The 55,019-nt window shown below is 67.2% G+C and carries 53 protein-coding genes and 2 pseudogenes (1 of these 55 running past the window's edge); 20 read left to right on the plus strand and 35 right to left on the minus strand.

Annotated features, from left to right (window positions below; genetic code table 11):
- Positions 1–724: 724 nt before the first annotated feature.
- Together AC3FOF_RS38070 and AC3FOF_RS38075 are read right to left on the minus strand one after the other, a co-directional pair.
- Positions 725–1,345, minus strand: a complete 621-nt coding sequence (locus AC3FOF_RS38070; RefSeq protein WP_488729571.1) for an N-acetyltransferase — start codon at positions 1,343–1,345, stop codon at positions 725–727.
- Positions 1,346–1,659: 314 nt separating this feature from the next.
- Positions 1,660–2,532 carry a hypothetical protein gene (locus AC3FOF_RS38075; RefSeq protein ID WP_276265894.1) on the minus strand — a complete coding sequence of 291 codons (873 nt, stop codon included), beginning with the start codon at positions 2,530–2,532 and terminating at the stop codon, positions 1,660–1,662.
- A gap of 705 nt (positions 2,533–3,237) precedes the next feature.
- Here AC3FOF_RS38075 and AC3FOF_RS38080 point away from each other — a divergent pair.
- The gene (locus tag AC3FOF_RS38080) at positions 3,238–3,723 is read left to right on the plus strand and encodes a GFA family protein (protein WP_017230331.1); all 486 of its coding nucleotides are present in this window, start codon (positions 3,238–3,240) and stop codon (positions 3,721–3,723) included.
- 1 nt (position 3,724) lies between these two features.
- Here the strand turns inward: AC3FOF_RS38080 and AC3FOF_RS38085 are convergent, their stop codons facing one another.
- The gene (locus AC3FOF_RS38085) at positions 3,725–4,489 is read right to left on the minus strand and encodes a sulfite exporter TauE/SafE family protein (protein WP_488729572.1); all 765 of its coding nucleotides are present in this window, start codon (positions 4,487–4,489) and stop codon (positions 3,725–3,727) included.
- A 361-nt stretch (positions 4,490–4,850) separates the two neighbouring features.
- Between AC3FOF_RS38085 and AC3FOF_RS38090 the strand changes: the two genes are divergently transcribed.
- From AC3FOF_RS38090 to AC3FOF_RS38105, 4 genes are all read left to right on the plus strand, one after another.
- Complete coding sequence (locus AC3FOF_RS38090) at positions 4,851–6,191, plus strand: TolC family protein (RefSeq protein ID WP_488729596.1); 1,341 nt, start codon at positions 4,851–4,853, stop codon at positions 6,189–6,191.
- A 40-nt stretch (positions 6,192–6,231) separates the two neighbouring features.
- Positions 6,232–7,464, plus strand: coding sequence for an efflux RND transporter periplasmic adaptor subunit (locus tag AC3FOF_RS38095; protein WP_488729573.1), 1,233 nt, complete (start codon positions 6,232–6,234; stop codon positions 7,462–7,464).
- Positions 7,465–7,477: 13 nt separating this feature from the next.
- Positions 7,478–10,600 (plus strand): efflux RND transporter permease subunit, encoded by a 3,123-nt coding sequence (locus AC3FOF_RS38100; protein ID WP_276265890.1) that lies wholly within the window; start codon positions 7,478–7,480, stop codon positions 10,598–10,600.
- 310 nt (positions 10,601–10,910) lie between these two features.
- Positions 10,911–11,891 (plus strand): bifunctional helix-turn-helix transcriptional regulator/GNAT family N-acetyltransferase, encoded by a 981-nt coding sequence (locus AC3FOF_RS38105; protein ID WP_488729574.1) that lies wholly within the window; start codon positions 10,911–10,913, stop codon positions 11,889–11,891.
- Between the two features lie 76 nt (positions 11,892–11,967).
- On the opposite strand, the gene AC3FOF_RS38110 is transcribed toward AC3FOF_RS38105, so the two are convergent.
- From AC3FOF_RS38110 to AC3FOF_RS38130, 5 genes are all read right to left on the minus strand, one after another.
- The gene (locus AC3FOF_RS38110; protein WP_276265889.1) at positions 11,968–12,306 is read right to left on the minus strand and encodes a DUF6616 family protein; all 339 of its coding nucleotides are present in this window, start codon (positions 12,304–12,306) and stop codon (positions 11,968–11,970) included.
- Between the two features lie 15 nt (positions 12,307–12,321).
- Complete coding sequence (locus AC3FOF_RS38115) at positions 12,322–13,095, minus strand: DNA alkylation repair protein (RefSeq protein ID WP_488729575.1); 774 nt, start codon at positions 13,093–13,095, stop codon at positions 12,322–12,324.
- The gene (locus AC3FOF_RS38120; RefSeq protein ID WP_017230214.1) at positions 13,092–13,607 is read right to left on the minus strand and encodes a MarR family winged helix-turn-helix transcriptional regulator; all 516 of its coding nucleotides are present in this window, start codon (positions 13,605–13,607) and stop codon (positions 13,092–13,094) included. Before AC3FOF_RS38120 ends, AC3FOF_RS38115 begins: the two co-directional genes overlap by 4 nt.
- 80 nt (positions 13,608–13,687) lie before the next feature.
- Positions 13,688–14,758: an FUSC family protein gene (locus AC3FOF_RS38125; RefSeq protein ID WP_488729576.1), complete on the minus strand. Its 1,071-nt coding sequence runs from the start codon at positions 14,756–14,758 to the stop codon at positions 13,688–13,690.
- A gap of 73 nt (positions 14,759–14,831) precedes the next feature.
- A complete protein-coding gene (locus AC3FOF_RS38130; protein WP_017230212.1) occupies positions 14,832–15,617 on the minus strand; it encodes an AraC family transcriptional regulator in 786 nt (261 codons plus the stop codon).
- Between the two features lie 150 nt (positions 15,618–15,767).
- On the opposite strand from AC3FOF_RS38130, the gene AC3FOF_RS38135 reads away from it, so the two are divergent.
- The 3 genes from AC3FOF_RS38135 (at position 15,768) to AC3FOF_RS38145 (ending at position 19,997) form a co-directional block, all read left to right on the plus strand.
- Positions 15,768–17,261 (plus strand): SLC13 family permease, encoded by a 1,494-nt coding sequence (locus AC3FOF_RS38135; RefSeq protein ID WP_488729577.1) that lies wholly within the window; start codon positions 15,768–15,770, stop codon positions 17,259–17,261.
- 93 nt (positions 17,262–17,354) lie between these two features.
- Entirely contained in the window at positions 17,355–18,584 is a 1,230-nt protein-coding gene (locus AC3FOF_RS38140) for an MFS transporter (RefSeq protein WP_488729578.1), read from the plus strand.
- 360 nt (positions 18,585–18,944) lie between these two features.
- Positions 18,945–19,997, plus strand: a complete 1,053-nt coding sequence (locus tag AC3FOF_RS38145) for a VirK/YbjX family protein (RefSeq protein WP_276265883.1) — start codon at positions 18,945–18,947, stop codon at positions 19,995–19,997.
- Between the two features lie 218 nt (positions 19,998–20,215).
- On the opposite strand, the gene AC3FOF_RS38150 is transcribed toward AC3FOF_RS38145, so the two are convergent.
- The 7 genes from AC3FOF_RS38150 to AC3FOF_RS38180 form a co-directional block, all read right to left on the minus strand.
- Positions 20,216–21,778 carry an amidase gene (locus tag AC3FOF_RS38150; RefSeq protein ID WP_488729597.1) on the minus strand — a complete coding sequence of 521 codons (1,563 nt, stop codon included), beginning with the start codon at positions 21,776–21,778 and terminating at the stop codon, positions 20,216–20,218.
- 183 nt (positions 21,779–21,961) lie between these two features.
- Positions 21,962–22,471 carry a c-type cytochrome gene (locus tag AC3FOF_RS38155; protein ID WP_276269525.1) on the minus strand — a complete coding sequence of 170 codons (510 nt, stop codon included), beginning with the start codon at positions 22,469–22,471 and terminating at the stop codon, positions 21,962–21,964.
- 1 nt (position 22,472) lies between these two features.
- Entirely contained in the window at positions 22,473–22,961 is a 489-nt protein-coding gene (locus AC3FOF_RS38160; protein WP_488729579.1) for a c-type cytochrome, read from the minus strand.
- A complete protein-coding gene (locus AC3FOF_RS38165; RefSeq protein WP_276269523.1) occupies positions 22,958–23,488 on the minus strand; it encodes a methylamine dehydrogenase light chain in 531 nt (176 codons plus the stop codon). Before AC3FOF_RS38165 ends, AC3FOF_RS38160 begins: the two co-directional genes overlap by 4 nt.
- 62 nt (positions 23,489–23,550) lie before the next feature.
- Entirely contained in the window at positions 23,551–24,138 is a 588-nt protein-coding gene (gene mauD / locus AC3FOF_RS38170) for a methylamine dehydrogenase accessory protein MauD (RefSeq protein WP_276269522.1), read from the minus strand.
- A gap of 7 nt (positions 24,139–24,145) precedes the next feature.
- On the minus strand, positions 24,146–24,769 hold the full coding sequence (locus AC3FOF_RS38175) for a MauE/DoxX family redox-associated membrane protein (RefSeq protein WP_488729580.1): 624 nt from the start codon (positions 24,767–24,769) through the stop codon (positions 24,146–24,148).
- Positions 24,766–25,980 carry an amine dehydrogenase large subunit gene (locus AC3FOF_RS38180; RefSeq protein ID WP_488729581.1) on the minus strand — a complete coding sequence of 405 codons (1,215 nt, stop codon included), beginning with the start codon at positions 25,978–25,980 and terminating at the stop codon, positions 24,766–24,768. The genes AC3FOF_RS38175 and AC3FOF_RS38180 overlap by 4 nt, the downstream gene beginning before the upstream one ends.
- A gap of 511 nt (positions 25,981–26,491) precedes the next feature.
- Here AC3FOF_RS38180 and AC3FOF_RS38185 point away from each other — a divergent pair.
- A complete protein-coding gene (locus AC3FOF_RS38185) occupies positions 26,492–26,665 on the plus strand; it encodes a hypothetical protein (protein WP_276269519.1) in 174 nt (57 codons plus the stop codon).
- 126 nt (positions 26,666–26,791) lie between these two features.
- Here AC3FOF_RS38185 and AC3FOF_RS38190 read toward each other — a convergent pair whose 3' ends face one another.
- Positions 26,792–27,154, minus strand: coding sequence for a translation initiation factor Sui1 (locus tag AC3FOF_RS38190; protein ID WP_017228516.1), 363 nt, complete (start codon positions 27,152–27,154; stop codon positions 26,792–26,794).
- Positions 27,155–27,601: 447 nt separating this feature from the next.
- Here AC3FOF_RS38190 and AC3FOF_RS38195 point away from each other — a divergent pair, with 447 nt between their 5' ends.
- From AC3FOF_RS38195 to AC3FOF_RS38220, 6 genes and pseudogenes are all read left to right on the plus strand, one after another.
- Complete coding sequence (locus AC3FOF_RS38195; protein WP_017228517.1) at positions 27,602–28,288, plus strand: hydrolase; 687 nt, start codon at positions 27,602–27,604, stop codon at positions 28,286–28,288.
- Positions 28,289–28,328: 40 nt separating this feature from the next.
- Positions 28,329–28,548 (plus strand): annotated as a pseudogene (locus AC3FOF_RS38200) (alpha/beta fold hydrolase); the annotation flags it as partial.
- Positions 28,549–28,624: 76 nt separating this feature from the next.
- Entirely contained in the window at positions 28,625–30,493 is a 1,869-nt protein-coding gene (locus tag AC3FOF_RS38205; RefSeq protein ID WP_017228519.1) for an amidohydrolase, read from the plus strand.
- 83 nt (positions 30,494–30,576) lie between these two features.
- Complete coding sequence (locus AC3FOF_RS38210; protein ID WP_276269526.1) at positions 30,577–30,975, plus strand: DoxX family protein; 399 nt, start codon at positions 30,577–30,579, stop codon at positions 30,973–30,975.
- On the plus strand, positions 30,972–32,603 hold the full coding sequence (locus tag AC3FOF_RS38215; protein WP_276269517.1) for an MFS transporter: 1,632 nt from the start codon (positions 30,972–30,974) through the stop codon (positions 32,601–32,603). Before AC3FOF_RS38210 ends, AC3FOF_RS38215 begins: the two co-directional genes overlap by 4 nt.
- A gap of 62 nt (positions 32,604–32,665) precedes the next feature.
- Positions 32,666–32,959 carry a XapX domain-containing protein gene (locus AC3FOF_RS38220; protein ID WP_017228521.1) on the plus strand — a complete coding sequence of 98 codons (294 nt, stop codon included), beginning with the start codon at positions 32,666–32,668 and terminating at the stop codon, positions 32,957–32,959.
- An 80-nt stretch (positions 32,960–33,039) separates the two neighbouring features.
- On the opposite strand, the pseudogene AC3FOF_RS38225 reads toward AC3FOF_RS38220, so the two are convergent.
- The 17 genes and pseudogenes from AC3FOF_RS38225 to AC3FOF_RS38305 all read right to left on the minus strand — a co-directional run.
- Positions 33,040–33,228: pseudogene (locus AC3FOF_RS38225) on the minus strand (TetR/AcrR family transcriptional regulator); the annotation flags it as partial.
- A 160-nt stretch (positions 33,229–33,388) separates the two neighbouring features.
- The gene (locus AC3FOF_RS38230) at positions 33,389–33,622 is read right to left on the minus strand and encodes a CDP-diacylglycerol pyrophosphatase (protein WP_276269515.1); all 234 of its coding nucleotides are present in this window, start codon (positions 33,620–33,622) and stop codon (positions 33,389–33,391) included.
- Positions 33,623–33,914: 292 nt separating this feature from the next.
- Complete coding sequence (locus AC3FOF_RS38235) at positions 33,915–34,625, minus strand: ABC transporter ATP-binding protein (protein WP_017228524.1); 711 nt, start codon at positions 34,623–34,625, stop codon at positions 33,915–33,917.
- A complete protein-coding gene (locus AC3FOF_RS38240; RefSeq protein ID WP_017228525.1) occupies positions 34,622–35,371 on the minus strand; it encodes an ABC transporter ATP-binding protein in 750 nt (249 codons plus the stop codon). The genes AC3FOF_RS38235 and AC3FOF_RS38240 overlap by 4 nt, the downstream gene beginning before the upstream one ends.
- A complete protein-coding gene (locus AC3FOF_RS38245) occupies positions 35,368–36,327 on the minus strand; it encodes a branched-chain amino acid ABC transporter permease (RefSeq protein WP_017228526.1) in 960 nt (319 codons plus the stop codon). The genes AC3FOF_RS38240 and AC3FOF_RS38245 overlap by 4 nt, the downstream gene beginning before the upstream one ends.
- A complete protein-coding gene (locus AC3FOF_RS38250) occupies positions 36,324–37,193 on the minus strand; it encodes a branched-chain amino acid ABC transporter permease (protein ID WP_017228527.1) in 870 nt (289 codons plus the stop codon). The genes AC3FOF_RS38245 and AC3FOF_RS38250 overlap by 4 nt, the downstream gene beginning before the upstream one ends.
- Positions 37,194–37,282: 89 nt before the next feature.
- Positions 37,283–38,545, minus strand: a complete 1,263-nt coding sequence (locus AC3FOF_RS38255) for an ABC transporter substrate-binding protein (RefSeq protein WP_488729582.1) — start codon at positions 38,543–38,545, stop codon at positions 37,283–37,285.
- Between the two features lie 196 nt (positions 38,546–38,741).
- A complete protein-coding gene (locus tag AC3FOF_RS38260; RefSeq protein ID WP_276266646.1) occupies positions 38,742–40,136 on the minus strand; it encodes an ATP-binding protein in 1,395 nt (464 codons plus the stop codon).
- Positions 40,112–40,777, minus strand: a complete 666-nt coding sequence (locus AC3FOF_RS38265; RefSeq protein ID WP_017228530.1) for a response regulator transcription factor — start codon at positions 40,775–40,777, stop codon at positions 40,112–40,114. Before AC3FOF_RS38265 ends, AC3FOF_RS38260 begins: the two co-directional genes overlap by 25 nt.
- Positions 40,778–41,410, minus strand: coding sequence for a VTT domain-containing protein (locus tag AC3FOF_RS38270; protein ID WP_017228531.1), 633 nt, complete (start codon positions 41,408–41,410; stop codon positions 40,778–40,780).
- Between the two features lie 55 nt (positions 41,411–41,465).
- Positions 41,466–42,242, minus strand: a complete 777-nt coding sequence (locus tag AC3FOF_RS38275) for a COG4705 family protein (RefSeq protein WP_488729583.1) — start codon at positions 42,240–42,242, stop codon at positions 41,466–41,468.
- Between the two features lie 63 nt (positions 42,243–42,305).
- Positions 42,306–43,085, minus strand: coding sequence for a COG4705 family protein (locus tag AC3FOF_RS38280; RefSeq protein WP_488729584.1), 780 nt, complete (start codon positions 43,083–43,085; stop codon positions 42,306–42,308).
- Positions 43,086–43,191: 106 nt separating this feature from the next.
- A complete protein-coding gene (locus tag AC3FOF_RS38285; protein ID WP_488729585.1) occupies positions 43,192–43,788 on the minus strand; it encodes an undecaprenyl-diphosphatase in 597 nt (198 codons plus the stop codon).
- A 300-nt stretch (positions 43,789–44,088) separates the two neighbouring features.
- Entirely contained in the window at positions 44,089–45,414 is a 1,326-nt protein-coding gene (locus tag AC3FOF_RS38290; protein WP_488729586.1) for an MFS transporter, read from the minus strand.
- A 106-nt stretch (positions 45,415–45,520) separates the two neighbouring features.
- Complete coding sequence (locus AC3FOF_RS38295) at positions 45,521–45,736, minus strand: DUF2783 domain-containing protein (RefSeq protein WP_488729587.1); 216 nt, start codon at positions 45,734–45,736, stop codon at positions 45,521–45,523.
- A gap of 35 nt (positions 45,737–45,771) precedes the next feature.
- Positions 45,772–47,502 carry an FAD-dependent oxidoreductase gene (locus AC3FOF_RS38300; protein ID WP_488729588.1) on the minus strand — a complete coding sequence of 577 codons (1,731 nt, stop codon included), beginning with the start codon at positions 47,500–47,502 and terminating at the stop codon, positions 45,772–45,774.
- A gap of 61 nt (positions 47,503–47,563) precedes the next feature.
- Positions 47,564–48,523, minus strand: coding sequence for an MBL fold metallo-hydrolase (locus AC3FOF_RS38305; RefSeq protein WP_276266640.1), 960 nt, complete (start codon positions 48,521–48,523; stop codon positions 47,564–47,566).
- Between the two features lie 278 nt (positions 48,524–48,801).
- Here AC3FOF_RS38305 and AC3FOF_RS38310 point away from each other — a divergent pair, with 278 nt between their 5' ends.
- Together AC3FOF_RS38310 and AC3FOF_RS38315 are read left to right on the plus strand one after the other, a co-directional pair.
- Positions 48,802–49,605 carry an IclR family transcriptional regulator gene (locus AC3FOF_RS38310; protein ID WP_488729589.1) on the plus strand — a complete coding sequence of 268 codons (804 nt, stop codon included), beginning with the start codon at positions 48,802–48,804 and terminating at the stop codon, positions 49,603–49,605.
- A gap of 40 nt (positions 49,606–49,645) precedes the next feature.
- Entirely contained in the window at positions 49,646–50,494 is an 849-nt protein-coding gene (locus AC3FOF_RS38315; RefSeq protein ID WP_488729590.1) for an IclR family transcriptional regulator, read from the plus strand.
- A gap of 24 nt (positions 50,495–50,518) precedes the next feature.
- Here AC3FOF_RS38315 and AC3FOF_RS38320 read toward each other — a convergent pair whose 3' ends face one another.
- Positions 50,519–51,433: a LysR family transcriptional regulator gene (locus AC3FOF_RS38320; RefSeq protein ID WP_017224398.1), complete on the minus strand. Its 915-nt coding sequence runs from the start codon at positions 51,431–51,433 to the stop codon at positions 50,519–50,521.
- 158 nt (positions 51,434–51,591) lie between these two features.
- Here AC3FOF_RS38320 and AC3FOF_RS38325 point away from each other — a divergent pair, with 158 nt between their 5' ends.
- The 3 genes from AC3FOF_RS38325 to AC3FOF_RS38335 all read left to right on the plus strand — a co-directional run bounded on the left by AC3FOF_RS38325 (position 51,592) and on the right by AC3FOF_RS38335 (position 54,814).
- Complete coding sequence (locus AC3FOF_RS38325; protein WP_488729598.1) at positions 51,592–52,725, plus strand: ABC transporter substrate-binding protein; 1,134 nt, start codon at positions 51,592–51,594, stop codon at positions 52,723–52,725.
- Positions 52,726–52,788: 63 nt separating this feature from the next.
- Complete coding sequence (locus AC3FOF_RS38330; RefSeq protein ID WP_488729599.1) at positions 52,789–53,865, plus strand: aromatic ring-hydroxylating dioxygenase subunit alpha; 1,077 nt, start codon at positions 52,789–52,791, stop codon at positions 53,863–53,865.
- Positions 53,849–54,814, plus strand: a complete 966-nt coding sequence (locus tag AC3FOF_RS38335; RefSeq protein WP_488729591.1) for a PDR/VanB family oxidoreductase — start codon at positions 53,849–53,851, stop codon at positions 54,812–54,814. Before AC3FOF_RS38330 ends, AC3FOF_RS38335 begins: the two co-directional genes overlap by 17 nt.
- Positions 54,815–54,865: 51 nt before the next feature.
- On the opposite strand, the gene AC3FOF_RS38340 is transcribed toward AC3FOF_RS38335, so the two are convergent.
- Positions 54,866–55,019, minus strand: the end of a protein-coding gene (locus tag AC3FOF_RS38340) for a hypothetical protein (protein WP_017225250.1). It continues 194 nt past the right edge of the window; the window shows 154 of its 348 coding nt (coding positions 195–348); its start codon lies off the right edge, out of view; it ends in the stop codon at positions 54,866–54,868.

Here is a 55,019-nt window from a genome sequence, read left to right on the forward strand (position 1 = left end):
GTGGGCGCGGTGGCTCCAGCTTGAGGCGAGTACCCCAAATCCGGGGCCACCGTGCCCACGACGAAACCAGCAGGGATCGGGAGACAGTGGCCATGCGAACCGGTAACGGCAGAAGCGTGAATCACCACGGGCCATTGCCATCAGGGGCGCTATACTGAAACCAGCGCCATCCGCATTGGCAATGCCGTTCGCGCCGGTAGCGCCAGCAGTTCATTAGAACCACCGCGCCCACCACGAATCCGCAACGTCCCCGAGCCCGACAAGCCAGCCCCCCTGCAAGGGGTCGCTTTCTTTTGGTTACTTTTCTTTACGAGTAAAGAAAAGTGACACCTCCATGTGCCCATGAGCCTGACGCCACTCCGCCTTCAGGCCCTGCAGACCTGTCTCAACCTACCCAAGCCCATGAGCCCGACACCACTCCGCCTTCAGGCCCTGCAGACTTGTCTCAACCTACCCAAGCCCATGAGCCCGACGCCACTCCGCCTTCAGGCCCTGCAGACTTGTCTCAACCTACCCAAGCCCATGAGCCTGACGCCACTCCGCCTTCAGGCCCTGCACACCTGTCTCAACCTACCCAAGCCCAAGAGCCCGACACCACTCCGCCTTCAGGCCCTGCAGACTTGAACCAGGTCCTTACAACGGCATGAGGCCCTACTGAAACCATGTGCCCGAAGACCTGGCATCACTCAGCCTGTAAGGCCCACGCAGACCCCACACCCCTCCCCTAAACCATCCCCGTCACCTCCGCCAGCCTCCCCACGCTCCACCCCTTGCCCAGCAATATCATCCGCGTATGCAGATCGTCATGTACCTCGCGGCTGACCTCACGCCCCAGATAGCTCAAGGTCTTGTAGCGCAGATCCACATATCCAAGCTCGTAGTGCCGCGAGAGCGAGTGCCACAGCGCATTGGCGCCGGCCGACTGCCGCGCGCCGGTCATCAGGCAGAGCCCGGCGTCGAGCCCCCAGCGGTAGATCGCGGTGGCCAGGCCGCGCCGCTGGTACGCGGTCTCGTACTTGGAGTGCGGGGCGCGCAGGTAGCGGTCGGCGCGGCGGCCGACTTCGATCAGACGGTTGAAAACCGTGTAGCCAGCCAGGCGCTTGCGTGCCACGTCTTCCACGTAGACGTAGTACTCGCCGTCGGCCTCGCGGTAGCGGATCACCAGTTCCGGCGAATCCGTGCCGATGGCGGGGATGCCGTGAAGGCGGTCGCCCGGCCGGTTCAGGCGGCCGTAGATCGATCCGAACTCCTGGTCGAGTTCGGCGGGACGGTGGCTGACATCGATGCGCAGCTCCAGCGCGCGCGCGAGCCACGGCATGAACATGCCTGGGGCCATGGCGGACATGGCAACCTCCTTTCAGTCGGATGCTTGCAGTGGTGGCGGCGCGTACGGCGGTGAGCCCGTCCGCGCAGCCGTTCGCTCCCGGCACGGGCAGATTTATCGCCAGGGTCCGGAAGCCAGCGAGGCGCCATTACGCCGGCATATGCTGGAAGCCCCGCGCCAGGGCGAAGATCACGACCATGAAAAACACCAGCACCAGCAGGACCTTGTAGAACATCGTTTTATCTCCGGAGAGGGGAAGAGACCGCGCAGGGAGCGCAGCGCTACTCGCGATCCGCACGGGATCGCCGCGGGCACGGACTGCCGCGCCCGCGACGTCAGGACACGGCCGGGTCCTCCCACCAGCCGCTGACGAGGCCTTCGGGCCTGGCCGCGGCCAGCACCCTCGCGCTCGCCGGCCAGGCATCGACCCTGACATCCAGCCCGGCATAGACGCCGTAGCCGGTGCCCGCGCGGATGTCTTCCTGCGTCTCCAGGCCCTCGCCCGCCTTGATGGCGCAATCGGCGGCGATGGCCTGGCGCGCCTTGATGCCCCACCCGGCTTCCAGGTGCATGCCGCAACGGATGCACGCACCGGACTCGATGCCGTGGCCGGCGCGGATGGTGTGGCGCGCGTCGATGGTGCCGCCGGCGCGGATGCTCTTGCCGCAATGGATGGCGCCCTGTGCGATCAGGTCCTGCCCGACCAGCGCGCTGCCTGCCAGCGAAATCCTGCCGCCGCACAGCACGTCCCAGCCGGCGCGCAGGTTGCCGCCGCCGGCGATGGCGTCTTCTGCTTCGATGCCCCAGCCGGCCTTGATATCGCCCGCGGCCTCGAGCGTGCCGCCGCTATGGATGCCGCCACCTGCCTCGATGCCCTCGCCGGCGACGATGGCCCGGCCCGCCCGGATGCCGCCGCCGGCCCGGATGGTGCGGCCGGCCCTGACCGTGGAGTCGACGTCGATGCCGCCGCGCACTTCCAGCGAGCCGGCAAAGACCACGGCTTCGGCGCCGATGGCATCGAGGGCCAGCACGGCATCGGTGGGGCCAAACTGGTTCAGCAGCCAGCAGGCATCGTCGACGCGGCCGGCTTCGACCAGCGCGTCGAGCAAGTGCTGATAGTCGCTGCCGTCCTCCCGGTTACGGACGAACCAGCGGTAGCCATCGGCGCAGGGGCGCTTGGCTTTGACAAAATTTTTCGTGAGCTCCATGGCGATGAAGGCGTGCGAAGTGAATACCGCGAACGCGCCGCGGCAAAGGAAAAGGGTGCAAAGCCATGACGAGGCAGCAGCAGCGCTGCTGCCCCGTGCTCAATCAGAGATTGAGGAAGAGGTAAACGACGGCGACGGTGCCGATCGCACAGAGGGTCTTGTGGTAAATCGAAGACATGGCTGTTCTCCCAGGTTGCACGTTGGACAAGGGGCGCCAGGGCGCCCACAGGCAAAGTGCCGTGCGGGGAAAATCAGGAGCGGGTGGGTGCGTCCTGGTTTCCCCGCACGGCCAAGAGAAGCACGGCGGCGAAACCATGGAGGTAGGCCGCGGCCGGTGTGGCGCAGCGCGAGCGCATGCCGCCCCGTGCCACGCACGCACGCGGTGCCGCGGCATGCATGGCATGCCGGCGGTTAGCGTTGTAGTGCGGGACGAAGTGCATGTGGTCTCGAATGAAGGGTGGCAAATCCTGCCAGGCGATGCCAGCGAGTTCGCTGGCGGTACGCACTGTTATGCCATATTGGGCGAGGCTTGTCCACCCGGAGCCCGCCCCTGCGCTCGCAGATGCGCGCGCATTAGCCTTTTTTCTGGCTATTCTCGCCGATAATGCGAGCAGGAATCGTCAGGCTGCGCCGGCGGCGCAAGGCGAAAAAACGCCTGCCGCCTGCTGTCTGGAATGAAGGCGCCCTGTCATCACGGGAGATCCCATGCATCTCGAAGGCTCATGCCATTGCGGCGCGGTCAGCTTCAGCCTGGAGTCGGACTCGCCTTACCCGTTCATGCACTGCTACTGCTCGATCTGCCGCAAGACCGCGGGCGGGGGCGGCTACGCCATCAACCTCGGTGGCGACGCGGCCACGCTGCGGGTTCGCGGCAAGAAGCATCTCGGCATCTATCGCGCCGTGATGCGCGAACCGGGACAGCGCCAGAAGCGTTCCAAGGCCCAGCGGCATTTCTGCGTGAAGTGCGGCAGTGCGCTCTGGCTATGGGATCCGCGCTGGCCGGAACTGGTGCACCCGCACGCGTCGGCTATCGACACGCCTCTGCCCAAACCGCCCGAGGTGGTGGAAGCCGCGCTGGATTTCGCCGCGCCCTGGGTCGACGTGCCCAAGGGCCGGGGCCACGTGCATTGCGGTACCTGGCCGTCGGAGTCGCTGGCGGAGTGGCACCGGCGCAAAGCCTTGTCAGGCTAGCTCAGCCGCGTGCCAGCATGATCGCGGCGGTGGCGATCAGGCACACGGCAAACAGTGCGCGCAGCCGCCGCTCGGGCATGCGATGGGCCAGCGCCACGCCCCATGAAATGGTCAGCATGCCCCCCAGGGACAGTGGAACGCCGCTGGCCCAGTCGACATGGCCGGCATGGGCATAGGTCGCCAGCGCTACCACCGCGCCGGGCGTGACCAGTGCCAGCGCCAGTCCCTGCGCTGCCGCCTGCCGGAACCCGAATAGCCCGACCAGCGCGGGCGCCGCCACCACCCCGCCCCCCACGCTGAAGAAGCCCGAGAACGCACCGCCCACCGCGCCCAGCGCGGGAATCCAGCGCGGCGACAGGCGGGCCTGCTGCGTCGTGGCGGCGCGCCCGGGCAGCAGGCGCCATAGGAAATACAACGCCATGCCGATCATGAAGCAGGCAAAGACGCGGCGCAGCAGCACGGCATCCATGGCGGTGGCGAGACGGGCCGAGACATAGGTGGCCAGCACCGCCGAGAGCCCTAGGACGGCAGCCGTGCCCAGTGCAACGTCGGCGCGGCGGCGGTATTGCCAGAAGCCGATCAGCACATTGGGGGCGATCATCACCAGCGCGGTGCCCTGCGCCAGTTGCTGGTCCATGCCATAGAGCAGCCCCAGCGCGGGAATGGCGATCAGGCCGCCGCCAATGCCGAACAGCCCGCCAACGGCGCCCAGCAGGCCACCCAGGCCAAAAATAAGGATGGACGACAACAGGTAATGATCGGGCATGGGGCGGGGCTTGAACAAAGCGCGCGGCCGGCGCTGGCTGGCGGTGGTGCCCCCGCAGTCGGCGGCGGGCCGGTCATTGTGTCATATATGTCGCTTTCGTCAGGGTTTTCCCTCGAAATTGTTTTGTTCAGGGGACGGCGCCCGATTTTATTTCCCGGATGAAAGGAGTTTGTAATGCAGTTCGGTTTGAATGCGGGTTTGAAATCTCGAGACGTGCAGGATATCGGCACGAACACGACTGGTTCAACGGAGATGTGTGAACATTCGCGTCGTGGTGCACCAATCCGCCGGCGAGGTCGTTTACCGCACACCTAAGTCGAACCGAGCCAGATTGATCGTGCCTTTTTCCTTTCCTCGTTTCTTGCTGTTCAGCCTTCTCAGTGCCGTTGCAGGCACTGCCGTGGCTGGCTCCAATGTGCCGCATAGCGCACCATTACCGTTCGATGGACCTTGTGTGGCACCACCATCCAAGGCGACGCTGACCCTTGCCCAGGTGCGTATGGACGCGCTGCGCTGCAACCGCGACATCATCGCGGCGCGCCGCAACGAGGAGGCCAGCCAGGCCGACATCCAGATTGCTTCGCAGCGGCCCAACCCGGTGCTCAGCCTGGGTGTGGCCAATATCAACCCGCACGCTGGCTTCAACTCGGGTGGCCCGCGCAGCAAGACGGTGGATTCGACCGTGCGCGTGGACCAGACCATCGAGACCGCCAACAAGGGCGGGCTGCGCGTGGACGCCGCGCGCGCCAACAGCCGTGCCGCGGGCGAAGTGCTGCAGGCCGTGATTACCCAGCAATCCAGCGCCGTCGAGCAGGCCTACTACGATGCGCTGGTCAGCCAGGAGCGGGTCGCCGTACTGAACGAGACCCTGGCCCTCTACGGCCGCACCCAGCAGGCCAGCGAGACGCGTCTGAAGTCCGGCGACGTTGCCCGCGCCGACGTGACCAAGCTGCAACTCGACGTGCTGCGCGCGCAGGCTGACCTGCGCAGCGCCATGGCCGGCCATGCCAGCGACAAGGCCGCACTGGCCCAGGCCATCGGCGTGCCGGGCACGCTGGCGGACAATCGCCTGGTGGCGGACTGGCCCGCCCTGGACGTGCCGGTGCCCGAGCCCGATGCCGAGACCGTGCAGCGCCGCCCTGACGTGACCGCGGCCGAGGCCCGCCTGGCCGCTGCGGCCAGCGCGCGCGACCTGGCCCGTGCCGGCCGCGTGCCCGACGTCACCGTAGGCGCGCAGGCCGAGCACTATCCGGTTTCGGCCGCCAACCAGACCGGCAGCGGCAACAGCTTCGGCGTATTCGTGTCCATCCCGCTATATATACGCCACAGCTTCGGCGGCGAGGCCCGCCGCGCCGAGGTGGACTATTACGCCGCGCTGGACGACCGCAACCGCGTGCTGCTCGAGGCGCAGAACGCGCTGGAGCGCTCGCGCAATCAGCTCGAAGCCGCGCGCCTGTCGCTCAGGCAGATGGTCGAGGGCGTGGTACCGACCGCCGAGAGCGTGGCCGGCAGCGCCGAGTTCGCTTACGCGAAGGGCGCCAGCGGCGTGCTTGACCTGCTCGATTCGCGCCGCGCGCTGCGCCAGACTCGCCTGGACGCAGTCACCGCCCAGGGCGAATTCGCCAAATCCTTGTCGGCCTATCGCGCCGCCCTGCAGTCTTCACCCAATTCCCAGGTCCGTACCGATGTGCCGCGTCCCTAATACCGTGTCCGCCCAGATGTCCGCTTCGATGCCCGCCCCGATGACTGCTACGCCCGCCCCGCTGTCCCCCGTACGTGCTGCGGCCCGCCACGGCGTTTCCGCGCGGCTGGCCGCGTTCTCGCTGGTGGTGCTGGCGCTGGCCGCGTGCGGCAAGAAGGAAGCCCCACCCCCCAGCGACGAGCCCAAGGTCAGCGGCAACATCGTTGAATTCCCGGCCTCGGTCAGGACGCTGCCCGGTATTTCGGGCCAGGCCGTCAAGAGCGGTGGCGAGCGCATGCTGAGCCTGCCGGGCCGCCTGGTCTGGAATGAAGACCGGACCGTGCGCGTGTCGACGCCGTTTGCCGGCCGCGTGACCGAGGTGCTGGTGCCGCCGGGGACCAATGTGAAGGCCGGGCAATCGCTCGCCACGCTGACCTCCACCGATTTCGGCGTGGCCCAGGCCGATGCGCGCAAGGCTGCCGCCGATGCCGCCTTTGCCAGCAAGGCGCTGGCGCGCCAGCGCGAACTGTACGGCGCCGGCATCGTGGCGCAGAAGGAACTGGAGCAGAGCCAGGCCGATGCCGCCCGCGCCAGCGCCGACCTGCAGCGCACCCAGGCCGCATTGCGCCAGTACGGCGCCGCCGCGCAGGGCGAGGGCGCGGTCAACCGCTTTGCCTTGCGCACGCCAATCGATGGCCTGGTGGTGGAGCGCAATATCAATATCGGCATGGAACTGCGTCCCGACCAGCCGCCCGCCGCACCGCTGTTCCTGGTGACCGATCCCACCGATCTGTGGGCGCAGGTCGATGCCGCCGAGGCGGACCTGGCGCTGTTCAAGCCAGGAGTGACCGTGCAACTGGTTTCCGCCGCCTATCCCGGCGAGACCTTTCCCGGCAAGGTCGTCAAGGTTGCCGACTACGTCGACCCCGCCGCGCGCAGCGTCAAGGTGCGCCTGTCGGTGCCTAACCAGGACCGGCGCCTGAAGGCAGAGATGTTCGTTACCGCCAGGCTGCAGGCTGCTTCCTTCCAGGGCATCAGCGTGCCGTCCAAGGCCGTGTTCCTGGCCGACAACCGCAGCTACGTGTTCGTGCGCACGGCGCAGAACCGGTTCGAGCGCCGCACGGTCAGGCTGGGCGTGTCGCTGCCGGGTATCAGCGAGGCGGTCGAAGGCCTCAAGGACGGCGATGTGGTGGTGACCGAGGGCAACCTGTACCTGCAGGACATCCTGCGCGACGCCACCGCGGTCAATGCGGCCCGCGCCAGCGAAGCCAGCAGCGCCAGCGCGAAGCAGTGAGGAAGACCGCCCCATGATTTCGCGTATCGTCCATTTCGCCCTGCACCAGAAGCTGTTCGTCTGGCTCGGCCTCGCCATCTTCATCGGCGGAGGCCTGGCGGCCTTCAAGAACCTGCCGATCGAAGCCTTCCCGGATGTCTCCGACATCCAGGTCAACGTCATCACGCTGTACCCGGGCCGCGCCGCCGAGGAAGTCGAGCGCCAGGTCACGATCCCGATCGAGACCGCGCTGGCCGGCACGCCGAATTCCGTGCGGGTGTTCTCGCACACCCAGTTCGGCCTGTCCTTCCTGATGGTCACCTTCAACGACAAGGCCACCGACGTGGTGGCCCGCCAGCAGGTGATAGAGCGCCTGCGCGGGGTCGACCTGCCCGACGGCGTGCAGCCGGAGCTGGCGCCGCTGTCCACCGCCATCGGCGAAATCTTCCGCTTTCGCCTGACCGGCAAGGGCTACACCGCGCAGGAACTGCGCACGCTGCAGGACTGGGTGGTCGAGAAGAACCTGCGCCAGGTCCCGGGCGTGGCGGACCTGGTCACCATCGGCGGCACCATCAAGCAGTACGAGGTGAACCCCAACCTGGCGAAGATGCGCGACGCCAGGATCTCGCTGTCGCAGCTCTTCACCGCCCTGCAGCGCGCCAACTCCAACGCCGGCGGCGGCGCTGTCGCGCACGGCCGCCAGCAGTACCTGCTGCGCTCGCTGGGCAGCTTCTACACGTCGGCCGACATCGCCAACGTGGTGGTATCGGAAGTGAACGGCACGCCGATCCTGGTCAAGGACATCGCCGAGGTGCGTATCGGCTCCGCGCCGCCCCAGGGCCTGATGGGCCAGGACGACGAGGACGACATCGTCTCGGGCATCGTGGTCATGCGCAAGGGCGAGAACCCCTCGCTGGTGCTGGAAGCGCTCAAGAAGAGGATCGACCTGCTGGACAGCACGATCCTGCCCAAGGGCGTGAAGATCGTGCCTTACTACGACCGCTCCACGCTGATCGACAAGACCCTGCACACCGTGTTCGGCAACCTGGTCGAAGGCGCGCTGCTGGTGATGGCGGTGCTGTACCTGTTCCTGGCCAATGTGCGCGCCGCGGCCATCGTGGCGCTGGTGATCCCGCTGGCGCTGCTGTCCACCTTCATCGGCCTGACCTGGGTGGGCATTCCGGCCAACCTGCTGTCGCTCGGCGCGATGGACTTCGGCATCATCGTGGACGGCGCGGTGATCGTGGTGGAGAACATCTTCAAGCGGCTGGGCGAACTGAAGGAAGCCCAGATCAAGGACAGCCGCGCGCGCATGCACGCCATCCTGCAGGCTACCACCGAGGTGGGCCGCCCGACGGTGTTCTCGATGATCATCATCATTGCCGCGCACATCCCGATCTTTACGCTGCAGCGCCACGAGGGCAAGATTTTCGCCCCCATGGCCTATACCGTGACCGGCGCGCTGATCGGCTCGCTGATCATCTCGCTGACGCTGGTGCCGCTGCTGTGCCACCTGCTGCTCACCAAGAACATCGCGCACGAGGACAACTTCATGGTGCGCCACAGCAAGCGCATCTACGAGCCGATGCTGGCCTGGGCGCTGGACCACAAGCGCACGGTGGTAGGCATTGCCGTGGGTTTGCTGGTGGCGACGGTCGGCGTGGGCAAGTTCCTCGGCAGCGAATTCCTGCCCGAGCTGGACGAGGGTTCGATGTGGGTCAGCTTCGACCTGCCGGCGTCGGTATCGATCGACGAAGCGCGCGACCAGGCCCGCCGCCTGCGTGGCGTGATTCGCCAGACGCCCGAGGTCAACACCACCATCTCCAAGGTGGGCCGTCCCGACGACGGCACCGATCCCAAGCTGATCAACACCGTCGAGATCCTGGTCGATCTCAAGCATGACAAGCAATGGCGCGCGGGTTACGACAAGCGCAAGATCATCAACGAGATCAACCGCAACCTGCGCCAGCTGCCCGGCATCGAGCCTAACTTCTCGCAGCCGGTGCGCGACAACATCCTCGAGAGCATCTCGCAGATCAAGGGCCAGATCGTGATCAAGGTGCAGAGCGACAGCCTGCAGCAGAACAAGCAGGTGGCCGACCAGATCCTGGCCAACGTGCAGTCGGTCCAGGGTGTGATGCGCGCCTTTATCGACCGCGACGGCGAGCTGCCGCAGTACGTGCTGGAGTTCGACCGTGCCCAGGCCGCCCGCTATGGCATCAACGTGGCGGACGTGCAGGACCTGATGGAAACGGCGCTGGCCGGCAAGGCCGCCACCGAGCTGTGGGAGGGCGAGAAGCACTTCAGCGTGGCGGTGCGGCTCAAGCCGAGCGAGCGCGAGCTGCCCAACCTGCCGAACATCTTCATGCAGACGGCCGATGGCGCGCAGGTGCCGCTGTCGCAGCTGGTGCACTTCCGCGCGGCTTCCGGCGCGATGAACATCAGCCGCGAGAACGGCCAGCGCACCACCTCGATCGGCATCTTCATCCACGACCGCGACATGGGCAGCGTGGTGAAGGACATGCAGGCGCTGGTGGCCAGGAACGTCAAGGCCGACGACGTCAAGATCAGCTGGTCCGGCGAGTTCGAGAACCAGGAGCGCGCCATGGCGCGCCTGTCGATCGTGGTGCCGCTGTCGGTGCTGGTGATCTTCCTGCTGCTGTTCAACGCCTTCAAGTCGTTCAAGAGCGCCACCCTGATCATCTCGAACATCCCGTTCGCGCTGATCGGCGGCGTGTTCGCGCTGTTCCTCACCGGCATTCCGCTGTCGGTGTCGGCGGCGATCGGCTTTATCGCGCTGTTTGGCCAGGCCGTGCTCAACGGCGTGGTGATGGTGACCTACTTCAACCAGTTGCGCGACGAAGGCATGCCGGTGCGCCAGGCCGTGCTGACCGGTTCGATGGACCGCCTGCGCACGGTGCTGATGACCGCGCTGCTGGCCATGCTGGGCTTGTTCCCGATGGCGATTTCGCGCGCCATCGGCTCGGAAACCCAGCGCCCGCTCGCCATCGTCATCATCGGTGGCCTGATCACCGCCACCATGCTGACGCTGATCGTGCTGCCCACGCTGTACGAGTGGATGGTGGGGCGCAACTGGCCGGATGAAGAAAACGGCAATGGCGAGCAGAACCGCTTGTCGGATTCGCTGCCAGCCTGATGGTTGTTCTCCTCTCCCACTGGTGGGAGAGGAGATGCAGCCTTCGTCATTGCAAACGGTCTTGGTGCATCTTGCAGCTCGTTTTGTGCCACCGGTTTGCTCCTCGCTCCCGCGCGGCGGGTGAGGGGCGGGGGGAGAGGGCGGGCGCTTCAGATGCCGCCGCATGCTGGCCGCTTGTCGGCCAGGAGGAGCAGTTCGCGTCCCGGGAAGGCCGGCCTTGGGTTCAACGGGTACCTATCGAAAACTCCTCTTGAAGAGGTTGCGTATCGCAAGTATATTGGTTGCGAACCGCAACTTTGGCGAGCCCGTTATGGACATAGTCGATCTTCCATCCAAATCTCGTGACGACGTGATCCGCGAGTTACGCGAGTTCTCCCGGAAGCTGGTCCGTGAGCTTGGCTTCATGCGGACAACTCTGGCCGATAGCGACCTTGCGCCCTCGGCTGTTCACGCGATCATCGAAATCGGACTTGCGCCGGGGATCCAGGCTCGAGACCTGGCCGGCCTGTTGCGGCTGGATAAGTCCAACATGAGTCGGCAAATTGCCAAGCTGGAATCGATCGGGCTGCTGACCCGTCAGGCGGCGAGCGACGATGGACGATCGTATCAACTCTATTTGACTGACGCTGGTCAGAAACTCCGCAAAAAGATTGATCGATTTGCGACAGACCAGGTATCCAGCGCACTTCGACGGCTGGTTCCTGCCGACCAGCAAACGCTGGCTCGATCTCTTTCGCTGTATGCGGGCGCACTGGCGCAGGACAACGCCAGCAAGATGCCTCGGCTTGCGGATGGGCGGGACGAACAGATTCAGCAGGGCTATCAGCCTGGTTGCATTGGCGATGTTGCAAGCATGCATGCGCGTTTCTACTCGCGGACAGCCGGTTTCGGTGTCTTCTTCGAAAGGAAGGTCGCCACGGAATTCGCCGAATTTGCCCAGGCTTTGCCGTCGTCCGGCAAGGCGCTGTGGCTGTATATGGAAAACGGCAGGTCCCTGGCCTCGCTCGCGATCGACGGGAATGAGAATACCGGGGTCGCGCATCTGCGCTGGTTCATCGTGGATGAGTCGTTGCGCGGATCGGGCGTTGGAAGCCGGTTACTCCGCCATGCAATGGATTTTGTCGATGAGCGGTTCGGCGAGACCTATCTCTGGACCTTCAAAGGCCTCGACGCAGCGCGCCACCTGTACGAGGCGTCGGGCTTCCAGTTGACGGACGAAGCAGAGGGATCGCAGTGGGGAACGGCTGTTATCGAGCAACGGTTCAGCCGCCAATCCAACGAGGTGCGGTGACAGGTTTCTGGGTGTTGAGGCGGTCCATGTCCGCCTCGGATAGGATGTGGCCTCCGCGCGTTTGCCCGTGGCCGAATCAGGCGCTTGCGAGCGCGGCAAGGTGGCCGGCGAAATCACCGCCCGCGCTAGCCGCGTTCACATGATCGAAATAGCCGTACCAGCCGCTGGCCCCGATGCCCGCCAGCAAGGCGTCGCGTGCCTGCGCGCCGGGGCAGCGCCAGATGCCCAGGAAGCGATGCGCGCTGGCGTGGTCGATATCCGGTTCGGTCTCGCCCAGCGCCAGGACTTCAACCCCGAGGCTGGACAGGCCGCCCATGCCGCTCCTGATGCCTTCCAGGAACTGCTGTCGCTGTTGCGCCGGCAAGGCCAGCCAGGCCGGCTTGGGTGTGTAGAGTTCGATCAGGTAGTGGGGCATAGGGGGTTCCTTTCATCACAGGTTGCGCTGCGCGCGGTTGCAAATGCGGCGGGTTGCGGCGGCCGGTTCGTCCCGCTGCCAGCGCCGGCACAGTGCGCGAACCCAGTCGGGATTGTCCTTGGCTGCATCGTTGAGCCAGTTGGCCACCGAATCCTGCACATAGGCCGAGCTGTCGGCCTTCAGCGGTTCCAGCACCGGCAGGGCCTGCTGCGGATTCTGCTTCAGCGCCGTGATGTGCGCGCACCAGACGCCGCGCGGGCGCAGCGCCTCGCTGGCAAAGCGGCGCAGGCGCTCGGCGGGCGACGCGGTCCAGCCGGCAAGCAGCGCGATGCTGCTGTCGAGATCTTCCGCGAGGTACGGGCGGACAGCCATCCAGGCCCACTCGCGCACGCCGAAATGCGGGTCGTCGGCCAGCGGCCGGATGGCCGCGAGCCGCTGTGCCAGGCCCAGGCCCGGTTGCCTGCCGGCCATGAAGCAGGCCCAGCCGCGTACGGTATCCGACGGATGCCCCTGGCAACGTGCGATGCCTGCGGGGCCGAGCTGCGCGAGCAGGACGGCGCCGATGCCGGCCATGCGTTTGAGGATGCCTGACTGGCCGGCGGCTTCGACTTGACCGGCAGCCTCTGGCGTGAGGTCGGGAAACACGGCGCGCAGCAGCCTGGCCTGGTCCAGCGCCAGGCATTCCGCCAGCGTGGCGCTCTGCAGTTCGCCACGCTCCAGCGCATCCAGTACGTCGGGCGGAACAGCCTTGATGCGGCTGGCGCCCTTGCGCGTTGCGGGCAAGGTCATGCCGGATCTCCCAGCCCGCCGCCGCGCTTGGCCATGCCCGCCGAGACCTTGCGCAGCAGGGCGCCGAGCATGCTGCGTTCCTGCACGGACAAGTCACCGAACAGGCTGGCGATCCAGCGGCCGTGTTCGTCGAACACCTTGCTGGCGACTTGCTTGCCCTTGCGTGTCAGCCGGATGGTCAGGGCGCGCCGGTCGGTGGCATCGGCATGCCGTTCGATCAGCGCCTCGCGCTCCAGTCCGTCGAGCAGGCCGGTGACGGTGGCGCGCGTCACGCCAGCCTGCTGGGCGAGCGTATTGGGCGCCAGCCCGTCCTGGGCCGCGTCCAGCAGGAACAGCAGTACGAAACGTCCTTCGGACAGCCCGTGCGGCGCCAGCAGCGCGGCGCAGTCGCGGTCGATCGCCGACGCCAGCGACAGCGCCTGGAAGCACAGCCGGATGCTGTCCAGATCGGGCAGTTTGCGTCGTTCGGCTTCATTCAGCAGGGCGAGGTACTTCTGTTCGAGAGCATTCATGGTGCCGCCATATTATATGGCGGCTAATCAATTGGCAAGATGAAAGTGGGCGGATGTTGCCGGCGCTAGCGCGTCATGGATCAAGCGGAAGGTTGCACAAGCCATCCCGGCATCCGGTCGGCCAGCAGCACCAGGCATGCGCCAATCACGGTCGCCGCGACGCGGTCCTCCAGCATCGCGCCGTCGGCCGGCCGGCTCGCCTCCATGATCAGGACCATCAGCGGGGTCATCACTACCGAGTAGGCGAGGTAGTTCCTCGCGCGCAGCAGGGGCCGCAAGCCCGCGAGCCATCCCGCATTGATCGCCACGACCCAGAGCGGCAGCCGATAGCCCAGCAACAAGGCCGCGCCGAGCACGCCCAGCACGGTGCCCGCCACGCGCTGCGTAGTCTTGATCGAGAAGACCTCGGGCTGACGCTGGATCAGGATCGCCACCGTCAGCGCGGTCCATTCGAAGTGGTGGCCGGGGAACAGCCAGCGCAAGAGGCTGGCGCCACCAAGGGCGAACACCAGCCTTGCCGTGTACTGCCATCCGGACAGCGTTGTCAGTGTGCGCTTCCATCGCCTGAAGCGCTGCGCCGCAGTGGCCGCCGGCACGGGCGCCGCCTGCTCCATGGGCGCGCCAGGTTGCCGCCGCGCCCGCGCCCAGGGCCCGGCGAGCATCAGCAGCAGGCATGTCCACAGCGCGCCGGCTAGCGTCAACAGCAGGAAGCCGGCCCGGTGCGGTGCGTTGCCGGCCACGCCGGCGGCCATGATCAGCAACAGCACGAAGCGCGTGGTGGCGACGGCCACCGGGCGGCTATACCCGCTGATGATTGCCGCCGTGCCGGCCAGCAGGATGACGATGGCATCGGTCAGGGCGCCATGGCCGGCCACCATGGATGCGACGGATGCCGCTGCGGCGAGCGGGGCAAGCTGGGCGGCGAGATCCAGGGCATGGGAGCCGGCGTCATGGGCGGGCTCGCCCCTGGCGCCTGCGCCAATGGCAAGGCTGCCCAGCGCAGCGGCCAGGCCAAGGGAAAGATGTCCCATTGCGCCCGCCAACAGCAACGGTACGGCCATGCCAAATGCCGCGGCCAGCATGTCGCCGGGATGGACCTGCGTGTCCGCGGACCAGTGCAAGGCCTTGGCCAGATGTGTTTTTTCGCTCAATCTCCGCCTCCGTGATTTTGTGGTCCCGGTGTTGCAGGCTGCCAGGCAACTGCGAGGCAACTGCCCGGGCGCGTCACTCGTCCGCCCTGTGCGCCATGAAATCCCGCGGCGCTTTTCCCAGCGCGCGGCGGAACATGGTGGAGAAGGCACCGGCGTTGGCGTAGCCGGTTTCCGCCGCCACATGCGCCAGCGGCCTGCCGCGGTTCATCAGGTCGACTGCGTGGGCCAGCCGCAGTTGCTGGCGCCAGGCGGCGAAGCTGGTGCGCAGTTCGGTGCGGAACAGCCGCGCCAGGGTACGCTCGCTTGCGCCCGTGCGCTCGGCCCATTGCGCCAGGCTCAAGGCCGAGCCGGGCTCTTCCATCAGCGCATCGCACAGCGCCTTGAGGCGGCGGTCGGTGGGCAGGGCCAGTCCCGGCCAGAGCGTGGGCGCTGCCCGCAATTCCTCGAGCAGCAGGGCGGCGCTCAACTGGCGGTGGCGCGGGGACAGCGGGACGGAATCGGCCAGGGCCACCATCAGATGGCGCATCAGCGCCGACACTTCCAGTACCGAGCACGTTGTGAGCGGCAAGGGCGACGCAGCCGGCAATACATAGCAGGCGTGGAGCGCTGTCTCGCCCAGCGTGACCACTTCGTGCTCCACCTCCGGCGGAATCCAAACCGCCCGCATGGTCGGCACCACCCACGTGGTACCCGCCGCGGTCACGCGCATGCTGCCGCGCAGCGGGAAGGATATCTGTCCCCACGTATGCCGGTGCCGGCGAATGATCGCGTTGGGCGGCGGCAGGCGCAGGTGCACGATGACCGGTTGTTCGGCCGTGGGCTGCGTCAGCGGCACGGGCTGGTAAGTGGTGCGTGGCATCTGGCGGGTTCCGGCTTGCGGCGTGACGGCGTGACGGCGTGACGTGAGAGTGTGGCTGGAATTCGTAAGAAATTGCCCGAGAAGTGTAACCCGGCCAGATCGCACGGACCTACGATGGCGCTTTTCGCAAGGCATCAACGGAGCCCCCCAATGCGCAATTCCAGCCAGCCCGGCCTGTCCCCACCCGCCGCTTCCATCGCGTCCGCCGTATCCGCTTGCGCCACCGTGCCTCCCGTGCCAAAGCCGGCCGCGCCCGCTGCGGGCAAACTGTCGGATAGCGCGCGCGCCGGTGCCGTCGTTGCATTATGCGTGGCGGTGGTGTGGCTGGCGGGACGGGCCACCGGTGCGCCGGATGCGCTGGTGCTGGCGGCGGCGCTGGTGTTGTCCACCGTCTGCTGCTGGGCGCTTGGCGTGCTGCCGGAACCCGCCACCACCCTGCTGTTTTTCCTGTGCGCCGTGCTGCTGCATGTGGCGCCGCCATCGGTGGTGTTCTCCGGCTTTGCCTCCACCGCGTGGTGGCTGATGTTCGGCGGCGCGGTGACCGGCCTGGCGTTGCGCCAGACCGGCCTGGCGCAGCGGCTGGCCGCGATCATCTTTCGCGGCCGGACGGGCAACTACCGCCAGGTGATCGCTACCGTGGCGCTCAGCGCGGTCGGCCTGGCGTTCCTGATGCCGTCGACCACGGGGCGCGTCATGCTGCTGATGCCGATCGTGCTGGCCCTGGCCGATCGCCTTGGCTTCGCGCCCGGCTCCAACGGCCGCATCGGCATGGTGCTGACGGTGGCCGCGGCCAGCTATATGCCGCCCACCGCCATCCTGCCGGCCAATATCCCGAATAGCGTGCTGCTCGGCGCGGCGAACTCGGTGTACGGCATCAATCTCAGCTATGGCAGCTACCTGATGCTGCATTTCCCCATCCTTGGCGTGCTGAAGACTGTGGTGCTGGTCTGGCTGGTGTGCAGGATGTTTCCCGAGCATGGGCCGCTCGCCGCCTTGCCCCGGCAGGACACGGCCGCGCCGGGCCGCCAGGAGAAGACGCTGGCCATCATCCTGGCGCTTGCCGTGGCCGGGTTTGCCACCGATACCCTGCACGGCATCTCGCCCGCATGGATCTCGCTGGCGGCCTGCATCGTCTGCCTGCTGCCGGGTGTAGGGCTGGTCTCCGCGCGCATGCTGGCCGAGCAGGTGCATCTCACGCCCCTGCTCTATGTGGCGGGCTTCCTCGGCCTGGGCGCGGTGGTGGAATCGACGGGCCTGGGGACCGCCATCAGCGCGGCGCTGCTGCGCTGGCTGCCGCTCGCGCCGGGACATACCGCCGCCAACGTGGCCGCGCTGGGCGCGGTCGGGGCCAGCCTCGGGCTGATGACCACGCTGCCCGGCCTGCCCGCCGTGCTGACGCCCCTGGCCCGGGAACTGTCGCAGGCCACCGGCTTGTCCCTGGAGGCCGTGCTGATGCTGCAGGTGCCGGTGTTTTCCACGGTGTTTTTCCCATATCAGTCGCCGCCCATCGTCATCGCCATGCAACTTGGCGGGGTTGGGCTGCGCGAGGGCACGCGGCTGTGCCTGGCGCTGGCGGCGCTGACCTTGCTCGTGCTGCTGCCGCTGGACTACTTCTGGTGGCGCCTGCTGGGCTATCTGCCCTGAATCGATGCCGCGCCGGCAAGCTTGCGCTATCTGAGGCATGATCTCGGCCTTCGGCCTCTGGTTAACCCGAGGTCCATCGTACGGAAAGCCATCATGACAACAAGAGCGGAATGCACGCTCCGCGCGCAAACGGCCCCCGTGGGCGGCACGAACTGGATGACACTGCTGCTGGCCACTGCCTGCGGCCTGATCGTGGCCAACCTGTATTACGCGCAGCCGCTGATCGGCCCGATCGGTCATGCGCTGGGCCTGTCGCCACAGGCCGCCGGCCTGATCGTCACGCTGATCCAGGCCGGCTATGGCCTGGGCCTGCTGCTGATCGTGCCGCTGGGCGACGTCATCGAGAACCGCCGGCTGATCTGCACCTTGCTGGCCGCGAGCGCGCTGGCGCTGGTGGCCGCGGCGCTGGCCGGGCAGGCCGGGGTGTTCCTGATGGCGGCGGCGTGCATCGGCCTGAGTTCAGTGGCCGCCCAGGTGCTGGTGCCCTTTGCCGCGCACCTGGCACCGGAGCACGCACGAGGCCGCGTGGTGGGCAATGTGATGAGCGGCCTGATGCTGGGCATCATGCTGGCGCGGCCGGTGGCCAGCCTGGTCACCGACCTGTGGGGCTGGCATGCCATTTTCGCCGGCTCGGCGGCGGGCATGGCTTTGCTGAGCGCGGTCCTGGCGCGTTTGCTGCCGGAACGCCGCCCATCGCCGGCCGTCCGCTATCGCGCCTTGCTGGCGTCGATGTGGCAATTGCTGGGCGCGCAGCCGGTGCTGCGGCGGCGCGCGGCCTACCAGGCTTGCATGTTTGGCGCCTTCAGCCTGTTCTGGACCACGGTGCCCTTGTGGCTGGCGGGCCCCGGGTTTGGCCTGAGCCAGAAAGGCATCGCCTTGTTCGCGCTGGCCGGCGTGGCCGGCGCGGTGGCTGCGCCCATCGCCGGACGGGTGGCCGATCGCGGGCACGGCCGGCGCATGACCGCATTGGCCATGCTGCTGGCGGCTGGTTCGTTCCTGTTGGGGCTGGTGGGCACGCCGGGCACGCCGTTGGCACTGGCGGCACTGACCCTCGCCGCCATCGTGCTGGATTTTGGCGTGGCGGCCAACCTGGTGGTAGGGCAGCGCGCCATCTTTGCGCTCGGTGCGCAATATCGCAGCAGGCTGAACGGTCTTTTCATGGCGGTCTTCTTTACGGGCGGTGCCATTGCCTCGGCCGTGGGTGCGTGGGCTTTTGCCCAGGGCGGCTGGCGCCTCACCAGCGCGATCGGTCTTGGCCTGCCGGTGCTGGCTGGCCTTTACTTCGCCACCGAGCGCGGTCCGGCGGGTGCGCCGCGGCATTGAATGACGGATTGCCCGGTCTCCAGGGGCGCGGCTAAAGGCCGCGCCGGGGAGACCGTCTTCGTCATTTCCTGGTCATCCTTGAGGGCATGAGCCGGCATCAGCCGGCTTTTTTTTCGCTTCCGATCCAAATGACTGCTTTCAATATCAACTGGAAGTATTACTATTCGTTACGAAATATTACGAGGCGGATACAATTTGTGCGCGGGCGATGCCAGGCAGCAGGGCGCGCTCGCGATGTTTCGGTCAGGTTGAATTGCTTGCCAGCCCCACCTGGCGGGCGTGGCGGTTTGGATTTTGGCGCAGCGCAATACAAGACCGGGTACCGGCTTTGCTGCAATGGAAACAGGGGAGCATTTAGTCGTGCAGGGACCAGTATCGAGCCTTCAATGGTTGTCGGGCATCAGCGGCAGGGGATTCTTCCAGGATATCGGGCCGCTTTTCTATTTTCGCTACCTGGCGACGCTCGCCGCGTTGTCGTCGTTCTGCCACCCGCCGGGCGGCAAGAGATGGTGGTTGAGGCGCATCAAGCTGATCTGCCTCTCGGCGTTTCGCTATGCCTCGGTGCGCAACTGGCTGCAGGCCGTCGATTCCTGCGCCTTGATGCAGCGCGTGGTTACGGCAAAGCCAGCGCTGCTGGAGCGCCCATATCGTCCGCTCGGCGCATCGGGGCTGAGCTTCCGCGAACGCGTCCGTACCGTGCTTGACCACTACCGCACCCTGGTTGCGCTGGTTCCGCCGGCGCTCGGCGAGCGGATCTACCTGGACGGCGGGCTCGAATGCGCCATGGGAGAGGGGCGTTATACGCTGCGCCTGGGCGATTCCGGGCCGAATCCCAGGGAGGGCGAACTGGCTTTCTACTGGCGGGACACGGCCAGCGGCGTCTGCCTGAGCCAGCTCAGCTTCTATCTGGCGCAAGGCAAGGGCGGCCCCGAGATATTCGTGGGCGGTCTGCAGGGACCCATGGGCGAGAACAGCCGCGACCTGATCCGGGAATCCACCAAGGCATGCGATGGCCTGCGCCCCAAGGATGCGGTCATGGAAGCCTTGCTTGGTTTCGCCGCCATCCTCGGCGCGCGGCGCATCGTTGGTGTTTCCAGACGCAACCACGTCGGCCGTCAGCGCAACACGCCGCGCGAGATCCGCAGTGACTATGACGGGTTCTGGATGGAGTGCGCCGGCGTTCCCCTGGCTTGCGGCAACGTCGAGATGCCGGTCAACCAGCCGCGCCGGGACGCGATGGAACTGCCTTCCAAGAAGCGCGCGGCATACCGGCGCAAGCTGGCACAGGTAGACGCCATTCACGCGGCGGTGCATGACTGGCTGGCCGTGCCGGCCGGGGCCCGGGCCGTGGCGCCGGCGCCCGTGCTGGCCCGGATCGCGCCGCGCGTCAGCCGGGAGCCGCTGGCGGCCTGAGCATCGGCCAGTTCGCGAACCTGCCGCATCGGCCGAAGCCGACCGGATGTGCCAAAGCCGTTTGAAAAGCCCGACGGTTGTCACTTCCTCTCCCCTGGTCGGCAGCAGGCCGGGGAGAGGGGTGGTCTGGCTAGGAGCCACTGCCAGCGAAGCCGACAGTTCTGAGTTTGACTTTGACGTTAAGCCGTTGGCGTATTAGCCATTCCCCCAACACCCCCTCACCCCATCATCGCCCGCGGCAACTGCCTCCCCACCCAATCCCTCTCCTGCTCATAAGCCCACGCCAACTGCAACACCGATATATCGTCGCGCGGCCGCCCGATCAGTTGCATGCCCATCGGCAAGCCCTGCGGCCCGAATCCCACCGGCACGCTGATGACCGGGCAGCCTGACAGGGTCCACGGAAAAACCACTTCCATCCAGCGATGGTAGGTGTCCATGTCGCGCCCGGCGATCTGTTTTGGCCATGGCTGGTTCACGTCGAAGGGAAACACCTGCGCGGTCGGTACGGCGATGTAATCGAAATCCTTGAACACGCCGAGCAAGGCCTGGTACCAGGCGCTGCGCTCCATGCTGGCGGCATAGATATCGCCGGCGTTGAGCTTGAGCATGCCCTCGATCTCCCAGATCGCGTCGGTCTTGAGCAGCGCGCGTTTTGCGGGGTCCTGGTAGAAGGCCAGCATCCCGTTGCCCACCAGGAAATGGCGGTGCACCAGCCAGGTCTTCCACAGCCGCTCCGGCGAGAACGGCGGCTTGATGGCTTCCACGCCCACGCCAAACGCCGGGAAGGCCTTGAGCGCATCCTCGCATAGCGGCAGGATGCCGGGCTCCATCGGCAGGTAGCCGTCCCAGTTGCCCAGCCAGGCGACGCGCTTGCCCTTGAGATCCGTCTTGAGCGTATCGGCCACATTGGCCGGCGTCAGCCTGGCCAGCACCGGGTCTTGCGCCAGCGACTGCGGCGTGCGCGCATCCGGCCCGGCTTGCGTGGCCAGCAGCAGTGCCACGTCGGCCACGGTACGCGCCATCGGCCCTTCGTAGCCCAGCTGCTGGATAAAGACTTCGGGCGCCGGCCCGTAGGGCACGCGCCCCGCGGACGGCCGCATGCCGTAGACATTGCAGAAGCCGGCCGGGTTGCGCAGCGAGCCGCCGAAATCGCTGCCGTCCGCCACCGGCAGCATGCGCAGGGACAGCGCCGCGGCCGCGCCGCCGCTGCTACCGCCCACGGTGCGCCCGGCGTCGTAAGGGTTGCGGGTGGCGCCGTAGACCGGGTTGAAGGTCTGCGAGCCCAGGCCAAATTCCGGCGTATTGGTTTTGCCGATGAGCACCGCGCCGGCCGCCCGCGCGCGCTCCACCACGATGGCGTCCACCGTTGGCACGTTGTCGCGGAAGATCGGCGAGCCGAAGGTGGTGCGGATGCCGCGCGTCAGCGCCAGGTCCTTGGGTGCCTGCGGCATGCCATGCATCCAGCCGGCTGTGCGCCCCGCGGCCAGCGCCTGGTCGCAGGCGGCGGCTTCCTGCAACAGCACCTCGCGCTCGCGCATCGCCACGATGGCGTTGGCGCCGGGATTGATCCGCTCGATATGGTCCAGGTAGGCCGTCATCACCTCGCGGCTGGAGAGCCGGCGCGCGTGGATCTCGCGTGAGAGTTGCCATGCCGGCATCATCACGATGGGGTTGGGACCGCTTGCGGAGGTCGAGGCGCCGGCTGTGCCGGCCGGGGAGCCGCCAGGGCCGGGCGAGCCCGCCGCGCTGGCGTCCGTGGCAGCCGCGCCGGCGGCCATGCCGGCCAGGGTGGCGCCGGCCAGGCGGCCCAGCACGTCGCGCCGCGAGCGCTGCTCCGGCGCCGCCGTGCCGCGGTCATGCCCGCTATCGTGGGTGCCAAAGGGATTCATCGTCTCTTTCCTCATTTCCTCACCCCTTGCTGTTCGGGTCGGTTGTTTTTTAGCCGCGCTTGCGTGCCGGCATCAGTCTGTCACATCGGAGCGGCGCCCGGGCGAGGCATAGGGCAGGCCGCCGGCGCCAGTGCCAAGAATGGCCGCGCGGTGCGCGCTGACGTCGTCGAGCGGCTGGCTGCGGTAGCTGGCCACTTCTTCCGCGCTGAAGGGCTTCAGATCGCTGCGCCCCGAGAGCGCGGGCAGCAGCCAGTTCATCAGCCCGGCGATCTCGCTGTTGCTCAGCGCGGAGGCGGAGGTGCCCGGCACCTGGATCAGGAAGGCGCGCCCGGCCGGCGTGGCAAGCAGGAGCGGCGCGGTCTCGCGCATGTCCGGAATGCCGGCAGAGGGCTTGCCGCGGCCATCGGGCTGGTGGCAGCCGGAGCAGTGCAGCAGGTAGGTGTCGCGCGCATGGCGCAGATCGGCCTGCGCGTTCGCAGCCAGCGATGGCGTCAGGCCAGCGCTGGCCAGCACCATGGCGCCGACGGCGCCGAGTGCCCGCTGCGCTGCCGTCCGCTTGAGGCGTGCTTGCGGCGAGCCCATGTTATTGCCCCGCCTCGCGCAGCTTGCGCACCGCGCCCGGGGTCTTGCGCTCGGCGCGGGCGCCGGCCAGCGTGGCGGTGCTGACGGCCTGTTCGGGCACGCCGTTGCTCGCGGCCAGCCAGGACAGCACCGCGGCGAGCGATTCGTCGGGCAGCGTGGCAAAGCTGGGCATGATCCCGTTGAACGACTGCCCCTGCGACTGGATCGGGCCGGCCAGGCCATGCGTCAGCACATTGGCCAGATAGGCCTGGCCCGCCGGCGAGGCCAGCCGCTCGCGCAGCGCGCCGGCCAGCGGGGGGGCCACGCCGGCGATGCCCGACGCATCGGCATTGTGGCAGGCGGCGCAATGCGTGCCGAACAAGGCCTTGCCCTGTTCGGCAAGCGGGTCGGCCCGGGCCGCGCCGGTGCTCGCCGCGCAAGCCAGGCCCAGCGCAAGCAGGCGGGCAAGCCGTGCGGCGAGGGGCCGCGGGAACCAGAAGGGCCGCTTCATTCCTGGACTCCGAGGATGATCGAGGTGGTGCAATGGAACATGGTGCTGTCGTTGCTCATGCACCAGTTGACATCGTTGTGCACGCCCAGCCGGTAACCCGGCCGCTCGCGCTCGTTGGTGTTGCATTCGCAGCGCCCGCAGGTGGTCTTGCCGCAGCAATCGTTGTAGCTGACCATGTAGTCCTTGCCGTCAGCCGGGTTGCGGCAGGTGCCCACCCACGACACGCGCGAGGGCTCGGTGCCGGGCGGGCAGGTGGTGGAGCTGCCGCCGCAGCACGAGCACAGGAAGCCGTCCACCGCGCAGTATTTCCAGTAGTCGCAGGCAGTTTCGTCCTGCGCCTGCGGCCCGCCGGCTTTGGCCATCTTGCCGCCATGGGCGCCGGCCGCGTGCGCGCTGCGATCGAACGGTAGCACCGGCAGCGCCATCGTGCCCACCATCGCCTTGCCGAGCGTGGCCAGCATGCTGCGCCGGCCGGTGCGCTGTGCCGCGCGCCGCGTCTGGTGTTCGAAGAATCGGTCAAGCCACATCTTGCTTCTCCCTTGCCTGTGCTTTATCCACCATGCGTTATTTGTGATGAGTTGCGCGGCATTCAGGCGCGCGTTTCCAGGAACTGCTGTACCGAGGCCACATCCAGGTCCATGGCGGTGAACAGGCTTTCCAGTTGCTCGCGGGAGTTCACCAGCCCCTTGGCGCGCAGCGTGCCGTGCTCGTCCATCAGCACGCCGTACGGCAGCTTGCCGATGTGCAGATGCCTGCCAAGCTCGGGCGAGAGCACGTAGGGAAAAGCCGCCAGCCCGGCCTGGCGCAGGAAGGCCAGGTGCTCCGGCTGCTCGCCGTCCGAGGCCAGCACCACGCGCAGCCAGCCTGCCTCGCTCGCCTGCATGGACTTGAGCACGGGCAGCAGTTTCTTGCAGACCGGGCAGGTGGGCGAGAGGAAGAACAGCAGCGTGCTGCGCGCGTGCGCACCGCCCACCGTCACCGGCGTGCCGCGCACGTCCTGCAGCGCGAAGGGCGGCAGCGTCTCGCCCACGCGCGGGCCGGCATCGATCACCAGCGCGCCCATCGGCGCTACCCGTTCAAACAGGATGCCGACCTGGCGGGCCAGCGCGTAGAAGCCGAACAGCAGCGCCAGTACGGCAATCCACAGCACGATATTGGCAATCACAAGAGCAGTCATGGGGATCTCACGAAAGGGTGGGACGGGTGGAGCGAGTGGAATGGGCGGCACCGGTGCGGCGCATGGCGCGGTCGGCATTGACCAGCAATTGCGTGGCGCCTAGCCAGAGCAGCAGCAGCGCCAGCGCGCAAAAGCCCGCGGCCAGGGTGTCGAGCATGGCGAAGGGCCGCGGCGCAGCGTCCGCCGCCAGCCCGGCCGCGGTTGCCGCGGCCAGCGCCAGCACCGCCAGCAGGCCGAGGTTGCGCACCAGCAGCCCCGGCGAAAGCCGCAGGCTGTCGGCGTCGCTGCCGCAACCGCAGCGGATGTCGCGGCGCCCCTTCAGCAGGCTGATGCCCACCGCGCCGCTGGCGATCGCCACCACCGACGCCGCCAGCAGTGCCGAGCCCGGATGCAGCGGCGCCGCCATCAATGCGGCCACGCTGGCCGCCTCGGCGCCCGCGTATGCCAGCGCCACCCGGCGCGACCATGCCTGCGGCACCAGCCGGTAGGCGCTCACCGCGCCCCAGAAACCGGCGAAGTCACGTAGCTTGGGCCACAGCGAATGCGCCAGCACCAGCGCGGCGGCGGCCGAACAGGCGGCCACCACGACCGGGTCGCGCAGGATGCTGGAGATCATCCCGGCGGCGCTCATTGATGCAGCTCCAGTTGCACCGCGTTTTCCGCCACCTGGTCGAGGCGGGCCACCGGCTTCAGGCCATGGGCCGGGTCCAGTGAGACTACGCCCGCCCTGGCGGCATCCAGCGCATAGAGCATGGGCTGCTGGCCCTGCGTGATGGCGAGGGCCAGCGCGTTCTGGCCGGGCGCGCGGGCGATGCGCTTGCGCTGCGCCAGGTCGACGGTCCAGATCTCGGCGGCGGGCGACTTGTGCGATCCCTCCTTGCTGCGCGGATGCATGCCCAGGTAAAGCCGGCCGCTGGCCGCATGCAGCGCGAACAGCTGGTAGCCGCCGGGCTTCCAGCCTCCCTTGCGGTCCGCCGCACCGAGCACGGACCAGGACGGGGCGAACGCCGGTGTCTCGCTCGACAGGTCGGCGCCATAGACATTGCCGTTGAAGGAAACGAAATACAGGGTGTTGCCGACGCGCTCGCTGTGCAGGAAGACCGGATCGGTATCGGGATCGAACATGCGCGCGCTGCGCTTCTGTGCGCTGGGCTGCCCGGCGGCGTCATGCGTCACCGTCAGCAGCGTGCCGTCGCTGCACAGGGTGCGAAAGCGCTGGCTGGACGCCTCCGTGGCGAACACGCCCCAGCAGCCCGGGGTCTGCGCTTCGGCCACGAACTTGCCCGCCTGCAGGTCGACGATGCTTACCGAAGTGGCGGGTGTCGCGTTCTGCACATAGAGGAAATGCCCGTCGGCGGATACGGTGGCGATGCCGCGGTAGTTCAGCGATTGCGCATGCCGGGGCGGGATCACGATCTCGCTGCGGTATGCCAGCGTGGCGGTGTCGTACAGGCTGACCACATCGGTGCGCTCGCCGCGCGCCAGCCTCGAATAGAACGTAGAGATCACATACAGCGTGCGCTTGTCCGGCGACAGCACGCTCTGTCCGCCGAATGCGGTGGGCACCAGCCCCAGATAGCGCATGTGCTTGCCGTCCACCACATGCAGGCGCCCGTCCACCATGTGCTTGAACGCCACATCGGCGATGTAGAGCCGGTTTTCATCGGCGGGCGCCAGCGGCTGCACGGACAGCGTTTCGGGCTGTAGGTCGGCGGCGTTGGCGGGATATGGGAGCAAGGCGAGGGTGCCTGACAGCACGCCGATCGCCGCCGCCATGATCCCGCGCTTGCTGCGCGTGCCCGTTGCCCCGCGCGCTATGGCCCTGGTGCTTGCCTGGTTCACTTGCTGGCTCCTTTTCCCTTTTGCACGCTGCGTTACGGTTGCGTGCTTTACGCTGGGGCCAGTCTAAGAAAGCAGGTGGGGTGGGCGTTATCCGGAATCGGCAAGCCGGGCACCGGGACATTCACCAATGCCTGCGCAGGCAGGTATCCACGGGCCACACTCGGGACGATCTCCGTATGGCGGAAACCGGTGCATGGCGCTGGCATGCCGCGCCCGGGGCCGGTGCGTGCCCTGCGGCTCCCGCCGGCAGCGGCCCCGTGTTTGTGCACGTTACGGCGTGTCTGCGGCAAGCTTTGACGGAACGGCGTATCCGTTTTCGGAAACGGCGCAGAATGGACGGCGAAGATAGGGTGAGCGGGCGTGGCGGCCATCCCGTTGGGGAAAACGGGAGCAGCCCGGATCGGGCCTGCCACGGCCTCCGGGTTTGGCCAGCCGTGCCGGTGCCAGGGGCGCGCAGGGCGGGCTTGCGCCGCCGCCGTGCTACGATCCGCGCCTATTACGGAGAATGAAGATGTTTACTTGCCAGAACCAATCGTGCCAGACGCGTTGGGATCCCAAGGATGTGACCGTCAAGGATGAAGGCCAGGGCCCGCTGTTCCGCTGCCCGGTGTGCAATTCCCGCAACCCGGTTGTGCCCCAGCGCAAGCCGGACGGCAGCATCGTCTACAAGCAGCGCACCAGGTAAGGCTGAGGCGGCCTCCACGGCTCCCTGCGGCCTTGCCGCTCTCCAGGCTCTCCAGGCCCTGCAGCCCGACGTGCCTGCCAAGCCTGCCTGGCAGGGCCGGCTGGCAGCGCCCGCCGCCGGCAGGCTTCAGCCGCCGGCCCGCTTTACGGTCATGCCACGCTGCCGGAGTTTCTCCATCACCGTGTCGCAGTGATCGCCCTGGATCTCGATCACGCCGTCCTTGACCGTGCCGCCTGACCCGCAGGCGGTCTTCAGTTCCTTGCCCAGCTGCGCGAGCGCCAGCGGCTCCAGCGACACGCCCCGCACCAGCGTCACGCCTTTGCCCTTGCGGCCCTTGGTCTCCCGCGAAACCCGGACAATGCCGTCGCCCTGTGCGGCCGCCGTGGCCTTGCCGCACGTGCAGGCCGCTACCGCGTTGCCGCAGCCGGGGCACATGCGGCCTTGTTCGGTGGAATAGACCAGCGAGCTGGCGGATTTCGGGCGGTGCATGGCGGGGTTCCTGGTGATGCCTGGGGCAGGCAGCGTACGACAAGCGCGGACGCCCCGCAAGGGGGCGGCGCCGTTTGCGGGGGCCATGCCGGCCTTGCCGGAAACGCCTTCTTCTTCTTTAATGACTCGAGCGTGCCGGGCCATCCGGCCCGCCCTGTGCCCTATGGCGGGAAGCGCACCGCAGGCGGACCACGCTCACAGACAAATCAGCGCAAAAATGTGCAATACCGCCGCTGGCCGATATCGTATTTTCCGTATGCGCCCCATGCCTCTCGCTGTCGAGGGGCGCATGGCCGCGAGACGAGCGCGCATGTTCTTCGGAGAGGCATTCGCAAGCCGTCAAGCAGGGCCGAAAATCGTGCGCGGAACGGGCCAGCCCCGCCCGCACGGACCACGTCACCACCCCTATCAATCCGGCACGCCCCCTTATCGACGCAGGAGATCACCATGACGAACCCCAAGCTCGAAGTCCTGACCCCGCAGAACAGCCAGTTGATCTTTATCGACCACCAGCCGCAGATGGCATTCGGCGTACAGTCCATGGACCGCCAGGCGCTGAAGAACAATACCGTCGGGCTGGCCAAGGCCGCGAAGATCTTCAACATTCCCACGACCATCACCACGGTCGAGACCGAGTCCTTTTCCGGCTTCACCTATCCTGAGCTGCTGGATGTCTTCCCGGGCCAGAAGCTGCTGGAGCGCTCGTCGATGAACTCCTGGGACGACCAGAAGGTGCGTGACGCGCTGGCCGCCAACGGTCGCAAGAAGGTGGTGGTCTCCGGCCTGTGGACCGAGGTGTGCAACAACAGCTTCGCGCTGTGCGCGATGGCCGAGGGCGGCTATGAAATCTACATGGTGGCCGACGCCTCGGGCGGCACCTCCAAGGAAGCGCACGACTACGCCATGCAGCGCATGATCCAGGCCGGCGTGGTACCCGTGACCTGGCAGCAGGTGCTGCTCGAATGGCAACGCGACTGGGCGCACCGCGACACCTATGACGCCGTGATGGCACTGGTCAAGGAACATTCGGGCGCGTACGGCATGGGCGTCGACTATGCCTACACCATGGTGCACAAGGCCGCCCAGCGCACCGGCACGCCGCATGAGGCCCTGAAACCCGTTCCCGCGCGGTAAGGCACGCCGGGACGCTGGCGCAACGTTCTCGCCCACGCCGGAACTCGACTGCACCGGCGACCTGAAGACGATCGATGTGCCCACGCTCATCGCTGCGTGGCGACGACGGCCAGATCGTGCCGATCGACGCCGCGGGGCGGCTCAGCGCCAGGATCGTCAGGCAGGCGACGCTGAAAGCCCGTCCGGGCGCATCGCATGACATGTGTGCGGTGAATGCCGGCCAGGTCGACGCGGAGCTGCTCGCCTTCCTTTCGGCCTGACGCAGCCGGCGGCATTGTTCGCTTTTTTTCCTGTGCCGCCGCGCAGCGCGTGGCGGCCGCCAGCAGGAGTTTCGCCATGAATCCGTCTTCCACGCCTGACCTTGTTCTCGTCAACGGCAAGTTCGCCACGCTCGATCGCGCCAACCCGGATGCCGAAGCGGTTGCCATCCGCGACGGCAAATTCGCCGGCGTCGGCAGCACGCAGGAAATGATGCAGTTGGCCAGGCCACAGACCAAGGTTGTCGACCTGCAGGGCAGGCGCGTCATTCCGGGCCTGATCGACAGCCATATGCACATCATCCGTGGCGGCCTGAACTACAACATGGAACTGCGCTGGGACGGCGTGCGCTCGCTGGCCGACGCCATGCGCATGCTCAAGGCGCAGGTCGGCCGCACGCCAGCGCCGCAGTGGGTTCGCGTGGTCGGTGGCTTTACCGAGCACCAGTTCGCGGAAAAGCGGCTGCCGACGATCGAGGAACTCAATGCGGCGGCGCCCGACACGCCGGTATTCATCCTGCACCTGTATGACCGCGCCATCCTGAACGGCGCGGCATTGCGCGCCGTCGGCTACACCAAGGACACGCCGAATCCCCCGGGTGGAGAAATCGTCCACGATGCCTACGGCAACCCCACCGGGCTGCTGCTGGCCAAGCCTAACGCCACCATCCTTTATGCGACGCTGGCCAAGGGGCCCAAGCTTCCCCCGGAATACCAGAAAAACTCCACGCGGCACTTCATGCGCGAAGTGAATCGCCTGGGCATCACCGGCGTCATCGATGCCGGTGGCGGCTACCAGAACTACCCCGAGGACTACCACATCATCGAGGAACTGCATCGGGAGGGCCAGCTGACGGTGCGCCTGGCCTATAACCTGTTCACGCAGAAGCCCAAGGACGAACTCAGCGACTTCAAGAACTGGGCAGGGCAGGTGAAGCCGGGCCAGGGCGACGACCTGTACCGGCACAACGGCGCTGGCGAGATGCTGGTGTACAGCGCGGCCGATTTCGAGGACTTCCGCGTGGAGCGGCCCGACATGCCACCGTCAATGGAGGGCGATCTGGAGCCGGTGATCCGGCTGCTGGCGGAAAACCGCTGGCCCTGGCGGCTGCACGCCACCTATAACGAAACCATCTCGCGCGCGCTCGACGTCTATGAAAAGGTGGCGAAGGACGTGCCCTTCGATGGCCTGCACTGGTTTTTCGATCATGCGGAGACCATCACCGACCGCAACATCGACCGCATTGCCGCGCTGGGCGGCGGCATCGCGGTCCAGCACCGCATGGCCTACCAGGGCGAGTACTTCGTCGAGCGCTATGGCGCGAAAGCGGCGCAAGCCACGCCGCCCATCAAGCGGATGCTGGAGAGCGGCGTCAAGGTGGGCGCCGGCACGGACGCGACGCGCGTCGCCTCATATAACCCGTGGGTATCGCTGGGGTGGCTGGTCACGGGCAAGACCGTCGGCGGGCTTGGCCTCTATCCGCAGGCCAATCTGCTCGACCGCGACACCGCGCTGCGCCTGTGGACCGAGGCCAACACCTGGTTCTCGTCCGAGGAAGGCAAGAAGGGGCAGATCAAGGCCGGGCAGCTGGCCGACCTGGTGGTGCTGTCGAACGACTACTTCTCCGTGCCCGGGGACGAGATCCAGGACATCACGTCAGTGCTCACCCTGCTTGGCGGCAAGGTGGTCTACGGCGACGGTGACTTTGGCAAGCTCGCCCCGGACCTGCCGCCGGCCATGCCGGACTGGGCGCCGGTGCGCAATTTCGGCGGCTACCAGCCGCGGCCGAAGGCGGCCCAGCGCGCCGCGCTGGCATCGATGTGCGCCTGTGCCAGCGCCTGCGGCGTGCATGGCCACGCGCACGCCGATGCCTGGAAGTCGAACGTGCCGGCCGCGGACGAGAGCGCCTTCTGGGGCGCCCTGGGCTGCTCCTGCTGGGCGTTCTGACCCGATCGACGATTGACCGGAGATGCCGGATGAACGAGTACAGGTCCGCCGACAAAGTGGTGCCGGTAGCGGCGGCAATCCGCATGCCCCCGTCCTGGTTGCGCTGGATTGCCCTGCTGGCCCTGTGCGCCGCCTACCTGCAGGGCGGCCTGGTCAAGGCCATGGATTTTCCCGGCGCCGTTGCCGAGGTGCGGCACCTTGGCCTTGATCCTGCCGGGCCGATGGCCATCGCCACGATCGTCGTCGAGCTGGGCGCCTCGCTGATGGTCCTGACGGGCGTCCACCGCTGGCTCGGAGCGCTGGCGCTGGCAGCCTTCACGCTGGTGGCCTCCTTCCTGGCCAACCGCTTCTGGCAGGCGCCGCCCGCTGAGCAGGCCATGATGGCCAATGCGTTCTTCGAGCACATCGGGCTGGTCGGCGGGTTCCTGCTGGTGGCCTGGGAGGACCGGCGCGGCAGGGCGGGCGCGGGCCGGATGCCATGACGGACAGTGCCAGCCCGGGACTCGCCAGGCCGAATCCCGGCGGCAGTTTCGCGCCGCTGCGCCAGGCCACCTTTGCCGTCCTGTGGATGGCAACGGTGGTCGGCAATATCGGCGGCTTCATGCGCGACGTGGCCAGCGCATGGCTGGTCACCGATCTATCCTCCTCGCCCGCCGCGGTCGCCATGATCCAGGCCGCGGCGACGCTGCCGGTCTTCCTGCTGGCGATCCCCGCAGGCGTGCTGTCGGACATCCTGGACCGTCGCAGATTCCTGGTCGTGATCCAGCTCGGGCTCGCGCTGGTGAGCGGCGTGCTGATGACGCTGGCCTATAACGGCGCACTCACGATCGGCATCCTTGTCACCATGGTCTTTCTTGGTGGCATCGGTTCGGCCATGATGGGGCCGACCTGGCAATCCATCGTGCCGGACCTCGTTGCCCAGCGGGAGCTCAAGAGCGCGGTGGCCCTGAACGCGCTCGGCGTGAACATCGCGCGGGCCATCGGGCCTGCCGCCGGCGGCCTGCTGCTGGCCGCCTTCGGCGCCGCCGCAACCTATGCGTTCGACGTGGCGAGCTACTTCGTCGTGATCGCCGCGCTGGTCTGGTGGAAGCGGCCGCTCAGGCCCGAGGATCCGCTGCGCGAACACTTTCTCGGCGCCTTCCGCGCGGGCCTGCGCTTTACGCGGGCGCATCGCAAGCTGCACGTGGTGCTGTGGCGTGCAGCGTGCCACTTTGCATTCGGCAGCAGCGTGTGGGCGCTGTTGCCGCTGGTGGCAAGGAAGCTGCTGCACGGTGGCGCCGGTCTCTACGGCATCCTGCTGGGCGCGGTCGGCCTGGGCGCGATACTTGGCGCGCTGGCGATGCCGCGCCTGCAGCAGCGCCTCGACGCGGACCATATGGTGCTGCTGGCGGCCCTGGCCACCGCGGCCGTGATGGCGATCCTCTCCGCCGCGCCACCGGTATGGCTTGCGTTGCTGCTGCTCCTGCTGCTGGGCAGCGCCTGGATCACCGCCCTCACCACGCTGGGCGGGACCGCGCAAGCCATCCTGCCGAACTGGGTCCGGGGACGGGCGCTTGCGGTCTACCAGATGGTATTCAACGGCGCCATGGCCGCCGGCAGCCTGGTGTGGGGTCTGGTGGCGCAGCAAGTGGGTACGTCGCTGGGCTTGCTGATCCCTGCCGCCGGCCTTGCCCTTGCCGGTCTGCTGCTGCATCGGATGAAACTGCCCAAAGGCGAGGAAGACCTCATGCCGGCGAAGCACTGGCCGGAACCGCAGCCGCTCGCGCCGGAAGCACACGATCGCGGGCCGGTGCTGATACTGATCGAATACCGGGTTGCCGGCGCCGACCGCGACGCCTTCCTGCTGGCCGTTCACCGCTTGTCGGAAGAGCGCCTGCGGGATGGCGCCTTCGACTGGGGCGTGACCGAAGACGCTGCCAGCCCGGACATCTATACCGAATGGTTCCTGGTCGAGTCATGGGCCGAGCACCTGCGGCAGCACCAGCGCGTGCCGGCCGCCGACGCCGACCTGCAGCGCGAGGTCGCGCGATTTCACTCCGGACCACAGGCGCCCCGGGTACGGCACCTGCTGGCGATCGGCCGGCCGCTGGCGGCCGGGAAGGCGCGCTAGCCGCGCCTCGCCATCCTGTTTTTCCGATTCTGTTTATCCCGTTCCATTCCCTGGAGCCTCCAATGAAGCTATATGTCATTTCCCTCGCTACCGGCATCCTGGTGGGCATCATCTACGCGCTGCTCCAGGTACGTTCTCCCGCGCCCCCGGCGGTGGCGCTGATCGGCTTGCTGGGCATGCTGATCGGCGAGCAGGTGGTGCCGCCCGTGAAGCGCATGCTGGCGGGCGAGCCCGTAACCATTGCCTGGTTCCATCGCGAATGCGTGCCCAAGATCACCGGGGTGCAGCCCAAGGACGCGGCGGCGCCGGGACTCGTCGCACAGTCCGCGTCGAAGCCGGCCGCGGAGGAGCACTGAAGCGCTGGCTTCAATGCAACCGGCCGCGCCGGGCCGGTCAGCGAATGCTCGTCGATGGTGCGCATCAGGCAGGCCACTACCAGGTCTTCTTTCTTGCGGCAATGGCAGGTGATGCTGTTGGTGCTGAGTCCCACATCCTGCGCGACCAGCGCCAGCGTGGCGCCGCGCAGTCCCTTGCGGTGGAAGATCCGTGCGGCAGCGTCGAGGATGGCCTCCCGCTTCTCGACATGCCTGCGTGTCGGCGCGGCTTCCGCAGTTTCCTTTGGCATGGGTGGTGGTGTGCGATGGTTGGCCGGGAGCGTGGATGATAGCGGGGCGCAACCATGGGGAAGGCCTGGGGCGAAGCAGTCCGGCCCGCTGTGCGGAGCGGGTCGGAAACTGCCTCGCGCATGCCCGCCGCCGGCGCTGCGGGCCGGACGGACCTGGGCGCTAGCGTGCGCCGGGACTGCCGTAGAAGGCGCCGGAGCGGGGGTTCGACACGATGTAGGTGTTGCGCCTGGCCCAGGTCTGCGCGGCCATGAAGACTTCCGGCTCGCGCTGGCTCCAGTCACTGCTCATGAGCGGCGCTGCATCCTGCTCGGTGGTCGCGTACACCACTGCCTTGTGAAGGGCAGCGCGGCCCTGGTTTCCCGGGATCGTGATAGTACGAATCGTCACGCGCATCGTCAAAGACCTTAACGTGTTTAGACGGTAAATTATGTCTGCACTAAAAGGACAGTATTGTGACAACCAAGTGTCCTGGACAGCACCATTGTACGGTGACCGCTTTTGACAGCATACACCGGCGTGGCGGCGGGGGCGTTGGGCCATTGCAACCAGAGCCGGGACGGGAAAGGCCCCTGGCGCGAGCGGCAGCGCAGCGGCCCACCGGGCCATACGCCATTAACGGCCGGAAGCGGTCGCTCTTGAGGGGCGGGGACGCTGCGGCGCGCGGTGCGCGGGCCACGCCGGGTATTCACGTTTCCGCGCTGGCGCCGGTCAGTGCCAGGACGCGGCTCTCGTCGGCGGCGAGTTCGCGCGCATTGCCGGAATAGACGACGCCGCCATCGTCCAGCACGTAGGCATGATCGGCAATCTCGAGGCTCATGCGCGCGTTCTGTTCCACCAGCAGCACCGAGATCCCCTCCTCGCGCATCTGCGATACCACGCGAAACACATCCCGCACGATCAGCGGAGCCAGGCCCTGCGACGGCTCGTCGAGAATGAGCAGGCGGGGATTGAGCAGGAGCGCGCGTCCGATCGACAGCATCTCCTGCTCGCCGCCGGAGAGCATGCGCCCGCGGCTGAGCTTGCGCTCGGCCAGCCGCGGAAACAGCGCGTAGATCCGTTCGATGGTCCAGGGTCCGCCGCGCTCCAGCGGCACCTTCAGGTTTTCCTCGACGCTGAGATTGGCGAAGATGCGTCGCCCTTCGGGAACGTAGCCCACGCCGCTCGCGGCAATCCGGAAGGTCGGCCAACGCGTGGTGTTCGCCCCGAAGATCGTCACTCGCCCCTGGCGCGCGGGCGTCAGGCCCATCAGGGTACGCAGCGTCGTGGTCTTGCCTGCGCCATTGCGGCCCAGCAACGCCGTGATCCGGCCCTGCGCGACCTCCAGGCTGACGCCATGCAGGATATGGCTCTTGCCGTAGTAGGTCTGGAGGCCCTCGGCGGTGAGCGCGGCGCTCATGTGGCGCTACCCAGGTAGGCGGCCTGCACGGCCTCGTTGGCCGCGATCTCCCGGGGCGTGCCTTCGGCAAGAAGGCTGCCCTGGTCGAGTACCGTGACGCGGTCGGCGAGATGGAAGACCACGCGCATGTCATGCTCGATCAGCACGATGGTGAAATTGCTGCCGCGATGCAGCCGGTGGATGAGCTGCGTGATCTCGCCGGTCTCCTGGTCGCCCATGCCGGCGGTGGGCTCGTCGAGCAACAGCAGGCGCGGCCGCAGCGCCAGTGCCATGGCGATCTCCGCCACGCGCTGGTCGCCATGGGGAAGCTCCCCGACCAGCCGGCCGGATCTGGCGCGAAGGCCCGTGAGCCCGAGGATTTCCTCGACCTCGCTGCGGACCCTGGCCTTCTCGCTCCGGCTGATCCACGGGCGCAGGCGAAAGCCCGCCGTCACTTCGGCGCTGATGCGCACATTCTCGAACACGGTGAGCTCCGGGAAAATCTCGGTGATCTGGAACGTGCGGGCGATGCCGGCGGCGACCCGCCGGTGCGCGGGGAGTGCCGTGATGTCGCGCCCGCCGAACTCGATCGTCCCCATGGTCGGTGGGAAAAAGCCGCTGATGAGATTGAAGAACGTGGTCTTGCCGGCGCCGTTCGGGCCGATGACGGCGCGCAGTTCGCCCTGCTCCACGGCGAGGGAAACATCGCGCACCGCGGCCAGGCTGCCGAAGCGTTTGCTGACGTGCTTGACCTCGAGCACGCTCATGAGTCGCTCCTGCGCCGGATATAGCCGAGCAAGCCGCGCGGGAAGAACAGCACGATCGCGACGAACAGCATGCCGACAAACGACATCCAGTTGAGGGTGATGCTCGAGAGGTAATCCTGCAGCACCACGAATACCGCGGCGCCGAGGAGCGGGCCCCACAGGCTGCGCATGCCGCCCATGACCGCCATCATCACGAAGTCGCCGGACTGGCTGTAATGCAGCCCGCGCGGATCGGCAAAGTTGTTCAGCAGGGCGTAGAGCGCGCCGGCAAAGCCCATGAAGAAGCACGACAGCGTGAAGGCGATCCAGATATGGCGGTCCACCGGAATGCCGAGAAAGCGGGCGCGCCGCTCGTTTTCGCGGATCGCGAGCATGGTTCGCCCGAAGGGGGAGCGCAGGATGAAGCCCATCAACCCCACCGCCAGCGCCAGGCAGAACAGCACGAAGTAGTAGAAGGCGTTGGCGTTCGACAGGATGTCGATGGTGGCGATGCCCAGATTGAGCGGCACGCGCGAGAACCCGCGCAAGCCGTCGTCGCCGCCGGTTACCGAGCTCCACTGGAAGGCGATGTAGTAGAACACCTGTCCGAAGGCGATGGTGACCATGGCGAAATAGACGCCGCGCCGTCTCACGCTGAGCGCGCCCAGCAGGCTGCCGGCAAGCCCGCCCAGCAGCGTGCCGCACAGCAGCGCCAGCGGCGTGCTCGGCGCGAGGAACTTCAGCGCGAAGCCGGCCCCGTACGCGCCGAGCCCGAAGTACGCCGCGTGGCCGAATGACAGCACGCCGGTGAATCCCAGCAGGAAATTCACCGACATGGCGGCCAGTCCGAGTACCAGCACGCGCGTGCCAAGCGCGGTATAGCCGCCCAGCGATGGCATCCAGTAGGGCGCAAGCAGCAGCGCCGCCCAGAGTGCCGCCAGCGCCAGCAGCCGGTGAGGCGGCTCCCGTCCGTTCATGTCATCATGCCCTCTTCGCCAAGCAGGCCGCGCGGGCGCAGCAGCAGCACCACGGCCATCAGCACGTACATGATCGCCTCGCTTGCCGCGGGCAGGAATACCGCGGTGACGCCCGAGGCGACGCCGATCAGCAAACCGCCAAGCAGCGTGCCGGCGAGGCTGCCGACGCCGCCAACGATAATCGCGATGAAGCTCGGCATCAGCAGCCCCGTTCCCATGGTCGGCTCCAGCCCGAGCTGCCCCGCGGCGAGCACGCCGCTCAGCCCGGCCAGATAGATGCCGACGCCAAAATTGAGGGTGCGCAGCCTGCCGACGTTGATGCCGAGCGCCGCCACGGTTTCCAGGTCGAGCGTGCCGGCGCGGATACGGATGCCGAGCCGGCTGTAGCGCAGCAGCGCGAAGAGCAGCGTCACCGCGACCGCCACCGTGCCGACCATGAACAGGCGGTAGCCGGTGATGAAGAAGAGCGCGTTGCTCAAGGGCTGGGCCAGGGCGGGCGGGATGGTCACCGGCTTGCCCTGCGCGCCCCATATGAAGCGCGTGCCGTCCTCGAGGATGAAGGCCAGGCCGAAGGTCAGCAGCAGGCTGTAGAGCGGATCGCGGCCATAGAGCCGCCGGATCAGCGTGCGCTCCAGGGCAAGGCCGATGACGGCGGTGAGCAGCGGCGCGATCAGCAGCGCGCCCCAGAAGCCGACATAGGGCGTGATCGTGTAGGCGATATAGCCGCCGACGACGAGAAAGCCGCCATGGGCGAAGTTGATCACATTGCTCAGGTTGAGTATCAGCGACAGGCCAAGCGCCATCAGCACGTAGAACGCGCCGATGATCAGCCCGTTGGTGATGTTGAAGAGGAGCAGCTGGATCATCGCCGGCTCACGCTGCGCCTGTCCGGTTCAGGGCAGTCATGGATATGGGGTGGCGCCCGGCCTCGCCGCATGGCTGGTGCTGCGCGGGATCAGGCCGGCCACTGCAGCTTGCAGCCGGTCGCGCTCTCGGGTGGCGCCGTCTTGTCGCCCGCGATGACGTGGTCGACGCGGAACAGGTCCTCGGGATCGCCGGCCGGCCTGGACAGCGCTTCGCCGACGAAGGACGATGTCATGAGCTGGTGGTCGCCCTTGCGGTAGTAGCACTTATTGGGCTGCAGCTTGACGTCATCCGCCAGCTCGAACCCGCCGAGCGCCTCGGCGAGTTTTCTGGCATCGAGGCTCTTTTCCCTGTTGGCGACGGCGGCAAGGGTATGGACCGAGGTAAAGCCGAACCAGTGACGCGCGGTGGGCACCTTGCCGCCGTTCACCTTGCGGATATCGGCGACGAACTTGTCGACGCCGGGGACTCCGGGCTGCTTCCAGTACCACTCGAACATCCAGACGCCCACGCGCGCCTCCGGCGGCATCGCCTCCAGCGATTCGAGCTCTTGCTGCAGCCCGGCGATGTGCATCTGCCTGGCGATGCCGAACTGCGCGATCTGCTTCAGGCAATTGACCATGTCGGAGCCTTGCGGCAGCACCAGCAGAACGTCCGGATTGGCGGCGCGCGCCTTGATCAGGTAGGCGGAGAAGTCGGTGGTGCCGAGCGGGGTGAGTTCGTTGCCGGTGATGGTGCCGCCCAGCTTCTGCAGGTCCGCCGCCGCGGCCTTCTGCAGGGTGTGGCCGAAGGCGTAGTCCGGCGTGATGAAATGCCACCTCTTGCCGTACTTGCTGAACAGCAGGCTGGCGACGGCATTCGCCTCCATGCTCGTGGTGTTGCAGACGCGATAGACGTTCCACTTGCAATCGCTGCCCGTGATGGTGTCCGTGTGGCCGCCGGAGACGATGTGCAATATCCGCTTTTCGTTGCTGACCTGGGAGATGGCCTGGGCGATGCCGGAGTTCACGTCGCCGATGAGAAAGCTGACCTGGTCGCGCTCGATCAGCTTGCGCGCCTTCTGCACGCCGGTGCCGACGTCGTTCGCCGAATCCTCCACCAGGAGTTCGACGGGGCGGCCGAGGATGCCGCCCTTGGCGTTGACCTGCTGGACGGCAAGCTTCGCGCCCGTCACTTCATTTTGTGCAACCGCAGCATAGACGCCGGTGAGGGGATCGACCAGGCCAATGCGCAGGGGCGTCTCGCCGCGTGCCTTGATGATGAACGGCGGCGCCAGTTGCAAGGCGGCGACCGCCGCAGCCCCCTTGAGCACCGTGCGTCGGCTGACGGTGCGGATGCGACTGGGTGCCGTCATCACTCTCTCCTCGAGCGTCATGTCGAATCGATCGATCGCCCGATGCCGGGAGCGAAGCCGGATAAGCCTCAGACAACACAATCTTAGGCGTGTTAAGTGGTATCTACAAGGATGCCACCCGCCGCCGGCCGGCCCGAGCTTGCCTGTTCAGCGGAAGTACCAGGAACGGGAGCGAAAGCTGTTTCCCGGCTGTTTCCTAGCGGCTTCCAGCCCCGGCAAGCCGCACCGTTACCGTTACGCTCAGCCCTTTTCGGGCCGGTTCGTCGGCGTACCCGATGCCGACCTGCGCACCGATGCGGTCCGCGATGGTACGGACGATGGACAAGCCAAGACCGGACCCGATCGCGTCGTTGCCCAGTACGCGGTAGAACGGATCGAACACACGGCCGCGCTCTTCCGGGGCGATGCCGGAGCCGGAGTCCTTTACCTGCAGGATCGCCTCGTCCCGGCGCGTCTGCACCGACAGGTCGACCCGTCCGCCTTCGGGCGTATAGCGAATCGCGTTGTCGACCAGGTTCTTTACGATGGTGACCAGGTCCACCTCGCTGGCGAAGACCAGCGCATCCGATTCCCCCTCCACGCCGATGTCGATGCGCCTGGCCTCCGCCAGCGGCATCAGGTCTTCCAGCACGTGCCGGTACACCCGCTGCACGGACACCGGGGCGGTGGGTGCGGGCACCGAGGATTGCGCCCTGGCCAGGCTCAGCAGTTGCTCCAGCAAGCCCCGGCCCCGCTCGATGCCCTGGCGCAGCGTGGCAAGCCGCGCCCGCGCATTCTCGGACATCTCCGTGCCTGCCAGCCGTTCCGCCTGCAGGGACAGCGCGGTCAGCGGCGAGCGCAGCTCATGCGCTGCGTCGGCGACGAAGCGGCGCTGGGTTTCCATCGATTGCGAGACCCGGCCCAGCAGGCGGTTGATGGCCACGACGAAAGGACGAACCTCCGCGGGCAGGTGATCCTGCGGCAAGGGGTGCAGTTCCTGCTCGCCGCGCTCATCGATCTCTTCCGACAGGACGGCGATGGGCCTGAACATCTTGCGCACCAGGTCGGCCACGATCAGCAGCAGGATGGGCACGAGCACCAGGAAAGGCAGCGTGGTGCGCAGCGCGCCATCGCGTGCGATCTCGTCGCGGATGCCGGTTTCCTGCGCCACCACGATGCGGTCACCCGCGGACAGCGTGCGCACCAGGACCCGATAGCGCTCGTTCTTGATGGTGAGGGTCTGGATCCCGTCAGGGACCGCGGCTGGCAACGCCAGCGGCTGCCCGGCATCCGGGCCGGCGCCGCCGGCCGTGCCTTGCGAAACGAGTTGCACGATGACGCGGGCCTCCTCGTCGCTATGCGCAAGCCGGCCTTTATCGCCCAGGTGGGGCACCGGCAGATGCTGGCGATCGAACAGGACCGACACCTGGCGCAGCATATCGTCCTGAAGCTCGTTGGCTTCCTGGAATGCCGCCACGAAGGAGAACACCCCGGCCAGCAGCGCCACCAGCAGGATCGCAAGCGAGAGCCAGAGGGAGAGGCGAACCTGGATCGAATCCTTGAATCCCGTGAATCTTTCCAATCCCTTCAATCCTCTTTTGCGACCATCCATCCCACGCCCCTTACATTCTTGATCACGGTGCTTCCCAGCTTCCTGCGCAGGGCATGAATCAGGAACTCGACCGCGTTGCTTTCCACCTCCTCGCCCCAGCCGTAGATGCGTTCCTCGAGGTCGGTACGGGAAAGGATGGCCCCTGGCCGGACCAGCAAGGCCTGCAACAGGGCGAATTCCCGGTTGGTGAGTAGCACGCCATCGCCGCCAGGCGCGGTTGCCTGCTTCGTGGCCGGATCGAGGCTGACGATGCCATTGCTCAGCACCGGCGCCGCCGCGCCGCCCTTGCGCCGCCACACGGCGCGCATGCGGGCCAGCAGCTCGGCCATCTCGAACGGCTTGAGCACGTAGTCGTCGGCGCCGGCGTCCAGCCCGCGGATGCGGTCGTCGAGCCCGTCCTGCGCCGTGATGATCAGCACCGGCACGGGGTTGTCCCGGGCGCGCACCGAAGCCAGCACCGCCAGGCCGCTCTTTCCCGGCAAGCCAAGATCGAGCAGCACGAAGTCATAGTGCTGGCGGGCCAGCGCATCCAGGGCCGATTGCCCGTTGCCGACCCAGTCGGCGGCGTAGGCAGCGTCTTTCAGCGCTTCCTGGATTGCCTGTCCGATCATCGGGTCGTCCTCGACCAGCAATACCCGCATTCACCCTCCCGTAGCCAATGCGCCGCGCCTTAGCTGGAACAGCACCGGCAGCAACGATGCGACGACGATGCCGGCGGTCAGCCAGCTCATATGCCCCCGCACCCAGGGAATGCCGCCAAGCCAGTAGCCGGCCAGCAGCAGCCCCGGGCACCACATCATAGCGCCGAGCACGTTATACAGCGCGAACCGGCGCGGGCACATGCCGGAAAGGCCCGCCAGGAACGGGGTGACGGTGCGCACGATCGGGACAAACCGTCCAATCGTGACGGTGGGCGCGCCAAAACGGTCGAAGTAGGCGCGCGTCTTCTGCAGATGGCGGGGCGTGATCCACCCGCGCCGGATCAGCCATTGTCCCGCGGCCGAGCGGCCAACCAGGTAGTTGACGCCGTCGCCCAGCACGGCGGCCAGGCCGGTCAGCAGGATGGCCCACAGCGGCGAAATGCCGCTTGCCCCGAGGAAGGCGCCGGTAGTGAACAGCAGCGAATCGCCCGGCAGGAAGGGCAGCACCACCAGCCCGGTCTCCAGGAAGACGATGCCGGCCACGATCAGGACGCCGAGCCACCAGTTCTGCGCCATCAAGGCCATCAGGTGATGATCGCTGGACAGCCAGCCGAACAGTCCGGTGGTAAGCATGTCGGTTCTCGCTCTGGATTGTGGATGCGGGGGTACGGTCTTGCGGGCCCGGGGGTCAGTGGTTGCGTGCCGCGGCCCTTTGCGGGACCAGCAGGATGCAGGCCACCATGAGCGTCGTCAGTGCGGCCGAGGCGCCAAAGCGGCTCATTGCCAGCCCGCCGGCCTGCAGCGGCTTGTCGAGGAAGTCGCCCACCACGGCGCCGAGCGGCCGGGTGAGGATAAAGGCGGCCCAGAACAGCATGGTGCGGGACATTCGTGTCCAGTAGTAAGCCGCGACCAGCGTGGCCAGCAGCGCGCCAAAGACCATCATCCCGCCCAGGTAGCCCAGCCCCGCCGTATCCGCGGTCCAGTCGCCCAGCGCGGTGCCCAGGGTCTGGGAGAACATGATCGTCACCCAGTAGAACATCTCGGCCTTGGGGGATTTCACGCTATCGACCGATACGGTGCCCATCGTCCGGTACCAGATGGCCAGCGAGAGCATCAGCAACAGGAGCAGTATCGAGGTGCCGCCGGCATAGCCGATGCCCAGGGACCGGTCGGCGAAATCGGCCAGGGTCGTGCCCACCGTCGTGGTGGCGACGATCGTCACCCAGTACAGCACGGGGTTGAAGCGTCTGGCGGAAACCTGGGCCGATACGGCGATCAGGAAGACCACCGCGAAGATGGCCGTGCTGACGAGGTAGCCCAGGTTCATCGACATCGACAGGGCATCGCCGCCGGTTTCCCCCAGCGTGGTGGCCGCGATCTTGATGATCCAGAATATCAGCGTGATCTCCGGCACCTTGCTCAGGCTTGGTTGCGCGAGGCTCGGTTGGATTGGATTTTCATTCATGGTCTGCTCTCATGTCCGATGGTGGAAATCGTGCATTCAGTACATTCAGTACATTCGGCGCATTCAGGAATTCACCAGCCGCTTCTGCGCAAGCGACAGATAGATGACCAGGCCGACAATGGTCGCAAGGAACATCGCGCTGGTGCCGGCGGTCCCCAGGCCCAGGCCGCCGTCCTGGACGGACTGGGACATGAGATCGCCGCACGAAGCGCCGAACGGGCGGGTCAGCACATAGGCCAGCCAGAAGCAGGCGACCGTGTCCGCCCGGAACGCATAGCGAGCCAGTGCGATGGCGCCGATCAGGCCGCCAAACAGCAGCGCGGAATAGCCGTAGCCCAGGCCCAGCCCCTCGGCCACCCAGTCGCCGGCAGCCGTACCCAGGGCGAAGGTGAACAGGATCGCGGCCCAGTAGAAGCACTCGCGCCTGACGGTATCGATGGCGCGGATGGAGAGGGTCCCTTCCCTTGCATGCCACACCGCGAACGTAGCGATCAGGGCCAGGCTGAACGCGGTGGTCGAGACCGATAGCGGCACGCCGAGCCGGTCGCTCAGGTTGTCGGTGATCAAGGTGCCGAACACGCTGATCAACAGCACGCTGGTCCAGTAGAGCGAAGGCACGTAGCGCTTCGCCCGCATCTGGAAGAACAGGGCAACGGCAAGCAGCAGGCCCGTGACGGCCGAGGTGCTGGCCAGGCCCAGGCCCAGGTTGACGTTCAGGTAGTCCGCGGCGGTCTCGCCCACGGTGGTGGACATCATCTTGATGATCCAGAAGAACGCCGTTACCTCCGGCACTTTGTTGCGTCCTGCGGGCGGAAATAGGGTGGGGCTGGCCGGTTGGCTCATGGCTTTCTCCAGTGAGGGTTGTTTCACCGCGGCGATGCTGATCGGAGTCTGCTTGGCAAGACTTAGCCCTGCCATAGCAATAGCAATAGCAATTGGCTGCAATCCGTCACTTCTGCACCCAGCCACGGCGGATCAGCGGGGCGAACAGGCAGCGGTGCACGCGGTTTGCCGCGTTGCAGGCGGGTGTCACGAACCACGGGGCCGCCCAATGCGCGCCGCCGGCGCTCAGCAAGGCCACCAGGGCGGCGCCCGCCATATCCAGCGGAAAGTGCACGCCAAGGTAAATGCGGGCCCATGCCATCGGGATACCGAGCAAGGCCAGCGCAAGCCCCACCCGTCTTGAGCGGTCTTGCATCAGGAGGCTGAACGCCACCGCCCAAAGCAGCGTCAGGTGGTCGCTGGGAAAGGAAGAATCCGCCACATGCGGGATCAGCGTGTTGCCCAGGCCGATCATGAACGGGCGGGGATGCTGCCAGACCAGTGCGATCAGCTGGTTCGCGAACAATCCCGACAGGGCCGATGCCGTGGCTTCCAGCAAGATCTTCCGGGTGGACGTATCGCCACGCAGCCAGCCAAGTCCTACCATGGCGGGAACGATCCAGATGGCGTATTCGCCGAAGATGGCGGCGGCGGCAACCACCAGGGCAGCGGGGTGATCCGGCGCGTTGATGGCCAAATAGAGGCTGCGGTTGAGCGCTTCCATGGCGAACCCGCTGCCGGTCACAGATCAAACCGGGCAGGCCGCGCCGGCGACAGGGTCGAAGCTGCCATGGTGGCGCACGGGAGGTGGAACATGTGTTTCTCCGGAAACAGGCAGACATTTGCCCGGGAGAAAGCGTAGCGCAGGAGACTTAGCCAAGACTGAGCAGGGAGGCTGCGCCGGAGTGGCTATGCCGTCACTGATCCAAAGGGGAAGCGCCAGGGACGAACCCTGGCGGGGAATGGCCGCAACACAGGCTCCAGCGCGAGGACCGCGCTCCGCGGATTGCCGGATCGTTGAAGCCTAGCCTTTTGCCTCGGTTCTCGGCACGCCCACCCACATGGCGGCGCCACTCATCAAAAGCAACGCGGCCAGCAGGTACAGCGCATTGTCCATGCTGCCGGTATGCGTTTTGATCTGGCCGATGACCCACGGGCTGACGATGCCGCTGGTAATGCCGATGCTGCTGATGAACGCGATGCCGGCGGCGGCCGTATTGGCGGGCAGGTGGCTCGGCGGCAGGGCCCAGAAGATCGGCAGCGCGGCAAAGATCAGCACGGCGGCCACCGACAGGATCGCCAGCATCGCCGCGAAGCTGGGCAGATGCAGGGTCAGCAACGCCAGCGCCAGCGCGCCGCCAGCCGTGCAGGCGAGGAAGTGGCGATGCCGCTCGCCCCGCCGGTCCGAGTGGCGCGCGATCGCGATCAGGCCCACGGCGCCGATCGCGTTCGGTATGACGGAGTAGAGGCTGATCGACATCACGTCGTTGATGCCGAAATCCCGGATCATCAGGGGCATCCAGAAGCTCAGCGTCAGCGAGCCGCAGGTGAGCGAGAAATAGATGAAGGCGAAGACGTAGATGCGGGGATTGCGCAGCGCTTGCTTCAGCGTGCCCAGCGCATGCGCATGGCCGGATTTCCCGCCGGCGTCGAGTTGTGCGGCGAGGAGTGCCTTTTCACCGGCGGAAAGCCAGCGCGCGTGCTGGGGGCCATCGACAAGGCAGGCCGCGGCGACGAGGCCAAGCAGAACGGCAGGCGCGCCTTCGATGGCGAACATCCACTGCCAGCCGTAGAGGCCAAGCACGCCGGCCATGTCGCGCATGATCCAGCCGGACACCAGCCCGCCCAGCACGCCTGCCACCGCAACCCCGGCGAAAAAGATCGCCATCACGGCGGCGCGCCGCCGCGCCGGGAACCAGTAGGTCAGGTACAACACGATGCCGGGGAAGAAGCCCGCCTCGAAGACGCCGAGCAGGAAGCGCAGCGCATAGAAGTGCGACGGCGTCGAAACCAGCATCATGCCGACCGAGGCCAGGCCCCACAGCAGCATGATGCGGGTAAAGGTGCGGCGGGCGCCGAAGCGCGCCAGCAGCATATTGCTGGGCACCTCGCACAGCACGTAGCCAATGTAGAAGACAGCCGCGCCAAGTCCGTACATCGCATCGCTGAAGCCCAGGTCCTGCTTCATCTGCAACTGGGCAAAACCGATGTTGATGCGGTCGAGGAAAGAGACCACGTAGCAAATGAAGAGGAAGGGAATGATGCGCAGCCAGATCTTGCGATAGAGCGCGGCCTCGTCATGGGCGGCACTAGCCGGGGGCGCGATGGCCCCTGTGGCGGAATAAGTCATGGATTGTCTCCGGGAACGCGGGCCCGGCAGGGCCCTGGATGCCTGCGTCTCGCGCGCCTTGGCAAAGAGGTTGGAGCAGGCGCAGCCGCGGCTGCGCCTGCCGTGCTCAGGCCTGGGCGGCGGGGCCGCGGACCGTGCCTTCGCGCGCCAGCCGCATGGCCGCGATCAGCGTGTCGTGATCGCCGATGTGGTTGGCCAGCAGCAGGATCAGCTGTGCGTTGGCCGCCTGGCTCTGGCCGTCGTCGAGGTCGCGGTGCATGTCGATCAACGCTTCGTAGAAGTCGTCGGCTTGCGTCAGGTTGGGTTGTGTATTGAGTGCCATTGCTGTGCCTTTCGTGCGGGATGTGGCCGGGCTGCCTATGCCGCCAGCTGTGCGGCTTGCGCTGCCGGCGCCTTGCCGGTGGCGCGTTCCAGCGCCTTCTCGACGGCGGCGGCGTCAACCTGCCGCCAGCGCGCGCAGACATGCTGGTCGGGGCGAATCAGGTAGAACGTGCCGGGCTGCGCGTCGTAGCGCTGTGCCGCGAGGCCTTCAGCGTCGCGCAGTACGGCGGCGCCGGGCCATGCAGGCGCCGGTGGGGAGGCATCGCCGGCACCGGCAAAGACCAGCTTGAGAGGCGTCGTGCCCTGCTGCAGGCGCTGCAAGGCATGCAGCACGCTGGCATCCAGCGTATCGGGCGCGCCGAACACCAGCCCCGTGAACTGCCCGCCGAGATGCTGCAGGAGCCAGCCGGTACCCGTCACGCCGGACACCGGCGCATCGACGCAAGCGGCGCCTGGCACCATGCGGCCGGCAAAGGCGCTGCTGTCCGGCGTGTTGAGCGGCGAGGCGTGCAATACCGCCGGCACGGAGAGCCGCCCGCTGTTGACGAGTTGCCGCGCGAACGCATGCTGCTTCGACAGATTCAGCACGGCATCGCGGAAGACCTTGCTGACCGGGCTCTTGGGCGTAATGAAATCGGTCGAGCGCGTCGAGTTGCGGATGTTCTCGTCGGCGGCGTACTCGCGCTCGCTCGCATAGGTATCGAGCAGGCTGTCCGGCGCGCGGCCCTGGAGGACGAAGGCCAGCTTCCATGCGAGGTTCTCCGCATCCTGTACGCCGCTGTTGGCGCCGCGCGCGCCGAACGGCGAGACGCCGTGCGCGGCGTCGCCGGCGAACAGCACATTGCCATGGCGGAAGCTGTCCATGCGCAGGCAGGAAAACGTATAGACGCTGACCCATTCCAGGGTGAACTTCGCATCCGGCCCCAGCAGCGCCTGCACGCGTGGCATCACGCGCTCGGGCGCTTTCTCGGCGACCGGATCGGCGTCCCAGCCGAGCTGGAAGTCGATGCGCCAGACATTGTCGGGCTGGCGATGCAGCAGCACGGACTGGTTCGGGTGGAACGGCGGATCGAACCAGAACCAGCGCTCGGTCGGGAAATCGGCTTCCATCTTCACGTCGGCGATCAGGAAGCGGTCCTTGAAGGTGCGGCCCTTGCTGTCCAGCCCGAGCAGGCCGCGCAGCGGGCTGCGGGCGCCGTCGGCCGCCACGACGTAGCGGCCGTCGAGCGCATAGGTGCCGTCCGGTGTTTCCACCGTCAGCGTCACGGCCGCGTCCGGCGTGCCGGCATGGCGCTGCGCGATGCCGACGACCTTGTGCTTCCAGCGGACCTGCAGGTTGGGCAACTGGCGCGCGCGGTCCAGCAGGAAGCCTTCGGCGTAGTACTGCTGCAGGTTGATGAAGGCCGGCCGCTGGTGGCCGCTTTCCGGCAGCAGGTCGAAGCCGTAGACCTGCTCGTCGCGCAGGAATACCTTGCCGACGTTCCAGCACACGCCTTTTTCCACCATGCGCTCGCCGCAGCCCAGCCGGTCGAAGATATCGAGCGTGCGCTTGGCGAAGCAGATCGCGCGCGAGCCGCTGGACAGCGTGCAGTCATCGTCCACCAGCACCACGGGCACGCCAAGCTGGGCCAGGTCGATCGCGGTGGCCAGGCCAACCGGCCCGGCGCCGACCACGATGACAGGGTGAGCATGGCCTGCCGCATGCTCCGGTCCTTGCTCGGCGCAAGGCTGGTACTCGAATGTCAGGCGCTGGTAGTCGATGCTCATGCCTTGGTCTCCGTCCACTCTCTTCTCGGTGTTCCGTTCTTGCCGTATGACGCGCGGCGTCTCAGCCCTGGAGGGCGGCCCACATTTCCTTGTCGCGCTGGGCCGTCCAGATGCGCGGATGCGTGATGCCGCTCGCTTCGTCGAAGGCGCGCGACACGTCGAACGGCAGGCAGTGCTCGTAGATGAAGACATGGCCGAACTTCGGGTCCATCGACTTGCGGGTGTGCGCCATTGCCGTCTTCAGGTCGAGCTGATCCGCCACGGCTTCCTTGCCGGCCTGGAACAGCGTGGTGACGAAATCCTTGGTGTAGGCGATGCCTTGCCGGACCTCTTCAGGGTTGGTCAAGGCGGGGCCGCGTCCCGGCACCAGCTTCTCGGCACCGAGCGCCTGCAGGGCGTCGAGCGTGGCGGGCCACTGTTCGAGTTGCGCATCGCCGCAGTAGCAGGCGGCGTCGTATTCCACCAGGTCGCCCGAGAACAGCACCTTCTGCGACGGCAGCCAGACCACGGTGTCACCCTTGGTATGGCCCGAGCCGAGGTGGGCGATGCGCACTTCGAGCTTGCCCAGGTAGAGCGTGATTTCTTTCTCGAACACCAGCGTCGGCCAGGTCAGGCCGGGCACGGTTTCCACCCCGGCGAACAGGCGCGGGAAGCGCTCGATCTCCGATTTCATATCGGCCTCGCCGCGTTCCACGATCATCTCGTAGGTGCCGCGGCTGGCGATGACCTGCTGCGCGCCTTCGGCGAAATAGGCCGACGCGCCCAGCACGCGCACCGCGTGGTAATGGGAGAGCACGACGTACTTGATCGGCTTGTCGGTGACGGAACGGATCCTGGCGATCAGGTCCTGCGCCATCGCGGGCGTGGCGGTCGTATCGACGATCAGCACGCCATCGTCGCCGATGATCACGCCCGAGTTGGGGTCGCCCTCGGCCGTGTACGCGTAGGCGTTCTCGGAGAGCTGGGTGAAGGTGACTTTCTTGGCTTCCAGGTCGGCCTGGGATGCGAATGCCTTGCTCATGCTTGCCTCTTCTCTTGTGTGGGTGGAGGGGAGACAGCAGATGCCGGGGGCTGCATGGCGGGGGCTGTCTCGCCCCGTGTTGACTCTGTAACTGCACCGGTAGCGGGGTAAGGGCATCTTAGGAAAGCCATCAACATTAGTCAATAGCAAATATTATTGCTATTGACTAATGTTGGCCTGGCGCCAGATGCAACGTCCAAACCAAGGGAATACCCTGAGAGAAGCCAACCGGCCCCGGGCCGGTCGATTACTATCTGGGGTTTTCAAGCGGGGAACGCATGGCACGAGCAGCGGACGGGACGTCAGGCGCGGGTGGCACGGACAAAGAGCAGCGCGGCATACAAAGCGTCGAGGTCGGCGGGCGCTTCCTGCGCGCGCTGGCCGACGCGCGCCGCCCGCTGGCGCTGGCCGACCTGGCGGCCACCGTGCAGATCGCGCCCGCGCAGGCGCACACCTATCTCGTCACCCTGACGCGGCTCGGGCTGATCAAGCGGGACCACCTGTCCGGGCACTACGAACCGGGCCCGCTGGCCCTCCAGCTCGGCATGCTGTATCTCGACCACGACCCCGCCTATCTGGCGGCCGTGCCGCGAGTGGCCGCGCTCGCCGGCACATGCGGGTTCAGCGTGGCGATCTGCATCGCGGGCCCGCAGGGGCCCACCATCGTGCGCTACCAGCACGCGGGCTCGCCGCTGCACGTCAACCTGCACGTCGGCACGGTCATGTCGCTATCGGCAACGGCGACCGGGCGCGTGTTCTGTGCCTTCCTCCCGCCTGCGCAATGGCGCATGCTGTGGCTGCAGCAGCAGGCCGCGGACAAGGCCAGCCTGGACATCGCCGCCTTCGAAGCGGATCTCGACGCCATTCGCGCGCGCGGCATCGAGCGCAGTATCGACGCGCCAAGCCCCGCGGTCAGCAGCCTGAGCGTGCCGGTGCTCGACGCGGCCGGGCAGTTTCGCCTGGCGCTGACCGTGGTGGGATCGACCGGCGCGATCGATGTGGCCTGGCGCGGTCCTGTCGCCCGCGCGCTGCTTGCCACTGCCGCCGCCATTCGCGAAGAGATCGCACGCCGGCCCGGATGACGCAGGCCTCCACCAGACTCCACCAGACTCCACCAGACGCATGCAAACCGCCGCCAGCCACGAAACCAGCAAGCCCCAGCGCAGCATCCAGTCGCTCGACAACACGGGCCAGTTGCTTGCCGCCCTGGCGGCGGCGGGGCGGCCCTTGCCGCTGCGCGACCTGGCCCGCGCGGCCGGGATGCCGCCCGCCAAGGCGTTCCCGCATCTCGTCAGCCTGCAGAAGGTGGGCTTGCTGGCACGCGATGCGGCGGGCAATTTCCTCTCCGGGCCCCTGAGCCTGGAACTCGGCCTGATTGCACTGCAGCGGCTCTCGCCCACGCGCGAGGCCGAGCCGGAAGTGATCGAACTGGCCGGCACCACCGGCCTGAGCGTCGCGATGGCGGTACTCGGCCCGCTGGGGCCAACGGTGGTGCGCCTGGAGGAAGCGGCGCGTCCGCAGCACGTGAGCCTGCGCGTGGGCACGGTGCTGTCGCTCGTGAATACGGCGATCGGCAGGCTGATGGCGGCCTACCTGCCCGGCAACGTGCTGGCCGGCCTGCTCGCGCAGGATGCGCTCAGGCTGGCTGGCGTGCCGATGTCGGAGATCGCCGGTCCGCATGCCGGCGAGGGCGGGGCGCTCGCGCCGGCGTATCAGGCCCGGCTGGCGGAAATCCGCGAGAAGCAACTCGATAACGCCTTGAGCAAGCCGATACCGGGCATCGACACGCTGGCGGCGCCGGTGTTCGACCACACCGGCAGCCTCGCGCTGGTCATCGCGGTCATGGGCACGTCGGGCAGCTTTGACAGCAGCACCGGCGGGGCCACGGCCGGAATCCTGCGCCAGGCCGCGCAGCGGCTGTCGTGGCGCTTCGGTGCGATGCATGAGGCGATGCCGGCGGCGCGCCGATAGCGAACCCGGGCAACAACGGCGAACTCATTCCGGATACGAAGCGAACGTCTTCTTGATCAGTTGCCGCAGCCAGACATTGGCCTCGTCGTGGTGGAAACGCGGATGCCAGTGCTGGCGCAGCGCGAAGCGCGGCAATGACAGCGGCGGCGCCACCACCCGCACCGCGTTATAGCGGGAAAAGACCGTGCCCAGCTCCCGCGGCACCGTTGCCACCATGTCCGGATTCTGTTCCAGGATCAGCGGCACGACGAGGAAGTGCGGCGTGATCAGGTAGATGTTGCGCCGGATTCCCATATCGTCCAGCACGCGATCGTAGGCCTCGTTGCGCTTGCCGGTGAGCGTCACCACCACATGCGGCATCGCCTGGAACTGCGCCAGCGTGAGCGCCGTGCCCACCTTGCGGTTTCTCTTCGCCACCAGCGTGACGAAGGGATGCGTGAACAATTGCTGCCGGTACAGGCCTTGCGGCATGGTCTGCATCGAGCCGAGCGCAAGGTCCGCATCGCCCGCTTCCAGCGCCTGCGGAATCTGCTGCAGCGGCAACTGCAAGGTGCGCAGCGTGCAGCGCGGCGCGGCCTTGCGCAATTGCGCGATCAGCGGCGGCAGGAATACCAGCTCGCCCATGTCCGTCATGCACAGGCTGAAGCGCCGCTCCGCAGTCAGTGGATTGAAGCTGGCGCGCGACAGCAGTTCCGAGCGCACGGTCTCCATCACCTTGAGGATCGACGGCGCAAGCGCTTCCGCGCGCGGCGTGGGCTGCATGCCGTCCACGCTCTTGACGAACAGCGGGTCGTCGTAGAACGCGCGCAGCCGGGCCAGCGCGTGGCTCATCGCGCTCTGCGTGACGCCCAGCTGCTCGGCGGCGCGCGTCACGCTGCGCTCGCGGATCAGCGCGTCGAAGACGCCGATCAGGTTCATGTCCAGGTCACGTTCATGCATCGTATTCATTCCGAATATGAGATGGATGAGATTGACACATGATACCCCCCCTCCTAATGTGGCAGCACTGCCCGCGCCAGACGGGCGGATCCAACCGGAGACCATCCATGCCCCACCGCCCCGTGTGCCGCCCGCGCGGCCCGGCAGCCTGCCTGCTGATGGCAGTCTGCCTTCTTGCCCCGCCCGCCGTGTCGGTCGCTCACGCTGACATCAAGGTTGGCGTCACGCTGTCGCAGACCGGTCCCGCCGCGTCGCTCGGCCTGCCGGCGAAGAACGCCATCGCGCTGTTCCCGGACGAGATCGCGGGGCAGCCGGTGCGCTACATCGTGATGGACGATGCCTCGGACCCGACCAATAGCACGCGCAATCTGCGCAGGCTGATCGACGAGCACAAGATCGACGTGGCGCTGGGCTCGTCCGTCACCCCGGCCACGCTCCCGCTGGTCGACGTGGCCGCCGAGAACAAGGTGCCCCTGCTCAGCCTGGCGGCGAGCGCCAAGATCGTCGAACCGATGGACGGCAAGCGCGCGTGGGTGTTCAAGGCGATCCAGAACGAGAGCCTGATGGTCGCGGCCACGCTGGCGCACATGAAGAAATCGGGCGTGAAGACGCTCGGCTTCATCGGCTTTGCCGACGCCTACGGCGATGCATGGCTGGCCGAGATCCGCAACCAGCTCGACGCCGCCGGCATCCGGCTGGTTGCCGCCGAGCGCTACGTGCGTACCGATACCAGCGTGGTGGCGCAGGCGCTCAAGCTGACGGCGGCAAAGCTGGACGCGGTGCTGATCGCCGCCTCCGGCACGCCAGGCGCATTGCCGCAGAAGACGCTGGCCGAACGCGGCTACAAGGGGCGCATCTACCAGACCTACGGCATTGCCAACCTGGACTTCCTGCGCGTTTCGGGCAAGGACGCCGAGGGCGCGCTGTTCGCGGTCGGGCCGGTGCTGGTGGCCGACCAGCTTGATGCGGCGAATCCCGTGCGGCCCGTCGCCACCGACCTGGTGGCGCGCTACGAGAAAGCATACGGCACGGGTTCGATGTCGATCTTCGCCGCCAACGCCTGGGACGCGCAGCTGGTGCTGCGCAACGCCATTCCGCTCGCCCTGGCGAAAGCCGCGCCGGGCACCGAGGCCTTCCGCAGCGCGCTGCGCGACGCCCTCGAGTCGACCCGCGATCTCGTGACCTCGCAGGGGGTTTCGACCATGAGCAAGGCCGACCATGTCGGCTACGACAAGCGCGCCGCGGCAATGGTGCGTATTCGCAACGGCCGCTGGGAACTGGTGCGCGACTGAGCCTATGCCGGCTCAATCCGCTGCGCCTGACTTGCCGCTTAAACCAAGCTTCAGGAGACCATGATGTTCGTCAAGAATTGCTGGTATGTCGCCGGCTGGGACAAGGAGATCCCGCAAGACGGCTTTCTCGCCCGCACCATCATCAACGTACCGCTAGCCTTGTGGCGCACCACCGAGGGCAAGGCGGTCGCGTTCGAAGACCGCTGTTGCCATCGCGGCGCGCCTCTCTCCGCCGGACGCCGCGAAGGCGACTGCGTGCGCTGCCTGTATCACGGCCTGAAGTTCGACAGCGCCGGCACTTGCGTCGAAATCCCCGCGCAGGGACGCATTCCGCCGCAGGCGCGGGTCCGCACCTTCCCCGTGGTGGAGAAACACCGCTGGGTGTGGATCTGGATGGGCGAGGCCGATCGGGCCGATCCGGCACTGATACCGGACACGCACTGGCTCGACGATCCGGCGTGGCGCAGCCTCGACGGCTACATCCACTACGACGTGGACTACCTGCTGATCGCCGACAACCTGCTCGACTTCTCGCATCTGCCGTATGTCCACCCGACCACGCTCGGCGGCTCCGAGGACTACGCGCGCGTGACGCCAACGGTCGACAAGCTGGAGCGCGGCGTGCGCGTTACGCGGTGGACGCTGGATACCGAGCCGCCGGCCTTTGCGCAGCAGGTCAAGCACTACCAGGGCAAGGTCGACCGCTGGAATATCTACGACTTCCTGGTGCCCGGCATCCTGCTGATGGATTCCGGCATGGCGCCCGCCGGTAGCGGGGCGCCCGGCGGACGCCGGGAGAACGCCGCCGAGTTTCGTGGCTGCCAGGCGCTGACCCCGGAGACCGATCGGTCGACGCACTACTTCTTCGCCCATCCGCACAACTTCGCCATCGACCAGCCTGAGGTGACGGCATCGATTCACCAGAGCGTGGTCACTGCGTTCGATGAGGACCGCGCCATGATCATGGCGCAACAGCGCCAGCTCGCGCTCGATCCGGATTTCCGCATGGTGCCGCTCGGCATCGACGCGGCGCTCTCGCAGTTCCGCTGGACGGTGAAACGGATGGCGGAGGAAGAACAAAAGCGCACGCAGGAGCAGAAGCAGGCGCAACCGGAGACGCCTCGTGCCCGCGCCGCCTGACCTGCTCGAACTGGTGGTTGCCGCGCGCGCGCCGCAAGCCGAAGGCGTGGCCTGGCTCGAACTGCGCGATCCGCGAGGCGCTCCGCTGCCGCCCTTCACGCCGGGCGCGCATATCGACCTGTACCTGCCGGGTGGCCTGGTGCGCCAGTATTCCCTGTGCAACGATAGCGAGGAGCGCGACCGCTATTGCCTTGGCGTCGGGCTGGCGCCCGACTCGCGCGGGGGCTCGCGCTATGTCCACGTTGCCCTGCAAAGCGGAGCGCGTGTCGCGGTGGGCTATCCCCGTGCCCAGTTCGGCCTGGCGCCGGCGGCGGGCAGGCACCGGTTTATCGCCGGCGGCATCGGCATCACGCCTTTCCTCAGCATGATCCACTGGTGCGAGCGGCATGGCGCCGACTGGGAATTGCTGTATTGCGTGCGCTCGCGCGGGCGTGCCGGCTGGCGCGAGGCGCTGCTCGGCCACGGCGCCCGGGCGCGGCTGCACGCGGACGACGAGCACGGCGGCCCGGCGGATATCCTCGCCTGGCTCGATGGGCAGCGGCCGGGGGACCATGTCTATTGCTGCGGCCCCGGCCCGCTGATGGATGCGGTCGCGGATGCCGCCGGCCGCCTCGGCATGGCACGGGGCAGCGTACATTTCGAGCGCTTTGCCGCCCCTGGCGAGACCGTCCGGCAGGGGGACCGCGCCTTCACGATCGGCCTGCGCAGGTCGGGGCTGGAACTCCAGGTACCGGCCGACGCCAGCATGCTCGACGCCGTCGAAGCCGCCGGCATCGCAACGCCCTCCTCATGCCGGGAAGGCCTTTGCCGTAGCTGCGAGGTGACGCTGCTGGCGGGGATTGCCGATCATCGCGACTACGTGTTGAGCGATGAGGAGCGCGCGGCGCAGCGCAGCGTCATGCTGTGCGTGTCCCGCGCATGCACGGAGAGACTGGAACTCGATCTCTGACCGGCGGGGACTCGTCCTGGGCGAAACCGCAGCAAGGCGAGCCGCACCGGCTCACACCGGCATCGTCCAGATGTCGAGCCGGTGGCCTTCCTCATCTTCAAAGTGGACGATGCGGTCGTCAGGATTCTCGTGGGGGTCGCCCGGCGGGAATCCTTCGGTGACCCGCTTCACCGGCAGGCACCTGATCTTGTGGATCTGATGGGCA

The organism is Cupriavidus sp. 96C5-1, from assembly GCF_057798855.1.

What these genes read in the sequence shown, in the direction of transcription:
- AC3FOF_RS38070 (WP_488729571.1), bottom strand. Translation starts at nt 1,345, where the DNA reads ATGTCCGCCATGGCCCCAGGCATGTTCATGCCGTGGCTCGCGCGCGCG.
- AC3FOF_RS38075 (WP_276265894.1), bottom strand. Translation starts at nt 2,532, where the DNA reads ATGGAGCTCACGAAAAATTTTGTCAAAGCCAAGCGCCCCTGCGCCGAT.
- AC3FOF_RS38080 (WP_017230331.1), top strand. Translation starts at nt 3,238, where the DNA reads ATGCATCTCGAAGGCTCATGCCATTGCGGCGCGGTCAGCTTCAGCCTG.
- AC3FOF_RS38085 (WP_488729572.1), bottom strand. Translation starts at nt 4,489, where the DNA reads ATGCCCGATCATTACCTGTTGTCGTCCATCCTTATTTTTGGCCTGGGT.
- AC3FOF_RS38095 (WP_488729573.1), top strand. Translation starts at nt 6,232, where the DNA reads ATGACTGCTACGCCCGCCCCGCTGTCCCCCGTACGTGCTGCGGCCCGC.
- AC3FOF_RS38100 (WP_276265890.1), top strand. Translation starts at nt 7,478, where the DNA reads ATGATTTCGCGTATCGTCCATTTCGCCCTGCACCAGAAGCTGTTCGTC.
- AC3FOF_RS38105 (WP_488729574.1), top strand. Translation starts at nt 10,911, where the DNA reads ATGGACATAGTCGATCTTCCATCCAAATCTCGTGACGACGTGATCCGC.
- AC3FOF_RS38110 (WP_276265889.1), bottom strand. Translation starts at nt 12,306, where the DNA reads ATGCCCCACTACCTGATCGAACTCTACACACCCAAGCCGGCCTGGCTG.
- AC3FOF_RS38115 (WP_488729575.1), bottom strand. Translation starts at nt 13,095, where the DNA reads ATGACCTTGCCCGCAACGCGCAAGGGCGCCAGCCGCATCAAGGCTGTT.
- AC3FOF_RS38120 (WP_017230214.1), bottom strand. Translation starts at nt 13,607, where the DNA reads ATGAATGCTCTCGAACAGAAGTACCTCGCCCTGCTGAATGAAGCCGAA.
- AC3FOF_RS38130 (WP_017230212.1), bottom strand. Translation starts at nt 15,617, where the DNA reads ATGCCACGCACCACTTACCAGCCCGTGCCGCTGACGCAGCCCACGGCC.
- AC3FOF_RS38135 (WP_488729577.1), top strand. Translation starts at nt 15,768, where the DNA reads ATGCGCAATTCCAGCCAGCCCGGCCTGTCCCCACCCGCCGCTTCCATC.
- AC3FOF_RS38140 (WP_488729578.1), top strand. Translation starts at nt 17,355, where the DNA reads ATGACAACAAGAGCGGAATGCACGCTCCGCGCGCAAACGGCCCCCGTG.
- AC3FOF_RS38150 (WP_488729597.1), bottom strand. Translation starts at nt 21,778, where the DNA reads ATGGCCGCCGGCGCGGCTGCCACGGACGCCAGCGCGGCGGGCTCGCCC.
- AC3FOF_RS38155 (WP_276269525.1), bottom strand. Translation starts at nt 22,471, where the DNA reads ATGGGCTCGCCGCAAGCACGCCTCAAGCGGACGGCAGCGCAGCGGGCA.
- AC3FOF_RS38160 (WP_488729579.1), bottom strand. Translation starts at nt 22,961, where the DNA reads ATGAAGCGGCCCTTCTGGTTCCCGCGGCCCCTCGCCGCACGGCTTGCC.
- AC3FOF_RS38165 (WP_276269523.1), bottom strand. Translation starts at nt 23,488, where the DNA reads ATGTGGCTTGACCGATTCTTCGAACACCAGACGCGGCGCGCGGCACAG.
- mauD (WP_276269522.1), bottom strand. Translation starts at nt 24,138, where the DNA reads ATGACTGCTCTTGTGATTGCCAATATCGTGCTGTGGATTGCCGTACTG.
- AC3FOF_RS38175 (WP_488729580.1), bottom strand. Translation starts at nt 24,769, where the DNA reads ATGAGCGCCGCCGGGATGATCTCCAGCATCCTGCGCGACCCGGTCGTG.
- AC3FOF_RS38185 (WP_276269519.1), top strand. Translation starts at nt 26,492, where the DNA reads ATGTTTACTTGCCAGAACCAATCGTGCCAGACGCGTTGGGATCCCAAG.
- AC3FOF_RS38190 (WP_017228516.1), bottom strand. Translation starts at nt 27,154, where the DNA reads ATGCACCGCCCGAAATCCGCCAGCTCGCTGGTCTATTCCACCGAACAA.
- AC3FOF_RS38195 (WP_017228517.1), top strand. Translation starts at nt 27,602, where the DNA reads ATGACGAACCCCAAGCTCGAAGTCCTGACCCCGCAGAACAGCCAGTTG.
- AC3FOF_RS38205 (WP_017228519.1), top strand. Translation starts at nt 28,625, where the DNA reads ATGAATCCGTCTTCCACGCCTGACCTTGTTCTCGTCAACGGCAAGTTC.
- AC3FOF_RS38210 (WP_276269526.1), top strand. Translation starts at nt 30,577, where the DNA reads ATGCCCCCGTCCTGGTTGCGCTGGATTGCCCTGCTGGCCCTGTGCGCC.
- AC3FOF_RS38215 (WP_276269517.1), top strand. Translation starts at nt 30,972, where the DNA reads ATGACGGACAGTGCCAGCCCGGGACTCGCCAGGCCGAATCCCGGCGGC.
- AC3FOF_RS38220 (WP_017228521.1), top strand. Translation starts at nt 32,666, where the DNA reads ATGAAGCTATATGTCATTTCCCTCGCTACCGGCATCCTGGTGGGCATC.
- AC3FOF_RS38230 (WP_276269515.1), bottom strand. Translation starts at nt 33,622, where the DNA reads ATGCGCGTGACGATTCGTACTATCACGATCCCGGGAAACCAGGGCCGC.
- AC3FOF_RS38235 (WP_017228524.1), bottom strand. Translation starts at nt 34,625, where the DNA reads ATGAGCGCCGCGCTCACCGCCGAGGGCCTCCAGACCTACTACGGCAAG.
- AC3FOF_RS38240 (WP_017228525.1), bottom strand. Translation starts at nt 35,371, where the DNA reads ATGAGCGTGCTCGAGGTCAAGCACGTCAGCAAACGCTTCGGCAGCCTG.
- AC3FOF_RS38245 (WP_017228526.1), bottom strand. Translation starts at nt 36,327, where the DNA reads ATGAACGGACGGGAGCCGCCTCACCGGCTGCTGGCGCTGGCGGCACTC.
- AC3FOF_RS38250 (WP_017228527.1), bottom strand. Translation starts at nt 37,193, where the DNA reads ATGATCCAGCTGCTCCTCTTCAACATCACCAACGGGCTGATCATCGGC.
- AC3FOF_RS38255 (WP_488729582.1), bottom strand. Translation starts at nt 38,545, where the DNA reads ATGACGGCACCCAGTCGCATCCGCACCGTCAGCCGACGCACGGTGCTC.
- AC3FOF_RS38260 (WP_276266646.1), bottom strand. Translation starts at nt 40,136, where the DNA reads ATGGATGGTCGCAAAAGAGGATTGAAGGGATTGGAAAGATTCACGGGA.
- AC3FOF_RS38265 (WP_017228530.1), bottom strand. Translation starts at nt 40,777, where the DNA reads ATGCGGGTATTGCTGGTCGAGGACGACCCGATGATCGGACAGGCAATC.
- AC3FOF_RS38270 (WP_017228531.1), bottom strand. Translation starts at nt 41,410, where the DNA reads ATGCTTACCACCGGACTGTTCGGCTGGCTGTCCAGCGATCATCACCTG.
- AC3FOF_RS38275 (WP_488729583.1), bottom strand. Translation starts at nt 42,242, where the DNA reads ATGAATGAAAATCCAATCCAACCGAGCCTCGCGCAACCAAGCCTGAGC.
- AC3FOF_RS38280 (WP_488729584.1), bottom strand. Translation starts at nt 43,085, where the DNA reads ATGAGCCAACCGGCCAGCCCCACCCTATTTCCGCCCGCAGGACGCAAC.
- AC3FOF_RS38285 (WP_488729585.1), bottom strand. Translation starts at nt 43,788, where the DNA reads ATGGAAGCGCTCAACCGCAGCCTCTATTTGGCCATCAACGCGCCGGAT.
- AC3FOF_RS38290 (WP_488729586.1), bottom strand. Translation starts at nt 45,414, where the DNA reads ATGACTTATTCCGCCACAGGGGCCATCGCGCCCCCGGCTAGTGCCGCC.
- AC3FOF_RS38295 (WP_488729587.1), bottom strand. Translation starts at nt 45,736, where the DNA reads ATGGCACTCAATACACAACCCAACCTGACGCAAGCCGACGACTTCTAC.
- AC3FOF_RS38300 (WP_488729588.1), bottom strand. Translation starts at nt 47,502, where the DNA reads ATGAGCATCGACTACCAGCGCCTGACATTCGAGTACCAGCCTTGCGCC.
- AC3FOF_RS38305 (WP_276266640.1), bottom strand. Translation starts at nt 48,523, where the DNA reads ATGAGCAAGGCATTCGCATCCCAGGCCGACCTGGAAGCCAAGAAAGTC.
- AC3FOF_RS38310 (WP_488729589.1), top strand. Translation starts at nt 48,802, where the DNA reads ATGGCACGAGCAGCGGACGGGACGTCAGGCGCGGGTGGCACGGACAAA.
- AC3FOF_RS38315 (WP_488729590.1), top strand. Translation starts at nt 49,646, where the DNA reads ATGCAAACCGCCGCCAGCCACGAAACCAGCAAGCCCCAGCGCAGCATC.
- AC3FOF_RS38320 (WP_017224398.1), bottom strand. Translation starts at nt 51,433, where the DNA reads ATGCATGAACGTGACCTGGACATGAACCTGATCGGCGTCTTCGACGCG.
- AC3FOF_RS38325 (WP_488729598.1), top strand. Translation starts at nt 51,592, where the DNA reads ATGGCAGTCTGCCTTCTTGCCCCGCCCGCCGTGTCGGTCGCTCACGCT.
- AC3FOF_RS38330 (WP_488729599.1), top strand. Translation starts at nt 52,789, where the DNA reads ATGTTCGTCAAGAATTGCTGGTATGTCGCCGGCTGGGACAAGGAGATC.